49 protein-coding genes and 3 pseudogenes (1 of these 52 only partly in view) are annotated in these 56,361 nt (G+C 73.7%); 27 read left to right on the top strand and 25 right to left on the bottom strand.

The window, feature by feature from the left end:
- Both R4Z62_RS32670 and R4Z62_RS32665 read right to left on the bottom strand, forming a co-directional pair.
- Nucleotides 1–297, bottom strand: partial view of a sensor histidine kinase gene (locus R4Z62_RS32670; RefSeq protein WP_491521694.1) — the start only. 1,080 nt of this gene lie to the left of the window's left edge; 297 of the gene's 1,377 nt are visible here — the first part of the coding sequence; its start codon is at nt 295–297; the stop codon falls past the left edge of the window.
- A gap of 3 nt (nt 298–300) precedes the next feature.
- Nucleotides 301–978: a response regulator transcription factor gene (locus tag R4Z62_RS32665; protein ID WP_064536983.1), complete on the bottom strand. Its 678-nt coding sequence runs from the start codon at nt 976–978 to the stop codon at nt 301–303.
- A 161-nt stretch (nt 979–1,139) separates the two neighbouring features.
- On the opposite strand from R4Z62_RS32665, the gene R4Z62_RS32660 reads away from it, so the two are divergent.
- The gene (locus tag R4Z62_RS32660) at nt 1,140–1,376 is read left to right on the top strand and encodes a hypothetical protein (protein WP_491521693.1); all 237 of its coding nucleotides are present in this window, start codon (nt 1,140–1,142) and stop codon (nt 1,374–1,376) included.
- Between the two features lie 80 nt (nt 1,377–1,456).
- Here R4Z62_RS32660 and R4Z62_RS32655 read toward each other — a convergent pair whose 3' ends face one another.
- Nucleotides 1,457–2,245: a BPL-N domain-containing protein gene (locus R4Z62_RS32655; protein ID WP_491521692.1), complete on the bottom strand. Its 789-nt coding sequence runs from the start codon at nt 2,243–2,245 to the stop codon at nt 1,457–1,459.
- Complete coding sequence (locus R4Z62_RS32650; protein WP_491521691.1) at nt 2,242–6,477, bottom strand: Pls/PosA family non-ribosomal peptide synthetase; 4,236 nt, start codon at nt 6,475–6,477, stop codon at nt 2,242–2,244. The genes R4Z62_RS32655 and R4Z62_RS32650 overlap by 4 nt, the downstream gene beginning before the upstream one ends.
- Before the next feature lie 731 nt (nt 6,478–7,208).
- Here R4Z62_RS32650 and R4Z62_RS32645 point away from each other — a divergent pair.
- The 3 genes and pseudogenes from R4Z62_RS32645 to R4Z62_RS32635 form a co-directional block, all read left to right on the top strand.
- Complete coding sequence (locus R4Z62_RS32645; protein WP_491521690.1) at nt 7,209–8,132, top strand: MFS transporter; 924 nt, start codon at nt 7,209–7,211, stop codon at nt 8,130–8,132.
- Between the two features lie 358 nt (nt 8,133–8,490).
- Nucleotides 8,491–9,444 (top strand): YsnF/AvaK domain-containing protein, encoded by a 954-nt coding sequence (locus R4Z62_RS32640; protein ID WP_355482347.1) that lies wholly within the window; start codon nt 8,491–8,493, stop codon nt 9,442–9,444.
- A 147-nt stretch (nt 9,445–9,591) separates the two neighbouring features.
- A pseudogene (locus R4Z62_RS32635) lies at nt 9,592–9,967 on the top strand (Tn3 family transposase); the annotation flags it as partial.
- Between the two features lie 76 nt (nt 9,968–10,043).
- Here R4Z62_RS32635 and R4Z62_RS32630 read toward each other — a convergent pair.
- Nucleotides 10,044–10,889 carry an SDR family oxidoreductase gene (locus R4Z62_RS32630; protein WP_491521689.1) on the bottom strand — a complete coding sequence of 282 codons (846 nt, stop codon included), beginning with the start codon at nt 10,887–10,889 and terminating at the stop codon, nt 10,044–10,046.
- A 142-nt stretch (nt 10,890–11,031) separates the two neighbouring features.
- A pseudogene (locus tag R4Z62_RS32625) lies at nt 11,032–11,217 on the bottom strand (heme-binding protein); the annotation flags it as partial.
- 443 nt (nt 11,218–11,660) lie between these two features.
- Here R4Z62_RS32625 and R4Z62_RS32620 point away from each other — a divergent pair.
- The 5 genes from R4Z62_RS32620 (at nt 11,661) to R4Z62_RS32600 (ending at nt 16,644) form a co-directional block, all read left to right on the top strand.
- Nucleotides 11,661–12,026: a transposase gene (locus R4Z62_RS32620; protein ID WP_491521688.1), complete on the top strand. Its 366-nt coding sequence runs from the start codon at nt 11,661–11,663 to the stop codon at nt 12,024–12,026.
- Nucleotides 12,027–12,387: 361 nt separating this feature from the next.
- The gene (locus tag R4Z62_RS32615) at nt 12,388–13,110 is read left to right on the top strand and encodes a GntR family transcriptional regulator (protein WP_491521687.1); all 723 of its coding nucleotides are present in this window, start codon (nt 12,388–12,390) and stop codon (nt 13,108–13,110) included.
- Nucleotides 13,107–14,099 carry an ADP-ribosylglycohydrolase family protein gene (locus R4Z62_RS32610; protein WP_355482356.1) on the top strand — a complete coding sequence of 331 codons (993 nt, stop codon included), beginning with the start codon at nt 13,107–13,109 and terminating at the stop codon, nt 14,097–14,099. Before R4Z62_RS32615 ends, R4Z62_RS32610 begins: the two co-directional genes overlap by 4 nt.
- Nucleotides 14,100–14,215: 116 nt before the next feature.
- Entirely contained in the window at nt 14,216–15,691 is a 1,476-nt protein-coding gene (locus tag R4Z62_RS32605; RefSeq protein WP_491521686.1) for a purine-cytosine permease family protein, read from the top strand.
- A complete protein-coding gene (locus R4Z62_RS32600; RefSeq protein ID WP_355482358.1) occupies nt 15,688–16,644 on the top strand; it encodes a PfkB family carbohydrate kinase in 957 nt (318 codons plus the stop codon). Before R4Z62_RS32605 ends, R4Z62_RS32600 begins: the two co-directional genes overlap by 4 nt.
- Nucleotides 16,645–16,860: 216 nt before the next feature.
- Here the strand turns inward: R4Z62_RS32600 and R4Z62_RS32595 are convergent, their stop codons facing one another.
- Nucleotides 16,861–17,127: a hypothetical protein gene (locus R4Z62_RS32595; protein WP_491521685.1), complete on the bottom strand. Its 267-nt coding sequence runs from the start codon at nt 17,125–17,127 to the stop codon at nt 16,861–16,863.
- A gap of 248 nt (nt 17,128–17,375) precedes the next feature.
- Entirely contained in the window at nt 17,376–18,407 is a 1,032-nt protein-coding gene (locus R4Z62_RS32590) for an alpha/beta fold hydrolase (protein WP_491521684.1), read from the bottom strand.
- A gap of 233 nt (nt 18,408–18,640) precedes the next feature.
- Between R4Z62_RS32590 and R4Z62_RS32585 the strand changes: the two genes are divergently transcribed.
- A complete protein-coding gene (locus R4Z62_RS32585; protein WP_064536973.1) occupies nt 18,641–19,249 on the top strand; it encodes a helix-turn-helix domain-containing protein in 609 nt (202 codons plus the stop codon).
- Nucleotides 19,250–19,787: 538 nt separating this feature from the next.
- Here the strand turns inward: R4Z62_RS32585 and R4Z62_RS32580 are convergent.
- Nucleotides 19,788–20,306, bottom strand: a complete 519-nt coding sequence (locus tag R4Z62_RS32580) for a hypothetical protein (protein WP_491521683.1) — start codon at nt 20,304–20,306, stop codon at nt 19,788–19,790.
- 220 nt (nt 20,307–20,526) lie between these two features.
- Between R4Z62_RS32580 and R4Z62_RS32575 the strand changes: the two genes are divergently transcribed.
- Nucleotides 20,527–21,099 carry a DUF3558 family protein gene (locus tag R4Z62_RS32575; protein ID WP_064536971.1) on the top strand — a complete coding sequence of 191 codons (573 nt, stop codon included), beginning with the start codon at nt 20,527–20,529 and terminating at the stop codon, nt 21,097–21,099.
- A 427-nt stretch (nt 21,100–21,526) separates the two neighbouring features.
- Here the strand turns inward: R4Z62_RS32575 and R4Z62_RS32570 are convergent, their stop codons facing one another.
- Entirely contained in the window at nt 21,527–21,964 is a 438-nt protein-coding gene (locus tag R4Z62_RS32570; protein ID WP_064536970.1) for a universal stress protein, read from the bottom strand.
- A gap of 196 nt (nt 21,965–22,160) precedes the next feature.
- On the opposite strand from R4Z62_RS32570, the gene R4Z62_RS32565 reads away from it, so the two are divergent.
- Nucleotides 22,161–23,210: an aldo/keto reductase gene (locus R4Z62_RS32565; protein WP_491521682.1), complete on the top strand. Its 1,050-nt coding sequence runs from the start codon at nt 22,161–22,163 to the stop codon at nt 23,208–23,210.
- A 63-nt stretch (nt 23,211–23,273) separates the two neighbouring features.
- On the opposite strand, the gene R4Z62_RS32560 is transcribed toward R4Z62_RS32565, so the two are convergent.
- From R4Z62_RS32560 to R4Z62_RS32550, 3 genes are all read right to left on the bottom strand, one after another.
- Entirely contained in the window at nt 23,274–23,990 is a 717-nt protein-coding gene (locus tag R4Z62_RS32560) for an SDR family oxidoreductase (protein WP_064536968.1), read from the bottom strand.
- A 183-nt stretch (nt 23,991–24,173) separates the two neighbouring features.
- Nucleotides 24,174–25,130, bottom strand: a complete 957-nt coding sequence (locus R4Z62_RS32555; RefSeq protein WP_491521681.1) for an IS481 family transposase — start codon at nt 25,128–25,130, stop codon at nt 24,174–24,176.
- 102 nt (nt 25,131–25,232) lie between these two features.
- Nucleotides 25,233–26,768: a ricin-type beta-trefoil lectin domain protein gene (locus R4Z62_RS32550; protein WP_491521680.1), complete on the bottom strand. Its 1,536-nt coding sequence runs from the start codon at nt 26,766–26,768 to the stop codon at nt 25,233–25,235.
- Nucleotides 26,769–26,931: 163 nt separating this feature from the next.
- On the opposite strand from R4Z62_RS32550, the gene R4Z62_RS32545 reads away from it, so the two are divergent.
- A complete protein-coding gene (locus tag R4Z62_RS32545) occupies nt 26,932–27,336 on the top strand; it encodes a thioesterase family protein (protein ID WP_491521679.1) in 405 nt (134 codons plus the stop codon).
- 75 nt (nt 27,337–27,411) lie between these two features.
- On the opposite strand, the gene R4Z62_RS32540 is transcribed toward R4Z62_RS32545, so the two are convergent.
- Nucleotides 27,412–27,795 (bottom strand): NUDIX domain-containing protein, encoded by a 384-nt coding sequence (locus tag R4Z62_RS32540; RefSeq protein ID WP_382851389.1) that lies wholly within the window; start codon nt 27,793–27,795, stop codon nt 27,412–27,414.
- A 115-nt stretch (nt 27,796–27,910) separates the two neighbouring features.
- A complete protein-coding gene (locus tag R4Z62_RS32535) occupies nt 27,911–28,669 on the bottom strand; it encodes a DeoR/GlpR family DNA-binding transcription regulator (protein ID WP_491521678.1) in 759 nt (252 codons plus the stop codon).
- A gap of 238 nt (nt 28,670–28,907) precedes the next feature.
- Between R4Z62_RS32535 and R4Z62_RS32530 the strand changes: the two genes are divergently transcribed.
- From R4Z62_RS32530 to R4Z62_RS32500, 7 genes are all read left to right on the top strand, one after another.
- Entirely contained in the window at nt 28,908–29,726 is an 819-nt protein-coding gene (locus tag R4Z62_RS32530; protein ID WP_064536964.1) for an endo alpha-1,4 polygalactosaminidase, read from the top strand.
- A 258-nt stretch (nt 29,727–29,984) separates the two neighbouring features.
- Nucleotides 29,985–31,319 carry an ABC transporter substrate-binding protein gene (locus R4Z62_RS32525; protein WP_491521677.1) on the top strand — a complete coding sequence of 445 codons (1,335 nt, stop codon included), beginning with the start codon at nt 29,985–29,987 and terminating at the stop codon, nt 31,317–31,319.
- A gap of 10 nt (nt 31,320–31,329) precedes the next feature.
- Nucleotides 31,330–32,409: a carbohydrate ABC transporter permease gene (locus tag R4Z62_RS32520; RefSeq protein ID WP_491521676.1), complete on the top strand. Its 1,080-nt coding sequence runs from the start codon at nt 31,330–31,332 to the stop codon at nt 32,407–32,409.
- Nucleotides 32,406–33,308: a carbohydrate ABC transporter permease gene (locus R4Z62_RS32515; protein ID WP_491521675.1), complete on the top strand. Its 903-nt coding sequence runs from the start codon at nt 32,406–32,408 to the stop codon at nt 33,306–33,308. The genes R4Z62_RS32520 and R4Z62_RS32515 overlap by 4 nt, the downstream gene beginning before the upstream one ends.
- Before the next feature lie 64 nt (nt 33,309–33,372).
- A complete protein-coding gene (locus R4Z62_RS32510; protein WP_491521674.1) occupies nt 33,373–34,341 on the top strand; it encodes a carbohydrate kinase family protein in 969 nt (322 codons plus the stop codon).
- On the top strand, nt 34,341–35,690 hold the full coding sequence (locus R4Z62_RS32505) for an alpha-glucosidase/alpha-galactosidase (protein WP_064536959.1): 1,350 nt from the start codon (nt 34,341–34,343) through the stop codon (nt 35,688–35,690). The genes R4Z62_RS32510 and R4Z62_RS32505 overlap by 1 nt, the downstream gene beginning before the upstream one ends.
- Before the next feature lie 56 nt (nt 35,691–35,746).
- Nucleotides 35,747–37,036 (top strand): Gfo/Idh/MocA family protein, encoded by a 1,290-nt coding sequence (locus R4Z62_RS32500; RefSeq protein ID WP_491521673.1) that lies wholly within the window; start codon nt 35,747–35,749, stop codon nt 37,034–37,036.
- 25 nt (nt 37,037–37,061) lie between these two features.
- Here the strand turns inward: R4Z62_RS32500 and R4Z62_RS32495 are convergent, their stop codons facing one another.
- Entirely contained in the window at nt 37,062–37,982 is a 921-nt protein-coding gene (locus tag R4Z62_RS32495) for an LLM class F420-dependent oxidoreductase (RefSeq protein ID WP_491521672.1), read from the bottom strand.
- Nucleotides 37,983–38,202: 220 nt separating this feature from the next.
- Between R4Z62_RS32495 and R4Z62_RS32490 the strand changes: the two genes are divergently transcribed.
- Together R4Z62_RS32490 and R4Z62_RS32485 are read left to right on the top strand one after the other, a co-directional pair.
- The gene (locus R4Z62_RS32490; protein WP_491521957.1) at nt 38,203–41,133 is read left to right on the top strand and encodes a GH92 family glycosyl hydrolase; all 2,931 of its coding nucleotides are present in this window, start codon (nt 38,203–38,205) and stop codon (nt 41,131–41,133) included.
- A 167-nt stretch (nt 41,134–41,300) separates the two neighbouring features.
- The gene (locus R4Z62_RS32485; RefSeq protein WP_491521671.1) at nt 41,301–42,047 is read left to right on the top strand and encodes an SDR family oxidoreductase; all 747 of its coding nucleotides are present in this window, start codon (nt 41,301–41,303) and stop codon (nt 42,045–42,047) included.
- A gap of 49 nt (nt 42,048–42,096) precedes the next feature.
- On the opposite strand, the gene R4Z62_RS32480 is transcribed toward R4Z62_RS32485, so the two are convergent.
- Nucleotides 42,097–42,450: a DoxX family protein gene (locus tag R4Z62_RS32480; RefSeq protein ID WP_491521670.1), complete on the bottom strand. Its 354-nt coding sequence runs from the start codon at nt 42,448–42,450 to the stop codon at nt 42,097–42,099.
- Nucleotides 42,451–42,591: 141 nt separating this feature from the next.
- Between R4Z62_RS32480 and R4Z62_RS32475 the strand changes: the two genes are divergently transcribed.
- A complete protein-coding gene (locus R4Z62_RS32475; protein ID WP_491521669.1) occupies nt 42,592–43,494 on the top strand; it encodes a LysR family transcriptional regulator in 903 nt (300 codons plus the stop codon).
- Between the two features lie 13 nt (nt 43,495–43,507).
- On the opposite strand, the gene R4Z62_RS32470 is transcribed toward R4Z62_RS32475, so the two are convergent.
- Nucleotides 43,508–44,335: a sulfite exporter TauE/SafE family protein gene (locus tag R4Z62_RS32470; RefSeq protein WP_491521668.1), complete on the bottom strand. Its 828-nt coding sequence runs from the start codon at nt 44,333–44,335 to the stop codon at nt 43,508–43,510.
- A 92-nt stretch (nt 44,336–44,427) separates the two neighbouring features.
- Here R4Z62_RS32470 and R4Z62_RS32465 point away from each other — a divergent pair, with 92 nt between their 5' ends.
- Nucleotides 44,428–45,234 carry an AraC family transcriptional regulator gene (locus tag R4Z62_RS32465; RefSeq protein ID WP_064536952.1) on the top strand — a complete coding sequence of 269 codons (807 nt, stop codon included), beginning with the start codon at nt 44,428–44,430 and terminating at the stop codon, nt 45,232–45,234.
- Between the two features lie 10 nt (nt 45,235–45,244).
- Here the strand turns inward: R4Z62_RS32465 and R4Z62_RS32460 are convergent, their stop codons facing one another.
- The 4 genes from R4Z62_RS32460 to R4Z62_RS32445 form a co-directional block, all read right to left on the bottom strand.
- Nucleotides 45,245–46,432 (bottom strand): lanthionine synthetase LanC family protein, encoded by a 1,188-nt coding sequence (locus R4Z62_RS32460; protein ID WP_385502284.1) that lies wholly within the window; start codon nt 46,430–46,432, stop codon nt 45,245–45,247.
- 62 nt (nt 46,433–46,494) lie between these two features.
- The gene (locus R4Z62_RS32455) at nt 46,495–46,650 is read right to left on the bottom strand and encodes a hypothetical protein (protein WP_018569785.1); all 156 of its coding nucleotides are present in this window, start codon (nt 46,648–46,650) and stop codon (nt 46,495–46,497) included.
- 16 nt (nt 46,651–46,666) lie between these two features.
- Complete coding sequence (locus tag R4Z62_RS32450) at nt 46,667–49,330, bottom strand: lantibiotic dehydratase (RefSeq protein ID WP_491521667.1); 2,664 nt, start codon at nt 49,328–49,330, stop codon at nt 46,667–46,669.
- A gap of 2 nt (nt 49,331–49,332) precedes the next feature.
- Nucleotides 49,333–50,307, bottom strand: coding sequence for a thiopeptide-type bacteriocin biosynthesis protein (locus tag R4Z62_RS32445; protein ID WP_355481904.1), 975 nt, complete (start codon nt 50,305–50,307; stop codon nt 49,333–49,335).
- A gap of 287 nt (nt 50,308–50,594) precedes the next feature.
- Between R4Z62_RS32445 and R4Z62_RS32440 the strand changes: the two are divergent.
- Nucleotides 50,595–51,179, top strand: a pseudogene (locus R4Z62_RS32440) (endonuclease/exonuclease/phosphatase family protein); the annotation flags it as partial.
- Between the two features lie 63 nt (nt 51,180–51,242).
- Here R4Z62_RS32440 and R4Z62_RS32435 read toward each other — a convergent pair.
- From R4Z62_RS32435 to R4Z62_RS32425, 3 genes are all read right to left on the bottom strand, one after another.
- A complete protein-coding gene (locus tag R4Z62_RS32435; protein ID WP_064536948.1) occupies nt 51,243–51,950 on the bottom strand; it encodes a class F sortase in 708 nt (235 codons plus the stop codon).
- Nucleotides 51,951–52,081: 131 nt separating this feature from the next.
- On the bottom strand, nt 52,082–52,891 hold the full coding sequence (locus tag R4Z62_RS32430) for a hypothetical protein (protein ID WP_491521666.1): 810 nt from the start codon (nt 52,889–52,891) through the stop codon (nt 52,082–52,084).
- 225 nt (nt 52,892–53,116) lie between these two features.
- Complete coding sequence (locus R4Z62_RS32425; RefSeq protein WP_064536946.1) at nt 53,117–53,932, bottom strand: SAM-dependent methyltransferase; 816 nt, start codon at nt 53,930–53,932, stop codon at nt 53,117–53,119.
- Between the two features lie 220 nt (nt 53,933–54,152).
- Between R4Z62_RS32425 and R4Z62_RS32420 the strand changes: the two genes are divergently transcribed.
- The gene (locus R4Z62_RS32420) at nt 54,153–55,109 is read left to right on the top strand and encodes a GlxA family transcriptional regulator (protein WP_026252847.1); all 957 of its coding nucleotides are present in this window, start codon (nt 54,153–54,155) and stop codon (nt 55,107–55,109) included.
- 206 nt (nt 55,110–55,315) lie between these two features.
- Nucleotides 55,316–56,314 (top strand): type I glyceraldehyde-3-phosphate dehydrogenase, encoded by a 999-nt coding sequence (gene gap, locus R4Z62_RS32415; RefSeq protein ID WP_491521665.1) that lies wholly within the window; start codon nt 55,316–55,318, stop codon nt 56,312–56,314.
- The last annotated feature ends 47 nt before the right edge of the window (nt 56,315–56,361 follow it).

The raw sequence follows: 56,361 nt of genomic DNA, 5'->3' as shown, positions 1-56,361 counted from the left end.
CAGGTTGGGCGAGCTGGAGCGTACGGCCCCGTTGCCGTCGACGACCTGGACGGCGACCTCCCCGTGGTCGGTCACCGGCAACTCTGCGGTGATGCGGTCGCCGGCCTGGTCGGAGGCCACCAATTGCGCGCGTTCGAGGGCGGTCTGGTCGAGACCGCCGATCAGGCTGGCGTGGAGCCAGGCGACGAGCAGCACGGCGGCCGAGGCCAGTCCGGCGGCGATGCCCACGGCCGCGGCGGCGGTCAGGCGCAGCCGCAGCGAACGGCGGGCCCACCAGGACCGGACGCCGGGGGCCACCTCTCACCTCGCGCCGCCGCGCAGCCGGTAGCCGGCGCCGCGGACGGTCTCGATGGTCCGGCGGTCGAACGGAACGTCGATCTTGCGCCGGAGGTAGCCGACATACACCTCCACGATGTTGGTGTCGCCGTCGAAGTGCTCCTCCCACACGTGGGAGAGGATGTCCGTCTTGCTGATGACCTCGTCCTTGTGTCTGACGAGATATTCCAGGAGCGTGAACTCCCGTGCCGTCAGGTCGATGTCCCGGTGACCGCGACGGCAGCGGCGGCGGGCGGGATCGAGGGCGAGGTCGTCGACGGTGAGCACGGCGGGCCGGGCCGGCGCTCCTCGGCGCAGCAGGGCTCTGAGGTGGGCGACGAGCACCACGTAGGAGAACGGCTTGCTGAGGTAGTCGTCGGCGCCGAGGTCGAGGGCGTCCGCCTCATCGTATTCCCCGTCCTTCGCGGTGAGCACCAGCACCGGAGTCCATATCCTGGCCGACCGCAGGCGCTTCAGCACGTCGTATCCCGACAGCGAGGGCAGCATGATGTCCAGGACGATGACGTCGTACCGTTCGTACTGTGCCCGCCACAGACCGTTGATCCCGTCGTACGCGACGTCCGCTACGAAGCCCTCCGCGGCGAGCCCTTCGGCGATGGCCCCGGCGAGCGCGCGCTCGTCCTCGATGATCAGCATCCGCATGGCGGCCTCTCCGCTCCACGATAACGCCGGACCGCGGCGGTTGTTTCCTGAGAGGACACTGAGGAACGGGTGCGCTCTCAGCCTCTTCTCAGCGCCCCGGCCGGAGGATGGGAATGTCAGGAAGGACCGGGCCGTGAGAACGGAAAGGCGAGGTCGAGATCATGACGGAGACGACACGGGACCTGGCGGACCGCGAGGGCCCCGACCGAAGCCCCGGCACAAGCGGGCCGCCACGGGAGCGCGTGCGGCGCGCGGCGGCGGCGGCGGCGGCGGGTGAGCGTGGCGCGCCCGGCCGTGCGGCGGGCATTCGGCGCACCGTGGAACGCCGGGAGCCGGACCCCGACGAGCGGGAGTGCCGGGTACGCGCCGCCCGCGTCGCCGAGCGGCCGTTCGGCTGACGGGGGCGGCTGACGGGAGCCGCTGGACATGTGCGCCGGTCCGCGCCCTCGTGGCGCGGGCCGGTCCTTGTGTGTGCGGGTCACTCGCGCAGCGCCGAGTCCACCAGGTCGACGGCCAGGTCCCGGGTGTGCTGGACCGGCAGATCGTGGTCGAGATACCAGTCGTCCGTGGCCTCCGGGTGGGGGCCGGTGACCGCCACGCGGCCCGCTCCGAACCTGGTCACGAGGGCGGCCGGGGCGCCGTTGTCGTAGGCGGCGAGGACGGTGGCGCCGGCGTGCTCGTCGAGGGCGAACAGGGGGCCGTCCTGGAAGTAGAGGGTGCGGGGACGGCCCCGCCAGGTCACCCTGACCAGGGCGTCCCTGTCGTGGCGGACGGTCGCGCCCGGTGAGGAGATGTACCGGTCGGTGTCCCCGGGCAGCAGGCCGAAGCCCGGTGTGGCCCCTGCGAGGTAGCCGCCGAGGCAGAACCCCAGGTAGCGGCCGCCGCCCCGGACGAAGGCGCGCAGGTCGCGGCGGTGCCGGCGCAGTCTCCGGTAGGCGGACGCGAGTTCACCGCCGCCGGGCTGGGCGTACAGCAAGGCCTGCGACAGGGACTCCGCCGAGAGCGGGAGCGTCTCGTCGGGACCGGTGAACCGGACGTCCAGGTCCCACGGTCCGGCGTCGAGCATCTCGGCCACCGTCTCGGAGCATCCGGGCAGCAGCGCGGCCGGGCCGCGGTAGACGAGGGCAAGGCGACGGTCGGGGGAAGCGGTGCGGGAGGCGGTACCGAGGCGGTGTGTCGTGGTGGGATCGGCCTCGTCGGCGCGCATCGGCTCCGGGGCGCGCCTGCCGTTCGGCGGGCGGTGGGCCCGGATTCCACGCGTCGTCATCCGCGTCCTCCGTGACCTCCGCCGCGTGTGTCCGCGGCTTCCTCCGCGCCCGCTTCCGCGGGAAGCCCGCGCCAGGACGTTCCCGGTGCGAGCCGCTCGCCCTTCATCACCAGCGAGAGTGCGCCGAGCCGGGCGTCGGCGCCCACGACCGTGTCGTAGAGCACGATCGTGCGGGTGCCGACACTCGCGCCGGGGCCGACGCACACCGTGGACATCTTCATCACCCGGTCTTCGAACAGATGTGTCTGGAGGGAGACGTTCATGCCGACGGCGGCGTCGTCCCCCACCTCGACCAGGTCGAACTCGGTCAGGAAGGTGGTGCCGATCCAGGTGCGCCGGCCGATGCGGGCGCCGAGTGCGCGCAGCACCGGCGGCAGGAACGGCGTCCCCACCAGGGTTCCGACGCCCGCCGGGACCGCCGCCGCTTCGAACAGGCCGGTGACGAACTCCGTACGCCGCACGAACAGGCTCCACAGGGGCTCCACTCGCGGCCGGTACCGGCCGGCGACGACCCACTTGGCCAGGACGCAGAACCCCAGGACGGCCAGCGCCGAGCCCGCGGCGAGCAGCGGGGAGACGAGCAGCGGCACCGCGAGCCCGGTGCCGCGGGCCGTCCAGGTCAGGCCGAGCAGGTACAGGAAGGCACTGGTGGCGAGTACCGAGGCGGGCACGGTGGCCCGGAAGAACTCGATCACCAGACGGACGAGCGCGGCCTTGCGGGTGGGCCGGAACGTCAGCTTCTCGGGATACGTCCCGCTGTCCTGGCGTACCGGCAGCCGCAGCGCGGGCGAGCCGAGCCAGGTGCTGTCCGCCGGGACCCGCTCGTCGGCCGGCACCGTGCCGACGCCGACGAGGCTGCCCGGACCGAGCCGGGTTCCGGCGGGCACGAGGGCCGCGTTGCCCACGAACGCGCGCCCGCCGACCTCGGTGGGGGCGAACGGCACACGGTCGGCGGCGAAGGTGGCGACGCCGATGCCGGCCATGTCGGCGACGAAGGCGCCGTCGCCGAGGGTGAGCAGGTCCGGATCGATGTGTGACGCCGTGGAGACCTCGGCGCCACGGCCGGCCCGGGCACCGAGCAGCCGCAGCCACGGCACCGTGTAGAGCGTGGCGTACAGCGAGTTGGTGAGGAGCAGGCTGTGTTCGAGCAATTTGTCCGCGATCCACTTGCGCACGCCGAGCGCCGACCGCACCGGGTGGATGCCCGGCGGTGTCCTCGGCAGGATCAGCCGCTTGCCGAGGGCGACGACCAGGCAGGTCGTGATGACGAAGAGCGGACCGGACACCGCGGTGGCCACCAGTGCCCCGGCGGTGCCCGCGCGCAGCCAGGCCCACCAGAACAGCGTGACGCCCGGCAGAGCGGCGGCGACCACGACGGCCTCCAGCAGGGCCAGTCCGAGCAGGGCGGCGGCCACGTGCCCGAGCCGCCAGCGGTCCGGTTCACGGGTGTCAGCACCAGGCGCGGTGTGCGTGCCGTCCGTGCCGAAGCGGGTGCGCAGCATCGTCTCGACGGGCGGCGAGAGCGCCGTGACGGGGCGGGCGGGTGATCCGGCGCGGCGCGCGCCGGCGGGGAGCGGGTCGTGCGGGCCCGTCACGGACTGCTCGCCGAGCGCGGCCCCGGGACCGAGGCGGGCTCCGGGTTCGAGGACGGCGTTGGCACCGACGTACGCGCCCGCGCCGACGGTGATCGGGGCCACGGTGACGCGGCCGTCGGCGACCTGCCACGGCCGCAGCGTCGCGCCGTAGCCGATCGCGGCGTCGTGCTCGACGCGCAGCAGTGCGGGCAGGCCGACGAGGCTGGTGGCGATGGTGGTGCGGGGACCGATACGTGCGCCGAGGAGCCTCAGGTAGGGGCCCATCAACGCGGATCCGCTGAGCACCCGCAGCGGGCTGATCCCGAGGACCAGCACGTCCAGCGCCCACAGCCGCAGGCAGGTGGCCCCCCACAGCGGGTAGCGGCCTGGACGGATGCCCGCCGCCAGCGGCCGGGCGAGGACGACCGGGAGGAGCCAGCGTACGGCCAGGTAGCCGGCCAGTACGGCGATCGTCGGCGCGACGGCTCCCGCGGCCGAGGTCTGCCCGTGACGCAGGGCGTAGGAGAGCGCCACCGGCCCGGTGAGCAGGAGCAGCAGCCCGTAGAAGGCCACGGCCTGGACCAGTCCGGCGCGCGCGATCCTGGCACCGCTGTGCCGCAGGGGTGCGGAACGCGGCGCCGCGGGCCGACGGCCGCCGTCCGTGGCGGCGCGGGTGCGCAGACGTGCGGCGAGGGCGCGCACGGTGGGGTTCTCGTAGAGGTCGCGGAGGGTGGGACCGGCTGTGCCGTCGCGGCCGCCGCCGGCGTCGGGGTGGTCGCGCAGGAGCGAGACGGCGCGCGCCGCGAGCAGGGAATGACCGCCGAGTCCGGTGAAGAAGTCCGCGTCGGCGGAGAGTTGGTCAGCAGCGATGCCGAGCACCCGCGCCCAGGCGTCGCGCACCCGCCGTTCCGTCTCGTCCCTGGCCGGTACCACACGGCCCGTGCGGGCGGCGAACCGGCGGCCGGTCGGCGCGGGCAGCCGCGCGCGGTCGGTCTTGCCGCTCGGCATGACCGGCAGGCGGTCGAGGAAGTCCAGTGTCACGGGCACCATGTAGGCGGGTAGCGAGCGACGCAGTCGCTCGTGCAGCCGGGCGGTGAGGGTGTCGTCGTCCTCGGAGTGGTTCGCGGCTGTGCCGTCGGCACCCGGTGCGGGCGGGGTGCCCGAGGTCGGCCGCGATGCGCCGGGACCGTCATCGGCACGCACCACGTACGCGGCGAGGAAGCGGTCGCGGTCATCGCCCCCGTCCTCGTCATCGCCCGCTTGCCGATCGTCGGGCGGGGTGGTGAGGGCGGTGGCGGCCTGGGCCACGGCGGGGTCCTCCAGCAGTAGGTTGTCGATCTCGTCCAGGGACACCCGGTAACCTCGTATCTTCACTTCCGCGTCCGCCCGGCCGAGGTATTCGATCTCGCCCTCGCCGGTGGCCCTGCCGAGGTCTCCGGTCCGGTAGAGCCGGCCGCCGTGAGCCGCGGGGGAATGCTCGATGAAGCGGTCTGCGGTGAGATCGGGGCGGCCCACGTAGCCGCGGGCCAGACCGGGACCGCCGAGGCAGATCTCGCCGACCGCGCCATGCGGCACTCGGCGCCCCCGCTCGTCGAGGAGGACGGCGCGGTACGTCGGCAGGGGCCGGCCGATGGTCACCGGCCGGCCCGGGAGCAGTTCCTGCCAGGTCGCCGTGACGGTGGCCTCGGTCGGCCCGTAGGTGTTGAGGACACGCCGACCGGGGCGGCTCCAGCGCCGGACGAGTGAGGCGGGGCAGGCTTCGCCGCCCACGACGAGGGTACGAACCCGCGGCAGGTCACGCGGGATGGTCTCCAGCAGCGTCGGCACGCAGTACAGGACGGTCACCTCGCGCTCCTCCAGGAAGTCGGCGAGTTCGGCGCCGAGGTGGCCCGCTCCCGTCGGCCCGGCGACGAGCGCGGCGCCTGCCGTCCAGGTGGGCCAGATCTCCTCCAGGCAGAAGTCGAAGGAAAGGGTCATGCCCTGGTACACACGGTCCTGGGGCCGGACGCCGTAGACGGGTGCGACGACGCGCAGGAAGTTGCAGATGCTCGACCGGGCGATCTCCACGCCCTTGGGCCTCCCGCTCGATCCCGAGGTGTACATGATGTAGGCGAGGGGGTCGCCCGTACCGCTCGGGTCCTCGTCCGCCGTCCGGCGGACGGCCGGCAGCGTGGCGAGTTCCGCGGCGCAGGTGTCGGTGCGGACGACCCGGCACGCCCCACCTTCCGCTCCGCGGGCTGTGCGGGCCGCGAGGGCGGACGTGGTCAGCAGTACGGCGGCGTCCACGTCGTTCAGGATGAAGGAGACCCGGTCGGGCGGCGCCGCCGGGTCGATCGGCACGAACGCCGCGCCCGTCTTGCACACACCCAGCAGCCACACGTACAGGTCCACGGAGCGGGGCAGCAGGATGGCGGCGCGGCTTCCCGGACCGATCCCGGCGGTGCGCAGGTAGTGAGCCGCCCGGTCGGCTCGGGCGTCGAGGTCGGCATAGGACAGCCGCCGCGTCCCGCATACGAGGGCGAGGGCCGCCGGGGTGCGGTCGCGTGCGGCCTCGAAGAAGCGGTTCAGTCCGCCGGTGATGCCTCCGGGGCTCGCGATGTCCGGGACGCCGGGGCCGGGGGCCGGAACGACGGGCGTGGTGGTGGTACGGGGAGCCATGGGCTTCCTTTCCCTCTGTTCGGGACGTACTGCTCGGCCGCCCCTGGGCGGGCTTCCTGCGACTCCTCCAGCGTGGGCGGAGCTTGCTGAGAAGACGCTGAGAAGCGGGTGCGCCTGTGCGGAAGCGGGGCAGGGCGCGGGCGAGTGCGGGTGGCCGGCCGTCCGCGCCGGACCCTCCATAGCCGGCACCGGCGCACCCGGGTGCGCACCACGACCGGTCCGGCGACGGGCCGTCCCCGCAGCGCCCCTGATGATCTTCAGGCCGATACCGGCGGTGGAATCCGGCCACACAGGTGTGACGAGGCCTTGCGGAGGCGGGCAGCGAACAAAGCGGTCGGAGGTGGTGGTGGACGATCACCGTGTCATCGGTCGCGGTGTCCCGGGAAGACGCCTTCGTACCCGTTGACTGAGGGGGCGGCTGGTCAACGTACTGGCGACCGGCGGCCCCTTGTGCGCCGCACGCCGCCGCCCTTGCAGGCTCTGCGGCCGGATGCCGTGGCGGGCGGGTCTCGTAGCGCTGGGGGTGCTCGGGGCCTGACGGTGGAGGGTCCCTGATGCCTCGAACGATGCGGTACGGAGCGATCAGCCGCTCAACCCTGCTGACGGATAGGTTCGGGACGTCAGCTTCTTGCTGGGTGGCCAATGAACCGGGGTGTGCCAGCAGTAAGGCTTCCCCCTGATCGTGGACACCTGGAGACTGGGACCTGAGGTTCCAGAGGAAGTAGCACCAGGTGGGAAGCAAGTACACGAAGCGCTCCATTGGCCTCGGCACTATCGTCGCCGTCACCCTGCTGGGCGCCACACTCGGCTCCTTCACCGTCCCCGAATCGCCGCGGTTCCTCGTCGCGCGCGGGCGAGCCGCCGAAGCGCGCGACGTGCTGCAGAGGCTCCAGGGCATCACGGCCGAAGAAGCCGCCACGCTGACCGACCGCATGACCGCGACGCTGCGGGCCGACCGCTCCGCCCGCTTCCAGGACCTCCTCGACCGGCGGCGCGTCCTCCTCCCTGTCGTCTGGGCGGGGATCGGGCTCGCGGCCCTTCAGGCCCTGGTCGGCGTCGACGTCATCTTCTACTACTCCACGTCGCTGTGGCAGTCGGTCGGCTTCGGCGAGTCGGCGGCGTTCACGCTGTCGGTGCTGAGTTCCTTCGTGAACGTGGCCGCGACGGTGGTCGCGATTCTGCTCATCGACAGGGTGGGCCGCCGCCCGCTGCTGCTCGCCGGATCGACGGGCATGTTCCTGAGTCTCGTCACGGTGGCGGTGGGCTTTTCCACCGCCACCACCGCCGCGGACGGTGAGCCCGCGCTGTCCGGGATCTGGGGGCCGGTCACTCTTGTCGGCGCGAACCTGTTCGTCGTGGCCTTCGCCGTCTCCTGGGGCCCGGCCGTCTGGGTCCTTCTCGGCGAGATGTTCCCCAACCGCATACGCGGCCTTGCGCTGTCGGCGTGCGCCGCCGCCAACTGGCTCGCCGGCGTCCTGCTCAACTTCACGTTCCCGAGCCTGCGCGACCTCTCCCTGGCGGGTAGCTACGGGGTCTACGCGTTCATGGCTCTCCTCTCGTGGCTGCTCGTGTTCTTCTTCGTCGATGAGACGAAGGGGCGCTCACTGGAGGACGTGCGGGAAGACACCACACCCGTGACCAGCCCGCTGAAGTGAAACGCGCCGTAGTAGGGGAGCCGCTGTCGCAGCCGGTGGCCAGGGAGCTGGATGCGGCCGTCGGCCGATGCCGGGGGCGCCGGAACCGGCCTGTCGGATTGATGCGGTCGGTCGGCCGGCGCCTGCTGGATGGGACAGCAGATCGACAGGCGCAGGGTGTCTTGGTCAAGGGTGCAGTCGTAGGTGCCGTCGGGGCACCAGGGCGGCTGCGAGCGCGAACTCGGCCGCCTCGCACGAGGGGCCGAGAGCAGGAGCTGACGTTTACAGCATCAACAGACAGATTCATCCCCTAAAGGACCGTTTCGCCCCTTTCGGGCCGGTGCACTCGTGCAAGGACTCAGGAAGAAAGGCGACGGACGTGATCACCAAACAGCAGATCCCGAGTGTCCTGGACCACGCAGTTCATGATGGCGAGGGTCACAAGATCGGCGATGCCAAGCACGTCTACCTGGACGATGTGACCGGTCTACCGGAGTGGGTGACGGTGAAGACGGGCCTGTTCGGCACCCATGAGTCGTTCGTGCCGACCCGGGAGGCCGTGGTGGTGGACGATCACCTCAAGGTGCCGTACCGCAAGGACAAGATCAAGGGCGCGCCGCACATCGACATCGACTCCGGTGGCCATCTCTCCGAGCCGGAGGAGCATCAGCTGTACGACTACTACGGCCTGAACTGGGGCGAAGGCCCGCACGACGGCGCTGGCAGCCGTGGCGACAGGGGCCGAACGGCCGGTGCGGCCGGAACAGCGGGACTCGCAGGTGCGGCCGGCCGGGCGGGCCGCGGCGGCCCCGGGCGTAGTCCCGCCGACGCCGATACCGCCGAGCGCGCCGCGGACCGTGGCACGGCGGACACCGCGGCCGGGGCGGGCGCCCGGGCTGGTGCCGGTGAGCGGCCTGCGGCGGCCCGCGATGACGCCATGACGCGCTCGGAGGAGCAGATGCGCGTGGGGGTGGAGCGCCAGGAGGCGGGCCGTGCCCGGCTGCGCAAGTACGTCGTCACCGAGGACGTGGAGCAGATCGTCCCGGTCCGCCGTGAGGAGGTACGGGTCGAACGCGAGCCGATCACGGACGCCAACCGTGAGGCCGCCATGTCCGGGCCGGACATCACCGAGGCCGAGCATGAGGTGGTCCTGCACGAGGAGCGGCCGGTGTCGCAGACCGAGGCCGTGCCGGTGGAACGAGTCAGGCTGACCACCGAGGAGCACACGCACGAGGAGCGGGTCCGAGGCCAGGTCCGCAAGGAGCGCATCGAGGGCGGCGAGGACGCGGACGAACCCCTTGGTCCCGACCGCCGTCAGGAGCGCGAACGGTAGGCGGCGCGGAAGCCGCGGCAAACGGAGCGCGGGCAGCCGGGGCGTCGTCTCGCCCCGGCAGCCCGTTGGGTCGTTGCCCCGCCCCTCGCTCGGTGGTGTCCTGGCCGACCAGGTCCGCGCGTACGACCCGACCGACCGTCCTGCAGCACCTCGGCTGTCTTGAGGCCGTCATCCCAGCCACCGAGAACACGGAAGGAAGGCCGCGCCCTCGTGCTGAAGATCTTCCACGGGCGGCGCGGGCAGCCCCGCCGGCGCTACCAGGACGGCATGGAGGGCCAGATCGGAGCGCTCGGCCTGGGCCCGGAGGCGCTCGTGCTGTTCAACACCCGCTACAGGACGCCGTCCTCGCCCAGCTCGGCGCCGACGGATTCGACGTCCGCGACGAGGGTGTCGCCCGGATCTCCCTGTTCGTGCGGCACCACGTCAACGTGCTCGACCGGTGCTCCTTCCACTTCCACCTTCCCGATCTGCCCCGGCGGGCTGCGGCCTCCCGCGCGACAAGCACGCCGCCACCGCCGACGAGTGGGCGTCAGCCGGGACCGATCCCTGTGGTGGGAGGTGCAGAAAGACAGTTGACGGGCTGCCCGGGCTGTGGGGAGTCAGTCCTGGACCGGTGTGCCTGGAGTGATGTCGTACGCCTTCTGCACGAGGGCGGGACGGCTGCCGTCGTTGAGCTGCCGGTCCCACAGGGCATCAACCTGTTGGCGAGCCTGCGGCTCCATCTCTTCGGGCAACAGGTTGCGGTAGCGCCGGTCCTCACCGAGCAGGACCCGTACCGTGCGCTCATAGACCGGTTCGGGGTCGTACTGCTCGTGCGGGAAGGCCAGTTCGGCGTAGTCGTAGAGGCGGCCGGCGGGATCGTCGCGCCATTCCTTCCACGTCTCGAACATAGTGTCGTTGAAACCGGTCAGGAAGGGCCCGGGATTGATCGTGGCGACCGTGACGCCGAACTCGGCCAGCTCCTGGTCCAGCGCGTCGGCGAACGCCTCCACCGCGTGCTTCGATCCGGCGTAGGCACCGGTGAACGGGTCGACGGTGAGTCCGGCGACCGAGGACATGAAGACGATGCGCCCACTGCGGCGCGCGGCCATCTGACGGGCGATGCCCTGGGTGAGCAGGACGGGTCCGAAAACGTTGACCTCGAACTGGCGGCGCAGCCGTTCCTCGGGGATGTCGGCGGTGGCGCCGCCTTCGGATACGCCTGCGTTGTTGAGGAGAACCTCGACGTCCCAGGTCCAGGCGTTCTCGCGGTCGCCGGGGTCGGTGACGTCGAGCTTTTCGACGCGCAGGTCGACGCCCCGCTCACGCGCTTCGGCACGAACCGCGGCTACCTGCGCGATGATCTCCACGCCCGCAATCACCTGGTACCCGGCTGCCGCGAGCCGCAGCGCGACCTCCTTGCCGAAGCCGCTGCCCGCTCCGGTGATGAGAATCGGTCCCGCCATGGTGGTTGAGCCTTCCTGTGCTGATGTCCGGCCTGTTCCAGTCACCGGTTCCCGGATGCCCCTGTCCCTGCCGCCGTATCCTCGGTCGGCTCTCTACAAGGCTGCGGCCTCTGCCACGGTGATGTTCCAGAACGTTGGTGTGTGCCTTGTCTATGGAGTGCTCGATGCCACCAAGCTGGGCTCCGCCCATCCGCACGTGAGTGACCAGACTGTCGCCCGCGTCCGCGACGGCGATGTTGCCGGGAGAGCCGGTACGGTCCGCCTCGGCGATGCCCGCGTCGATGATCCGGCGGGCATCGCTGAGACCCACAGTGTGTGTGCCGCGCATAAGAGAGACGGTAGATCCTCCGACGTCAGGCCGCCTTTCGGCACAACCACCCTGTGCCCCTCGACATTCGAACAGATTCGTAGGGTCGTCGGCGTGTTCTTGTCGGGCGTTTCCAGTAGTTCTCGCCGAAAAAACAGCGCTGACACTCCAGTCTGACTTCGTGATCCTGCTGTGGACCCGGCCGGGAACGGGCACGGCCACCGCGTCATCATCGGTTGGTGTGTGGACAAACGAAGATCGTGCGGTGGCCGCTGGCCATAGCGCAGACCCTGCCAGCTGGCGGATGGCGTTCGACCCAGCCATGGCACGGATCGCGGGCCGCTTCGGCCGGGTTGAGCCGCGGGCGACCGCCCGCGGCCATCTGCTCGGCCTGCCGTCGGGCGTCGAACGCGAAGAACTGCTGACAGCGGGCCGAACAGGCCGGTCATGTCCGGCCCGGACCGATGCAGCGCCTGTCGCGTTACACCCGCTGGGACGCCGATGCCGTCTGTGACGACCTACGCGCCCATACCGTCGACCACCTCGGCACCGACGGCGAGGGGCTGATCGTGGACGAGACCGGCTTCGTGGAGAGGGGCCACGCCTCGGTGGGCGTGCAACAGCAGTACACCGGCACCGCGGGACGCATCGAGAACTCGCAGGTCGGTGTGTTCCTCGCCTACGGCAGCGAGCGAGGACGGGGCATTGATCGGCCGTCGGCCCTGTCTGCCCGAACGCTCCTGGTCCCACGACCCCGAACGCCGCCGCGAGGCCGGGATACCCCAGGATGTGCAGTTCGCCACCAAGCCCCGCCTGGCCTGGGAAAATGATCCAGGCCGCGCTGGACGCCGGGATCACCGCCTCCTGGGCCGCCGCCATCTGCTGAGTGGAGTTCATCCCGGTCGCCTTCCCGGGGCGGGGGCGGTCAGATCCCCGGCCCCTGACCACCACCTGCCACGGCTGTAGGGCGTGCAGGATCCGCATGCCCCCGGGCCCGCGCCGGTGTGGAGCAGGCCGTGGACGATCACCGTGTCATCGGTCGCGGTGTCCCAGGAAGCAGTGCCCGGTCGGACGTACCCTGGGCGGCCCAGGGGCGCGGGACACCCTCGCCTCGTGTTCGCTTCGTCGCTCCCGCAAAAAAATGGCGGAGGGATATAGACCTCGCCACGCTTGTCCATCTACTGTCTAGACATGCCTGGACAGGTACACAAGCATCATCGCATCGCCCGTGTCCTCGCCGACGAGATCCGCGCCGGAATACATTCAGACGGCAGCAGACTCCCGGGCGAGCACGCCCTCACCCAGCGCTTCGGCGTCAGTCGCACCACCCTGCGGCAGGCGCTCCAGGTGCTCGGCGAGGAGGGACTCATCGCCACGCACGCCGGGATCGGCTCGTTCGTCACCTTCGACGGCGGGGCACCGCTGGACCACCGCCTGGGCTGGACCCGGGCGCTGGCGGAGCAGGGCACCGAGCTGTCGACGGAGACCGTCCGGTTCGAGCGGGTGGCGGACGACGCGCTGGCCGCCGAGCTGGGGCTGGCGTCGAGCGCGTTCGTCGCCCTGGACCGGGTCAGGCGGCTGCCCGACGGGCAGGGCGTCTCCCTGGAGCACAGCAGGGTGCCGGCCACCGGAGAACTGGCCGGACTGCCCGAGCGCGGCCTCGACGGGGGCTCGCTCAGCCGGACCCTGGTCGCCGCGGGCCGCGTCACCGAGTCCGGCGAGGGGCTGGTGACGGTGCGCGGGCTGGGCCCGGCCGAGGCCGCTCTGCTGCACCGCGCGCAGGGTGAGTCCTTTCTGCGCCTGAGCCAGGTGTACCGGGCCGCCGACGGCTCGGTGGTCGAGCACGTCACCAGCCTGCTCGACCCGGCCCGGTTCGAACTGCACATCCGATCAGGCCGAGGAGGCCGACTGTGACCGACCGGCTCGACCGCGCCCTCGGCGCCTACTACGGGCTCGCCCTGGGCGACGCCCTCGGCATGCCCACCCAGTCGATGTCCCGCCAGGACGTCGTGCGGTGCTACGGCACCCTCACCGGTTTCGTCCCCGCCCACCCCGACAACCCGATCAGCGGCGGGATGCCGGCCGGATCCGTGACCGACGACACCGACCAGGCCGTGATCGTGGGCCGGCTCATCGCCGAGGGCCGGGGCAGGATCGACCCGCTGCGGCTCGCCCACGAACTGCTCGCCTGGGAGAAGGAGATGAAGGCCAAGGGCTCCTTCGACCTCCTTGGCCCCTCCACCAAGGCCGCCCTGGACGCGGTGGCCCGCGGCGTCCCGGCGCACGAGGCGGGGCGCACCGGCACGACGAACGGCGCCGCCATGCGCGTCACGCCGGTGGGCATCGCCCGCGCCGCCGGGCCGCTGGACGCCTTCCTCGACCACGTCGTGGAGTCCTGCCAGGTCACGCACGACACGAACATCGGCATCGCGGGCGCCGCCGCGGTCGCCGCCGCCGTCAGCGCGGGCGTCGGCGGTGGCACGCTGGAGCAGGCCGTGGCCGCCGCGGTGAGCGCGGCGCGCGCCGGTGCCCGGCGCGGGCACTGGGTCGCGGGGGCCGACATCGCCACCCGTGTGGCCTGGGCCTGGGACCTGGTCCGGGGTCTGCCGGAGGCCGAGGCCCTCGACCGGATCGTCACCCTGGTCGGCACCAGCGTCGCCAGCCAGGAGTCCGTGCCCGCCGCCTTCGCGGTCCTCTCCGTGGCCGACGGCGACCCTTGGCGGGCCGCCCTGCTCGCCGCCAACCTCGGCGGCGACAGCGACACCATCGGCGCGATCGCCGGTGCCGTCGCCGGGTCGGTCACCGGTCTCGCGGCGCTGCCCGCCGAGGCCGTGCGGACCCTCCGTACGGTCAACTCCCTCGACCTGGAAGCCCTGACGGGCGAGCTGCTCGCCCTGCGCTGACCGGCCCGCGCCCGCCCCGTCCCTCTCTCCCCCGCCTCCGCCCTTCTCTCTCCTCCCACCCGCTCCCCCGCACACGCACACGCACACGCACACGCACACCGCAAGGAGGTACCGTCATGACCGCTTCGAAGACGAACGATCGCGTCGGCGCCGTCGAGACCCGTGGAATCGAGCCGGTTCCCGAAAGCGAACGGCACGGCCGGGCCGGCCAGATGTTCTGGACCTGGTTCGCCGCCAACATCAGCATCCTGGGCCTGCCCCTGGGCGCCACGCTCGTCGCCTTCCGCGGCCTGAACATCTGGCAGTCGGTGCTCGTCGCCGTCGTCGGGGCCTTCGGTTCCTTCGCGCTGGTGGGCGCCCTGAGTCTGGCGGGCAAGAAGGGCGGCGCGCCCGCCCTGACCCTCTCCCGTTCGGTCTTCGGCCAGCGTGGCAACGCGGGGCCGACCCTGATCAGCTGGCTCAGCCGGGTCGGCTGGGAGACGATCTCCACCACCACGGCGGCGTACGCGCTGCTGGCGCTGCTGGACACCGCGTTCGGCGTCGGCCGGAACACCGTGCTCACCGTCGTCTGCCTGCTGGTCTTCATCGGCTGCACGCTGCTGATCAGCGGCCTCGGGCATGCCACCATCATGTGGATCAACAAGTGGGCCACGGTCGTCTTCGGCCTGCTGAACCTGGTCGTGATGGGCTTCCTGGTCGCCACCGTCGACTGGACCAAGGTCCTCGACACCCCTGCGGGCCCGGTCAGCGGAGTGGTCGCGGGCATCGGGTTCATCGCCTCGGGCACCGGCATCGGCTGGGCCAACGCCGGTGCGGACTACGCCCGCTACCTGCCCCGCGCGATCCCGGGCCGCAGGCTGATCACCGCCTCGGCGTTCGGCGCGGGCATCCCGCTGGTCCTGCTGATCTCGCTCGGCTCGCTGCTCTCGGCGGGTGACAAGTCCCTGGCCACCGCCTCCGACCCGGTCGCGGCGATCAACGCGATGCTGCCCTCCTGGATGGCGATCCCCTACCTCGTCGCGGCCTTCGGCGGACTGCTGATGTCGAACCACCTCTCCACCTACTCGGCCGGCCTGACGATGATCACCCTCGGACTGCGGGTGCCGCGGGCCGCCGCCGTCGCCCTCGACGTGGTGCTGATGTTCGCAGGCGGCATCTACTTCATGCTGATCGCCGACGACTTCTACGGGCCGTTCTCCACCTTCCTGACCCTGCTGGCCGTGCCCATCTCGGCCTGGATCGGAGTCATCGCGGTGGACTCGCTGTGGGGCCGCGCCTACGATCCCGAGGCGCTGATGGACACCACCCGCACCAGCCGGTACTGGTACTCGGGCGGCTTCCGGCTCCCCGCCGTCGCGGGCTGGGCCGCCGCCATCGTCGCCGGCCTGCTCTTCACCAAGGCGTCGACCAGCGACACCGACGTGTGGTTCGCCGGCCCGCTCGCGGACACCTGGCTCGGGGTGAACGGGCTCGGCTGGGCCATCTCGATGTCCGTCGGCGCCGCGGTGTACGCCCTGCTCGGCCGCCGTCCCGGCGCCGCGGACCGCGACGGCGTGACCGGCTCCCCGGCCCTTCAGGAGGTCCGGCGATGACCCGCCGACTCGTCCTCGCCGGCAATGTCATCGCCGACCTGGTCATCGAGGTGCCCGCGCTGCCCGAACGCGGTGGCGACGTCATCGGCACCCGCACCGAGACAACCGCGGGCGGCGGCTTCAACACCCTCGTCGCGGCCCGGCGCCTCGGCACGGAGGCCGTCTTCGCCGGGCTGCACGGCACGGGCCCGCACGGAGACCTGGTCCGGGAGGCGCTCACGGCCGAACACATCGTGCCGCTGCTGCCCGCCCGTACGGACGGCGACACCGGCTTCACCGTGGCCCTGATCGACGGCGACGGCGAACGGACCTTCGTCACCAGCTTCGGCGTCGAGGCCACCCTGACGCAGTCGGACGTCGACGCGGTAGCCGCGCGCCTGCGGCCCGGCGACCTGCTCCAGCTCTCCGGCTACGGGCTGGTCCTGCCGGGAAACGGCCCGCTGCTGTCCGCGTTCACGGCCGGGCTGCCGGCGGACGTCACCGTCTGCCTGGACCCGGCGCCGCTGGTGGCCGACATCCCCGAGACCGTGCTGGCTCCCGTCCTGGCCCGCACGGACTGGCTCAGCGCCAACGCCCGCGAGGCCCGGCTGCTGTCCGGGCACGAGGACCCGCGGGCCGCCGCCACCGCGCTGCGGGACCGGCTGGCGCCGGGTGCGGGGGTGCTCGTCCGGGCGGACAAGGACGGCTGCTGGCTGGCGGCGCCCGGCCAGGCACCGACGCACGTGCCGGGTTTCCCCGTCGAGGCGGTGGACAGCAACGGCGCCGGAGACGCGCATGTCGGCTCGTTCCTCGCCCTGCTCGGGCAGGGGCACGACCCGCTGACCGCCGCGCGCGGGGCCAACGCGGCCGCCGCCTACGCGGTGACCCGAAGCGGCCCGGCCACCGCACCGGACCGCAGGGAACTGGCCCGCTTCCTCGGGGACGACCCCCTCGGACGTCAGCTCTTCGACTAGGGTCCTGCGCGCCGCAGACGCACGGGGAGGCGCCGCACAGATGCGCCGGACACCCGCCGGTGGAAGCGCCCGAGGCGCGGGGCCCCGACGGGAACCGACGCGACCAGCGCTCGTTCGGTACGCGGTCACGTCACGTGGGACAGGGCGTCGGGGTGGGAAGGCGGCCTGCGTGGAAGGCGGTGGGCGAGAGTCCCATGAGCGTGCGGAAGTCAGCCGTCAGGTGGGACTGGTCGTAGTAACCCCGGTGTCGACGGCAAGCGCCGCCCACTGTGCGGATCCCGCCCCGGCCGGCGCGGCGCGGATCCGCTGGATGCGGGCGAAGCGCTTGGGGGTCAGGCCGACATGGCCGGCGAACAGGTCGCGCGGATGGCGTTCGCTGACCGACAGCCGCCGGGCCAGTGCGGCGACCCGTTCCCCGGAAGGGGACAGCGACGCGACGGCCTCGCGGAGAAGCAGGTCGCGGGCGTCCGCAACGCGGTGCACGCAGGTGAGCAGGACTCCTCGATTCCCCGAAGAACCGGGTCGAGACCGGTCAGCTCGTTGAGCCGCTGTTCCAGGCGGGCGGCGCGCTCCCCGCGCTGAGCACGGCCGAGGAATCGACCGTCTGCGGGCCCTCCTGGACCGGCACTCCACGCCTGACCTAGGCGTCCGTGGAAGAGACCCGCACCGGCGTGTCGTGAACCACGCGGCGAGGCTGCGGAACCGGATCCCGGACCGCTCGGGCAGCAGGGTCATCCGGCGAGGAAACGCAGCAGCTCGGCGGTGACGAACCGGGGGTTCTCCTCGACGAGCCAGTGCCCGGCCTTCGGCACGTCCACCGCCCGCACGATGTCGGTCATGCGCGGGGCCACCGTGCGCCGGATCGCGTCGAGTTGCCCTTGGGCGGTCATGAGCAGAGCGGGGACACGTGCAGGTGCTGCCGCCTTGGTGTCGAGCACGTCCTTGTCGAGGGCGCGGTAGAGCTCGAAGCCGGCCACCAGAGCCTTGGGCCGGCTGTAGGTCCGTGCGTACTCGTCGATCTCGGTGGTGGTGAACGGGGACCGGTCGGAGGTGCCACCGAACGCCGTGCCCCCGAACGATACCTGGGGATAGAACAGCGCCAGGTACTCGCGGACATGGTCACCCACGACCGCCTCGGGTATCCGTCGCTGGGAGTGGAAGGCGATGTGCCAGCTCAGTGAGCGGTAGGTGCGCGCATCGATCACGGGCCCGGGCAGCGGCAGGTCGAGGTAGCCGAGGCGTGCGGTGTCGTCGGGGAACCGGCTTGCATACTGGAATGCCACCGCGGCGCCGAAATCGTGCCCGACGACACGCGCGTCACGCACCCCGAGCCGGTCGGCGATCAGCGTGTGCACGTACCGCGCCAGCGTGGCTTTGTCGTACCCGGTCGGTGACCCGGTGCTGTCTCCCAGGCCGGGGAGGTCGACGGCGTAGACGGTGTGGTGCTCGGCGAGTTCCGGCATGATCGGCCACCAGCCGTACCAGGTCTGCGGCCAGCCGTGGATCAGTACGACCGGCGTGCCGCTGCCGCCGGTGACGTAGTGCATGCGGACGCCGTCGACATCGGCGAAACCGTGCCGGAAGGTGTGCTCGAACCGGGGATCCCCCTGGGTGGCGGCGGCGTAGGCGGGAACCTCGCCGTCCGCCGCCGGTGCGGAGCAGGCCGCGGTGGCGATCGTGAGGAGGAGGGTGAGCAGGACGATTGTCACCGTGTGCGCGGATCGGAGGAAGGGGCGCGGCGACGGCCATGGTGCGGTGATCATGGGTTCCTGTCCTGGAGGTGGGGGATCGACGGGTCGACGGCCGGTCGTGCCGTCGAGGCGGGTTCGCGGAGGATGTGTGCGCGACCCGCCTGTCGGCCGGTGGAGAACGTCGGGCCGAACAGGTCCGAGGCACAGCGGCTGTTCGCGAGTGGCTCTCGGGCCGGTGTGCGCCCAGTCTCGCCAGGCACCCCGAGACCTGGCACGGGATCTTGCGGTTACGGCAAGATGGCCGGATGGATCGCAAGACGGACGACGACGTCCTCGACGCGGTGGGGCCGCGTCTTCGCACGCTGCGTCGTGACCGCGGCATCACCCTCGCCGACCTCGCGGCGACGACCGGGGTGTCGCAGAGCACTCTGTCCAGACTGGAGAGCGGGCAGCGCCGACCGAGCCTGGAACTGCTGCTGCCTCTGGCGCGTACCTACGGCGTTCCGCTGGACGACCTCGTGGGTGCCCCGCGCACGGGCGACCCCCGGATCCACCTCAAGCCGATCAGGCGATTCGGGATGACGTTCGTGCCCCTGTCCCGGCGACCGGGCGGGGTGCACGCGTTCAAGATGATCATTCCCGGCCCGCCGGAACCACTCGAACCGACCCCGCAGACCCACGAAGGCTTCGAGTGGCTCTACGTGCTCAACGGCCGCCTGCGGCTCGTGATCGGTGAGCGCGACCTGACACTGCCGCCCGGTGAGACAGCCGAGTTCGACACGTCCCTCCCCCACTGGCTGGGCAGCGCCGACGGCGGCGTGGTGGAGCTTCTCATCCTGTTCGGTCTGCAAGGGATGCGTGCACACGTACGCACCGACCCTCATCGATCGCAGCAGGCCGGCAACCAGCGGTGAACTCAGCGGGAGACTCCGTGCGCGCGTCGGTGGCGCAAAGGGCGCGGGAAGGCGGTGCCCTGGATCAGCGTCGAGCAGGCCGGGTGGGCAGCTTTTGACAGAGCGTCAGCATGCTTGTTCCGCCTCGCTGTTGCGTCGGCCCGGGACCGCTCCTCGGGGCCGGGCCGACCGCGCGTGGAGCCCCTGGGGAAGCCGAGGTCAGGCCGATGCCCACGGCACCGCGGCCGGCGGACGCGCACCACAGGAGCGCGCTCCCGGGGCCGGGGGCGTTCGCGAGCCGGCCCAGTATGTTGTTGGCACCACCAACGCCAAGCTCTGCACGAGCGACAGCAGCGACCGGACCCGGGACAAGTGCGTGCCCGGGGCGCTGGCCGGTACCAGTGGGCCCACCCGGGCAGCCGGAGCGCGGCGAAGAGTACTCCGGCGCCCTGCCCTGCGGCGACCAGGCCCGCCGTTCCCGGCCCCCAGCCGTTGGAACGGACCAGCGGCGGGCCGAGCAGCGAGATCGCCGGCAGCAGCGCCGCCGCGGCCGCTGCCGTCAGCAGCAGCGCGTGCGCAGGACGGGATCCGCCGCCGCGAGCTTCGGCCTGTCGGTGATCCCCGCGAGCACGCTCTGCGCACGAGGAGCCCGCTCCGTCTCGGCCGCCGGGCACACCCACACCGTGACGGCCAGGACCACGACGAAACTGCCCGCGTCGACCAGGGCCGTCCCCCAGGCCGCAAGCGGCCACCAGCGCCGCCCCGAGCTGTGCGGCCGCCTGACCGCTGCCTGCCGCACAGCCATCGCACGGGGGAACTGTTCCTTGCTCACCGGGCGGCGCGGCATGGAGCCCGTCGCGGGCAGACAGAACGCGTCGACGGTGCCGACCACAGCGGCGAACCCGAGGAGCACCCCCAGCGACGTCCCCCGCGTCCCGGTCGCCAGAGCCAGGGCGAGGACAGCCGCGAGCATCGCGGCATCGCCCGTGATCAGCACGCGGTGGGCGCCGGAGCGGTCGCCCGCTGCCCCGCCCAGCAGCGGGAGCACGGACCGGGGCAGCGTGATCGCGGTCAGCACCAGTGCGGGCGCCTGACCGCTGTGGGCATCGGCGGCCCGGCTGAGGGGGAAGCAGAGAGCCGCGTCACCGGCCAGAGAGGCGCAGGTCCCCGCGAGCCAGAGAACGCACGACCAGGGAAGAACGGTTCCGGAGGGCGGAGGGACAACGGGTCCCGTGGTGCCGGATGACGCCATGGCCGCTGCCCCTAGGGGCTGTCTGGGGAGGCGCCGAGGAGTGGTGATGAGGGGTCGGAGCCCGCTGCTGGTCTGTGCCGTCGCTCCGGTGATCCTGTGCTTCGGCGCCGTCACCGGATGCTCGTCGGGATCCTCCGGGGGATCCGGCGCGGCGCGGCCCGCGCCACGGCCCGCCGATGCCAGGTCGATCACGCCGTGCGACTTCTTCACCGAGGACGAGGTGACGGAGTACGAACTGCACGACGCCCGGCCCATGAGCGACCCGCCCGGCTGCCTCTGGGAGGGTTCGGCGTTCTTCGAGGGCGCGAGCACCGCGCTGACGCTGACGCTGCTGCCGAGGTCCGCCGACGCGGAGGTGCGCACCCTGCGCGCCTCCTCCGGGGAACGGATCACCGAGCGCTCCGCCGTCGGCGGCCGGCGGATCTGGCGGAACACGACGCCGGGGAACGACGTCCGGTGCGAGCTGCTGTTCTCGATCGACGGCTCCTCGGCCGCCCTCGTCCGGCTCTCCGAGTTCCTCGGCGTCTCCGACGTCAGACCCACCCAGCAGGACCTCTGCGACGGCCTCGACAAGCTCGCGCCCCGCGTGGAGGGGAAACTGCCCGCCGCCCGCTCCTGACCGTCCGGCACGGCCTCGCACACGGCAGTCCATGGCGCCGGGACCGCGACAGCGCGCCGTGGCGGGGCACTCGACGGGCGGGCGGACGGCGGGCCCGCTTCCCGGCGCCCGGCCCACCGACCCGGACGACGAAACCGAGGCGGAGCCGGCGGTCCCGCGTGACGGCGGCCGTCCTCCTCGCCGAGCCGCCGGGCGAGGACCTGCGGCGCGTCCGCGCGGCCCGGCGGCGCACCGGCGCGGACCAGCGGTGCACCCGCGCCCGTCTCCGCAGCGGCGCGGGACCGGGCGGCGCGGGGCCGGTGGCACTGGCCGCGTTCGCCGCCGGAGCACCGCTCGGGCGCTTCGGGGTCCACGACGGCGGCGACGGGGCCGCGCTCCGGGCACCACCGGAGCAGGTACAGGCACGGCCGCCGCCTCGGCGCGGACCTCAGGCTCCGGTGCCGGGGCCCTCCTCCGGGGCCAGCAGGACGGCCGTGCGGCCGGTGTGGGCGACGGCGTCGCTGACCCGGGGGCTGAAGATGCCTTCGAGGAAGCCGCGATGGTGCGGGCTGAGGACCACCAGGTCGGCGCCGAAGTCCTCGGCGGCGGCGGAGATGGCGGTGGCGATCTCGGTGGTGAGGCCGCTCGCGACGGTGCCCTCGGCCTCGACACCCGCCTCGCGCAGCGCGGTGACGGCCTCGTCGACGAGGGCCTTGGCCTCCGCGTCGCCCTCCAGCGGGACGACGACGGCGAGCGTCGCCGCGGTGGGCGCGACGTGCAGCACGCCGACCCTGGCGCCGGTCAGCCGCGCCATGTCACCTGCCAGTCGTACGGCCGAGTGGCGGGCGGGGCTCGAGTCGACGGCGACGAGTACGCGGTGGAACATGTGCTTCCCTCTTCCGTTCGGATCCTGCCCGACCGCACCGGTCGGCGCGGTCGAACACCGGTATGAACACCGGCCGGTGGTGATCTGTTCCGGGCGGCCCCGCGGACCCGGCCGGACGCCGGTGCGCTTGCCCTGGAGCGGGCTCCAACCCGTAGGGTCACGCCGACATCTGAGGACGGCTCGCGAGGAGACACACATGCGCCACCGCATTCTGGGCGGTACCGGCATCGAGGTCAGCCCCTACTGCCTCGGCACCATGATGTTCGGCTCCGTCGGCAACGCCGACCACGACGACTGCGCCCGGATCATCCATGCCGCGCTGGACGAGGGCATCAACTTCGTCGACACCGCCGACATGTACTCGGCCGGGGAGTCCGAGACCGTCGTCGGCAAGGCGCTCAAGGGACGGCGCGACGACGTGGTGCTCGCCACCAAGGTGCACTTCCCGATGGGGGACGGACCCAACAGCGGCGGGAACTCCCGGCGTTGGATCGTCCGCGCGGTCGAGGACAGCCTGCGGCGCCTGGGCACCGACTGGATCGACCTGTACCAGGTGCACCGGCCCGACCACCGCACCGACGTCGAGGAGACCCTCTCCGCCCTCACCGACCTCGTGCGCCAGGGCAAGATACGGGCGTTCGGCTGCTCCACGTTCCCCGCGGAGCAGATCGTCGAGGCGCACCATGTGGCCGAACGGCGCGGTCTGCACCGGTTCCGGACCGAGCAGCCGCCGTACTCGCTGCTGGCCCGGGGCGTCGAACGGCATGTGCTGCCGGTGGCCGAGCGCCTGGGCATGGGCGTGCTGACCTGGAGCCCGCTGGCGTCGGGGTTCCTGACCGGCCGCTACCGCAAGGGCCGGGACACCGATCTGAGCACGGGGCGCCCCGCCCTGCACCCGGGCCGCTTCGACCCGTCGGCGCCGACCACGGTCGCGAAGCTGGAGGCGGTCGAGGAACTGGTGGCCCTGGCCGAGGAGATGGGCCGCACGCTGCCGGAACTGGCCGTGGCCTTCCCGCTGGCTCATCCCGCGGTCACGTCCGTGATCATCGGCCCGCGCACCATGGAGCAGCTGCGCGCCACCCTGAAGGGCCGGTCCGTGGTCCTGGACGACGCCGCGCTCGACCGGATCGACGCGATCGTGCCGCCCGGGACCGACGTCTATCCGCCGGACGGCGTCTGGGCCCCGCCGGCGCTGACCACACCCGCGCTGCGGCGCCGTCCCGCCGGTTCGCGCTCCGCCGACTGAGCGGCGCGGCCGTGCCCCGGCCGCCGGGGCCGCGCCGCGCCCGTCGGCGGTACGGCGCGCGGGTCACCGCCCGGCGATGCTGCCGCCGCCGTCCACGCCCAGCGTCTGGCCGGTGATGTAGCCCGCGTCCTCGCCGAGCAGGAACGCGATGGCCGCGGCGACCTCGCCGGGCCGGCCGAGCCGCCCCGCGGGCACGGAGCGCAGCACCCGTTCCTCCTCCTCGCCTCCGACCGGGTGCGAGGCGCGGAACAGATCCGTCTCCACCGGTCCCGGGGCGACGGAGTTCACCGTGATCCCGTCGGCGGCCAGCTCCAGCGCCCAGGTGCGGGTCAGGCCGTCCAGCGCGCTCTTGGCCGCCGTGTAGCCGCTGCGGTGGCGCGCGCCCAGCACGGAGCGGCTGGTCACGTTGACGATGCGGCCCCAGCCGCGCCGCCGCATGCCCTCGACGCACGCCTGGGTGACCTGCACGGCGGTGCGGACGTTCAGATCGAGGACGGTCCGCAGGGTGTCGAGCCGGACCTCGCCCAGCGGTTCGGGCAGCGCGACGCCGACGTTGTTCACGACGGCGTCCACCGGGTGCTCGGCGGTGACGGTCTCCAGCACCCGCGCGGTCTCCGCCTCGTCGGCGAGGTCGCAGCGGTACAGCTCGCCGGGGAAGCCGCCCTCTCCCGCGGACCGGGCGATCCCGAGCACCCGGTGCCCCTGCCCGGCGAGGCGGCGGCCGGTGGCGAGCCCGATCCCGCGCGACGCTCCGGTGATCAGTACGGTCCTCGCAGGCATGCTGTCGGGCCCCTTCCGCTCGTCGACGGTCCGGAGCCGATCATGCCACCGCGGTGGCGGTCCGGCCGCCGGAGCCGACGCGATCCGGTCAGCGGACGTGCCGTGACCGGACCGCGCCGCGCCCCCCGGCACCGGGCGGGTCCCCGGGGAGGGGTGGGTCCCCGGGGAGGGGTGGGCCGCCGGCTAGGTGTATTGACTCGCAGCGTTGTTCACACGGCTGATTGGGGGCTTGCCTCCGAGTGCGGTGTGGCAGCGGTGGTGATTGTAGGTGTGCAGGAAGTCTGTCAGGGCGTCGGTGCGTTCGGTGTTGCTGGTGTAGGGCCGCTGGTAGGCCCATTCGTCGAGCAGGGTGCGGTTGAAGCGTTCGACCTTGCCGTTGGTCTGCGGCCGGTAGGCGCGGGTGAGCTTGTCGGCCGCGCCGAGATCGTCCAGCGCCTGCCGCCAGGCGAAGCTCTTGCGGTAGGGCCACGCGTTGTCGGTCAGGACGCGTTCGATGCGGGTGATGCCGCAGGTGGCGAAGAAGACTGCGGCCCGCCGCAGGAAGCCGGCGCAGGTGACGGCCTTCTCGTCCGGGTGGACCTCGCTGTAGGCCAGGCGGGAGTGGTCGTCGACGGCGGAGTGGATGTAGTCGAATCCCATGCCGCTGCGGCGGGCGCGGCCGGCCTGGCGGCCCAGTACCCTGTGGCCGCCGCCGTCGGGGATGCGGCCGAGCTTTTTGACATCCACGTGGAGCAGCTCGCCGGGCCGGTCGCGTTCGTAGCGGCGGATGAGCTGTCCGGTGGGCCGGTCCAGGTGGGCCAGCCGGTTCAGGCCGTGGCGGACCAGGATCCGGTGCACGGTCGAGGCGGGCAGGCCCAGGACCGGCCCCAGCCGTGCGGGACCGAGCTTGCGGACCTGCCGCTCGTGACACACCCGGGCCTCGACGGCGGCCGGCGTGCGGTGCGGGGTGGTTCGGGGCCTGCTGGAGCGGTCGGCGAGGCCGGCCTCGCCCTCGGTACGCCAGCGGCGGATCCACTTGTGGGCTGTGGCGCGTGAGACGCCCATCTCGGCGGCGACATGCGCGACGGCACGGCCGCAGCGGACACGCTCGACGAGCAGCCGCCTGCCGTGAACGGTCAGCCGGGCATTACGGTGGGACACGAAGACCTCCGTGTGGTGCGGTCCTAGACAGCTCCACCACACCGGAGGTCTTCGCCATGATCAAGCACCCACGCGCGTCAACAACGCTCGTGATCAATACAGCTAGGCGGTGAAGCGCTGTCCGGCGGAGCCGTCGCAGTTCTGCAGGCGCAGCGGCTCACGGGGCGCGGCGTGGGCCAGGCACAGGCCGGTCGCGGCCGACGGGCGGATCGTGTCGCCGTCGCGCACGAACTTCTGGTTGGCGGAGCCCGAGCAGTTCCAGACGATCAGCGCGGCGCCCGCCTGGTACCGGGCGCCGGGGACGTCCAGGCAGCGGTCCTGGGTGAGCGCGGTGCGGAAGGTCCGGCCCGCGGGGTCGTACCACCAGTCCTGGTTGCGGGTCCCGGCGCAGTCCCAGCCGAGCACCACGGTCCCGTTCGCGCTCCGGGAGGCGGAGACGTCCATGCAGCCGCCGGTCCCCCGGTTCTTCACCGGCGCGTACACGTCGTCCCAGGCGTACGGGTAGAGGGCGGGCGTGCCCGCGGAGTCGACGTCGGCGCAGGACGCCTCACGCAGCCCGGAGTCGTAGAACCGGGTGAGGCAGGAGGCGAAGGCGGCGTGGCCGCGCGCGTTGGGGTGGAAGGACTGCCGCACCGAGTTGGCGTCCGGCGGGCCGGGCTTGGAGAGGTCGATGTAGAGGCCGCGGGCCCAGGTGTTCTCCGTGCACACCTCGTGGCCGTGGAAGAGGCGCGAGGCGTCCAGGTAGGACGCGCCGGTGTCCGTGGCCGCCCGGCGGATGCCGCGTTCGAAGGCGGGCACGGCGACGTTGCGGCCCCAGGCGGTGTCGGAGTCGTAGCCGAGGCCGCCGCAGGCGAGCTTGCCGGGGAAGGCGGGGTTGTCGCGGAAGTCCGGGCCGATGGGGCTCGGGTAGCTCATCACGACCAGCTTGTAGTCGCCGTCGGCGTAACCGGCGTCGCGCATCACCGACTTCAGGTCGCGCACGGTCTGCTCGACCTTGGGGACCAGGGCGTCGACGCGGGACTGCCAGGACGGCGCGTACTTGGGCTCGCAGGGGCCCTGGGAGAGCAGATAGCGCTCGACGCAGTCGGTCATGACGGGGCCGAACTGGAGGTCGTCGTTGGCCCCGGCCACGAGGAGCACCATCTTGACCCGGGTGGTGCGCGCCTTGACGGCCAGGTTGTCGCTCTGCACGAGTTCGTCGGCGTACTGCTTGGTCCCGCCGGCCCTGATGTTGCCCGTGTAGGCGCCGGAACAGGCCACGTTGAAGGTGACGTCGGCGGGGATGCCGGTGCGGTGGACGGCGGCGTCGGGTGAGCGGTGGCACCAGTTGTCGGGGCCGTTGGTGGGCGGTTCGTAGGTGCCGACGCCCTCGCCGGAGATCTCGCTGTCGCCGAGGGAGATCAGTGAGGTCTTGCGGGCGGCGGGCGGGCGCTCGGCGGGGTCGCCGTAGAGCGCGGTGGCCTCCGCCGCCCGGACGGCCTCCAGTTCGGGCGGGAGCGCGGTGACGGCTGCCGCCTGCTGCTGGGTGGTGCCCGTGTCGGCCGCGACGGCGGGGACGGCGTTCGGCGCCGTGCCGAGCAGTGCGGCGGTCGCGACGGCGGCGAGGGTCCACCGGAGTCTGCGCCTGGTGCGTCTCATGAGACCTCCTGGCAGAGTGGGTTACCCACGGTTCTTACTGGCCGGTAAGAGTTTTGGGAATACCCGGGACCCGAACTCGCCCGATCCTGCCGGAGGTTGACGCGCCGCCGCCCGGAATCGTGCCGGGTGGGCGCACGGAGGGGGGAGCGACTAGCGTGAGGGGATGCGACATGAGGTGACCGGCGCCGACACGGCGGTGTCCCTGGGCAGCGGTGATGTGCCGGTGCTCGCCACTCCGCGGCTGATCGCCTGGCTGGAGGCTGCGACGGTGCGGGCCGCCGCGCCGTTCACCGGCCCGGGGCGGACGACCGTGGGCACGGAGATCCGGGTGCGGCATCTGCGGGCCACGCCGGTGGGCGGCCGGGTGGAGGTGACCGCCGAGGCGCCCGCCGCCGAGGGGCGGCGGCTCACCTTCCGCGTCAGCGCCGTGGACGGTGCCGGGGAACTGGTCGCGGACGGTGAGATCCACCGGGTGCTCGTCGACCGGGAGCGTTTCCTCGCCTCGGCGCCCGCGGCGCGCCCGGAGGGGACGGAGGACTCGGGGAACTCGAAGGACTCGGAGGGCTGACCCGCCCGACCGCCGCCCGCTCCCGCGGCCCGGCGTGACGGCCGCCGCACCCGGGCCACGGCCCCGCGCCGCTCGTCATACGGGCGTGTGGCCCGCCAGGTAGTCCCGTACCGCGCCGGGGAGCGCGCCGTGCGCCGCCTCCGCCACCGGCACCCAGCGGATCTGCTCCGGTGCGAGCCGGGCCCCGGACGAGGGGTCCGCGGTCAGCAACTGGCACACCACGGCCTCGAACGCCGCCTCGCCCTCGCCCGCGGCCTGCGGGTCCAGCTCCGAGGAACCGTCGACCAGATAGCCGGTGGTCTCGTGGACGACCCGGGCCGCGGTGGCCCGCGACGTCTCGGCAGGCTCCGGGGTGCCCGAGGGCAGCCGCCACCCGCCCCGCTCGTCCACCAGCAGCAGGCGTCCGTCGTGGACGACCACCGCCTGCACCGCGCCCCGGGGGGTCTGCTCCGACGTCATGGTCCCGCCTTCCCGTAGTCCCTGCGCCCCGTACGGGCAGGAGGATCCGTGGACGGGCCGGCCCGTCCACGGATCCTCCTGCCCGCTGGGCGGCCCTCCCACCCGGCCGGCCGTCTCACACCACGGTGACCGCCACGCCGGTGGCGTCGATCCGGGCGAGCGCGTCGGCGGCCGCCGACCGGTCGGTGACCAGGTGGTCGATGTCCGTCAGGGAGCAGATCCGGGCGAAGGTGGCCCGGCCGATCTTCGTGTGGTCGGCGACCACCACGGTCCGGTCGCCGCTGGCGGCGAAGGCGCGGTCCGTCGCCGCCTCCAGCTGGTCGTGGGTGGTGCAGCCGTGGGTGGCGCTGATCCCGTCCACGCCGAGGAAGGTGATGTCGGTGTGGTGGTCGGCGAGGGTCTTCTCGGCGATGGGTCCGACCAGCTCGTAGCTCTCGGTGCGGGCGTAGCCGCCGACGACGACGAGCGTGACGTCGTGGTGCGGCACCAGCTCGGCGGCGATGTTGACCGCGTTGGTGACGATGGTGACGGCGCCCCGGGCGGCCAGGACCCGGGCGATCTCGGTGACGGTGGTGCCGCCGGTCATGCCGACGACCGCGCCCTCGGGGACCAGCTCGGCGGCGGCCCGCGCGATGGCCTGCTTCTCCGCCCGGCGGTGTTCGGTGCGGTGGCGCACCGGGAGTTCGGGGCCCGTGCCACCCGCCATCGCCCCGCCGTGCGTGCGGCGCAGCAGGTTCAGCCGGCTCAGATGTTGCAGGTCACGCCGGACGGTGGCGCCGGAGACGTCCAGCAATCGGGACAACTCGGTGACGTCGACGGCACCACGCGCGGAGACATGCTCAAGTATGCGCGCATGACGCTCAGTTCTCAGCATGAAGTGAGCATAGACCGCGCACCGTGGGCGGCAAGATGCGCAGCTCCGATCTGTTGACATGGCGAAAATTGCTCGCTTTACTCCTTCCAACGCTGGAGTTGAGCACCCGGCGTCAGAGGTACGCCCAGCCGGTAGCGCGGTGCGCTCACCGCAAGTCCGGACAAAGTCGCCAGGATCCGTCCACCGGGACGCGAGGTCCGAGGCGGGGACGTACCCTCGCATCTTCTGGAGCTCAAGGATGTCCCTCTTCTCTAGGACCGGGTCCCGTCGGCGCGCCGCCGCGGCGGCGGCCGTGGCAGCGGCCGTCGTCTGTCCCCTCACCGCCTGCGCCTCGGCCAGCGCGGCCGTCCAGGATGTGACCCCTCCCCCGGCGCACGCCGGCTTCGACTACCAGATCGGCACGGCCTACACCCCGCCCGCCGGGGTCAAGGTGGTGACCCGCGACCACCAGGCGTCCCCCGCGCCCGGCCTCTACAACATCTGCTACGTCAACGCCTTCCAGGCCCAGCCCGGCGCCGAGGCCGAGTGGGGCGACCTGCTGCTGCGCGACGCCTCCGGCAAGGTCGTGTACGACAAGAACTGGGGGGAGGCCATGCTCGACATCCGCACCGACGCCAAGCGCAAGCAGATCGCGGCCAAGGTCAACTCCTGGGTCGACTCGTGCGCGGCCAAGGGCTTCCAGGCGGTCGAGCCCGACAACCTCGACACCTTCGACCGCACCAAGCTGATCAGCCAGGACAACGCGGAGACGTTCGTCCGGCTGCTCGCCGACCACGCCCACACCAAGGGCCTCGCGATCGCCCAGAAGAACGCCTCCGCGCTCTCCGGCGACCGGGCGCGCACCGGTCTCGACTTCGCCGTCGCCGAGGAGTGCGGCCGGTGGGACGAGTGCGGTGACTACGTCGACGGCTACGGCGACCACGTCATCGTCATCGAGTACGAGGCCAAGGGCCTGAAGAAGGCCTGCGCCGCCTACGGCGACCGGCTCAGCATCGTGCTGCGCGACCTGGACGTCACGGCTCCCGGGAGCAGCGGCTACGTCCGCAAGACCTGCTGAGGCGGCACCGCCCGCCCGCCGCGCGCGCATCCGTTCGTGTGCGAACGCGTCCGGATGCGTCGCGCGGGCCCGTGGACGCCCGCCCGCGCCACCGGATGTCGACGGTTGTCACCGGACGCCCTCCGCCGCACCGGCGCCCTGGCACCAGCGCGTCCGGCGGCACCGTCCCACCCCTCCCCACTCCCGCCTTCTTCCGGCCTGCCGTGCCGGAACGTTCCTCCGCGTGGCGTCCGCGTCGCGCGACCTCTGGGGGCTCACATGGTTGCAGCACATCGTCCGCCGGGCATCGGCCCCGGACGCCGTACGTTCCTGCGGCGGGGCACGGCGCTGGCCCTCGGCGCCGCCGCGACGGCCGCGCTGCCCGGCTGCGCCGCCGGGACCTCCGACGGCGTCGGCGCGGACGGCCGGGTCACCGTCGAACTGTGGCACGGCCAGACCGACACCGGCCGCGCGGCGATCGAGAAGCTGGTCGCGGAGTTCAACCGCACCCATCCCGGCATCCGGGTCGACGCGGGCGGCGGCGTGCTGGCCGACGCCATGCTCCAGAAGATCACCGCCGCCCTCGCGGCCGGCTCGTTCCCGGACGTCGCCTATGTCTTCGGTTCCGACCTGGCCAGTGTCGCCCGCAGCCCGTCCGTGGTCGACCTGACCGAGACGGTCGGCTCCGGACCGACGCCCTGGAACGACTTCTGGGCACCGGCCCGTGCCGCGGTCACCCTCAACGGGCACGTACGGGCCGCACCCGCCCTGCTCGACTCCCTCGCCGTCGTCTGCAACAAGAAGCTCTTCCGCGACGCCGGGCTGCCGCTGCCGCGCCCCGGCTGGACCTGGGAGCAGTTCACGGACACCGCGGCCCGCCTCACCGACCGGCGGCGCGGGGTCTTCGGCACCGGCTGGCCCGGTGTCGGCGACGAGGACACCGTGTGGCGGCTGTGGCCGATGGTGTGGGACCTGGGCGGCGACGTCATCGCCCCGGACGGACGGCACATCGGGTTCGAGGACGTCGGCGAGAAGGCCCTGGGCACCGTGGCCGCCCTCGCCGGGGACCGGAGCGTCTACATCGACCCCAAGCCCGGCAGCGAGCAGATGTACCAGGTCTTCGCCTCGGGCCGGATGGGCATGGTCGTCACCGGGCCGTGGCAGCTGCCGGACATCCGCCAGGCGGGCATCGACCACCATGTGGTGCCGCTGCCCAGCTACAGCGGCCGGCCGGTGACCATCTCGGGCCCCGACACCTGGACCGTGTTCGACAACGGTCCCGCCCGGACCAGCGCCGCCCGCACCTTCGTGAGCTGGCTGACCCAGCCCGCCCAGGACGTCCGCTGGGACGTCAGCGCCGGCAGCCTGCCGCTGAGCCGGAGCACCCAGGCCCTGTCCGCGTGGCGCGAGCAGGAGGCGCGGACCACGGGGCTGCGGGTGTTCACCCAGGCACTGACCTCGGCCCGGGTACGCCCCGTCCACCCGGCCTACCCGCAGGTCTCCCAGGCACTCGGCCAGGCGATCGCCGCGGTGCTCATCGGCCGCAGCACACCCGCCGAGGCGCTGCGCGACTGCGCCCGCGAGGCCAACGCCGCACTGCTCATCCCGCGTTGAGAGGACCACCATGCCCCGCCTGCCCTCCCCCCTCACCCTCGCGGACCGCGCCCCCCGGAAGAGCCGTACGACCGGCCGCGGCGACGGCGGCGATCCGCACGACGCGGCGCCCGGCCCCGCGCCGCACGCCGGTTCCGCACGCCGCCGGGCCGCCCGGGAGACGGCCACCGCCTGGGGCTTCGTCTCCCCCGCGGTGCTGGTGATCCTCGGGCTGAGCGTGGTGCCCGTGGCGTGGTCGCTGCTGCTGTCCTTCCAGGCCGACGACCTGGTCACCCCCAGCCGCTGGGTCGGCCTCGACAACTACCGGGCACTCGCCCAGGACCCGCACTTCAGCCAGGCCGTCCGCAACACGCTGCTGTACACGCTGCTGTACGTCCCGCTGAGCATCGGCCTCGGGCTGTTCCTCGCCCTGGCGCTCAACCAGCGGCTGCGCTTCGTGGCGCTGTACCGCACCCTCTTCTTCGTGCCGTTCGTGGTCTCGGCGACGGCCCAGGGCGTCCTGTTCTCCTTCATCCTGGACCCCGAGTTCGGCGCGGCCAACTCCGTGCTGCACAAGATCGGCGTCTCCCCGCAGGGCTTCCTCACCGATCCCGGGCAGGCGCTGCCCGCGCTCGTCGCGATCTCCCTGTGGAGCGGCACCGGCTTCTGCGTGGTGGTCCTGCTCGCCGCGCTCCAGGACGTACCGCCCTCGCTGGTCGAGGCGGCGCGGCTGGACGGCGCGGGCCGCCGCCACATCCTGCGCCATGTGACGCTGCCCGCGCTCACCCCGGTCCTGGTCTTCCTGCTGCTGTGGCAGACCATCAACGCGCTCCAGGTCTTCGACCTCGTGTACGTGACGACCAAGGGCGGCCCGCTCGGTTCCACCACGGTCATCGTCTACTTCATCTGGGAGCAGGCGTTCAAGAACTTCACCGCCGGGTACGGCGCGGCCGCGGCCTACGCCCTCGCCCTGGTCCTGCTGGTGCTGGCCGCCGTACCGCGGGTGAGCCGCGCCGTGCGCCGCCGGACGCACCGGGGGCCCGCCCGCCTCAAGGACACCGGCCACCGGGCCCGTACCGGCGGCACCGGTCTCGAAGGAGCCGCACGATGACGGTCACCTCCCCCTCCCCCACGGCCCTGTCCTCCGCCGCCGGAGCCGGCGACGGCACGGACGGCGGTCCCGGACGGCCGCGCAGGCGGTGGCCGTTCAGCCCCTGGCACCTGCTCCTGGCCCCGCTCGCCCTGGTGTTCGCCGTACCGCTGATCTGGCTGGTGCTCAGCTCCTTCATGAGCGACGCGCAGATCAACCGGTTCCCGCCCGCGCTGTGGCCCTCGCACATCGACCTCGGCGGCTACCGGTACGTGCTGGGCAACGCCATGTTCCCGCGCTGGTTCCTCAACTCGCTGATCGTGTCGCTGGTCGCGGTGGCGTCCAATCTGGTGCTGGGCGCGCTGGCCGGATACGCGTTCGCCCGGATGCGGTTCGCCGGGTCGCGGCTGCTGCTGGGGCTGATGCTGGCCACCATGGCCATCCCGTTCCAGCTGACGATGATTCCGACCTTCCTGGTCATGAAGCGGCTCGGGCTCATCGACACGCTGGGCGCGCTGATCGTGCCGTCGCTGGTCACGCCGTTCGCGGTGTTCCTGCTGCGCCAGTTCTTCCTGTCCCTGCCCCGGGAACTGGAGGAGGCGGCCTGGCTGGACGGCTGCTCCCGGCTGCGGGTGCTGTGGCGCATCGTGCTGCCGCTGTCCCGGCCGGCGCTGAGCACGGTGGCGGTGCTGACCTTCCTCACCACCTGGAACGACCTGAGCTGGCCGCTGATCGCCATCAACCACGACACGCAGTACACGCTCCAGCTGGGACTGACCACGTTCCAGGGGCAGCACCACACCAAGTGGTCGGCGGTCATGGCCGGCAACGTCATCACCGTGCTCCCCGTGCTGCTCGCCTTCCTGCTCGCGCAGAAGTCCTTCATCCAGTCGATCACGTCGAGCGGCCTCAAGGGATGAACCCCGCGCACCGCCCGTACCGCGCCCACCGGGCGCACCCCGTCCGCACAGCAAGGAACCCCGCATGCCGTACGCCCACGACCTCCTCGTCCTGGGGGACGCCAATCCCGACATCGTCGTCGGCCCGCTCGACGAGCCGCTCGCCTTCGGACAGCGCGAGCGGCTCGTCGACAGCGGGGCGCTGACCCTCGGCGGGTCCGCCTCGATCATGGCGTGCGGGGCCGCGCGGCTCGGTCTGAAGGTGGCCTTCGCCGGGCGGGTCGGCGACGACGACGCCGGCCGCTACGTCCGCGCGGCGCTTCAGGACCGGGGCGTGGGCACCTCCGCGCTGCGCGTCGACCCGGACCTGCCCACCCCGCTCACCGTCGTACTGACCCGGCCCGACGGCGACCGGGCCATCCTCACCGCGCCCGGCACGCTCCCGGCGACCGGGCCCGAGGACGTGCCCGAGGCCCTGCTCACCGGCAGCCGGCACGTGCACGCCGCGTCCTACTTCCTGCTGCCCCGCCTGGCCGCCGCGCTCCCGGAGCTGTTCGCCACCGCCCGCGCGCACGGCGCCACCACCTCCCTGGACACCAACGACGACCCGGCGGGCACCTGGGCGGCCGGCCGCCTCGCCGACGTCCTCGCCGCCACCGACCACCTGCTGCCCAACGCGCAGGAGGCGCGGGCACTGGCCGTCGCCGCCGGCGCTCCCGAGGATGTGCCCCTGGAGGAGGCCGCCGCCGTGCTGGCGGCCCACGGGCCGCGGGTGACCGTCAAGGACGGGGCGCGCGGCGCCCTCACCCACGACGGCCGCACCCCGCTGCGCACCCCCGCCGTCCCCGTGCGACCGCTGGACACCGTCGGCGCCGGGGACAGCTTCGACGCCGGATTCGTCGCCGCGCTGCTGCGCGGCCTGCCCCTCCCGCAGGCCCTCGAGATCGCCGCGGCCTGCGGCGCACTGTCCACCAGGGCCCATGGCGGAACGCCGGCCCAGCCCACCTGGGACGAGGCCGCGGCCGCCGTCACCCGCAACGGAAAGAACCAGTGATGACCACCCAGACCCCCCCTTCCGCTCCCTCCGGCTCCTCCCCCAAGGTCGCCTTCGTCGGCGCGGGCAGCGTCGTCTTCACCCAGGGACTCCTGGCCGACCTGCTGGCCTTCCCCGAGCTGCGCGGCGCGCACATCGCCCTGCACGACATCGACGCCGAACGGCTGGCCACCGCCCACGGGGCGGCCCGCTACATCGCCGACCGGCTCGCCCCCGCCGGGAACGTGCGGATCACCGCGCACGCCGAGCGGCGCGCGGCCCTCGCCGGTGCCGACTTCGTCATCAACATCGTCCAGGTCGGCATGCGCGAGGCCACCCGCACCGACTTCGAGGTCCCGGCCCGCTACGGGCTGCGCCAGACGATCGGCGACACCCTCGGCGTCGGCGGCATCTTCCGGGCGCTGCGCACCTTCCCGCTGCTCAAGTCGCTCGGCGAGGACATCGCCGAGGTCTGCCCGGACGCCTGGCTGCTCAACTACACCAACCCCATGGCGATGAACGTCCAGTACCTGACCCGGGCGACGGGGCTCACCCGTGTGGTGGGCCTGTGCCACTCGGTGTACTGGACCGTCCACGACCTCGCCGAACTGCTCGGCGTCCCGCACGAGGAGGTCACCTACCGGGCCGCCGGCGTCAACCACCAGGCGTGGGTGCTGCGCCTGGAGCACCGGGGCACCGACCTCTACCCCCGGCTGGACGCGCTGATCGAGTCCGACCCCGAACTGCGGCGCCGCGTGCGGGTCGACATGTACCGGCGCCTGGGCTACTACCCGACCGAGACGAGCGAGCACTCCTCCGAGTACGTGCCCTGGTACCTGCACCACACCGACGAGATCGAGCGGCTGCGCCTCCCGGTCGGCGCCTATCTCGACATCGTGGACGAGAACATCGCCGCCTACGAGCACACCCGCGACGCCCTCGCCCAGGGCGAGCCGCTCACCGTCGAGGGCACCATGGAGTACGCCCCGCAGATCATCCACAGCATCACCACGGGCACCCCGCGCACGGTCTACGGCAACGTCCCCAACCACGGGCTGATCGACAACCTGCCCGCGGGCGGCACCGTGGAGGTGCCCTGCCTGGTGGACGCGCTGGGGGTGCAGCCGACCCGGGTCGGCGCGCTGCCCGCCCAGTGCGCCGCGCTCAACCGCTCCTACCTGAGCATGAACGACCTGGTCGTACGGGCAGCGCTGGAGGACGACCCGCGCTCGATCCGCCAGGCGGCCATGGCCGACCCGGCGACGGCCGCCGCCCTGCCCGTGGAGCGCATCTGGGACCTGTGCGACGACATGGTCCGGGCCCACGGCGACCTGCTCCAGCCGTCGCTGCGCGCCACGCTCGGCCACTGACGGATGCCGCACGGGCGCGCCCCGGGCCGCGGGGCGCGCCGGAAGGGAGGACGGCCATGACCGAGGTGACGCTCCTGCTGGTGGGGGCCGGACTGCGGGGGATGACCTACGCGCGTCACGCGCAGGCGGGCGGGGCGGCGCGGGTGGTCGCCGTGGCCGAGCCCGACCCGGAGCGGCGGGCGCGGGCCGCCGCCGAGTTCGGCCTCCCGCCCGAGCGGACCCACCGCGACTGGCGGGAGGCCGCCGCCGCGGGCCGGGTCGCCGACGCGTGCGTCATCGCCACCCAGGACCGGGACCACACCGGGCCCGCGCTGGTGCTGGCCGCCCTCGGCCACCACATCCTCCTGGAGAAGCCCATGGCGACCACCGCGCGGGAGGCTGCCGCGATCGCGGACGCCGCCCGCGAGCACGGTGTCCTGCTGGCGGTGTGCCATGTGCTGCGCCACACCGGCTACACCCGGCGGCTGAAGGCGCTGCTCGCCGAGGGCCGCGTCGGACGGCTCGTCAGCGTGCAGCACCTGGAGCCGGTGGGGTGGTGGCACCAGGCGCACTCGTTCGTCCGGGGCAACTGGCGGCGCGCCGACACCTCGGCGCCGATGCTGCTCACCAAGGCGTGCCACGACATCGACTGGCTGGTGCACCTCGTCGGGGAGACACCCGCGCGGGTCGCGTCCTTCGGTTCGCTGACCCACTTCAGGGCCGAGGACGCGCCGGCCGGGGCCGCCGCCCGCTGCGCGGACTGCCTGCTGGAGCCCGCCTGCCCGTACTCCGCAAAGCGGCTCTACCTGGGCTGCCTGGGCGATCCGGAGCAGGAGTTCTGGCCGCTGTCGGCGGTGACGGCGGACCACACGGAGGCGGGGGTGCTGGAGGCGCTGCGCACCGGGCCGTACGGGCGCTGTGTGTACGCCTGCGACAACGACGTGGTGGACCACCAGGTGGTCACCATGGAGTTCGCCTCCGGTGCCACCTGCTCGTTCACCATGAGCGCCTTCACCCCGATGGAACAGCGCCGCACCCGGCTGATGGGCACGCACGGCTTCGTGGAGGGGGACGGCACCACACTGCGGGTGGTCGACTTCCGCGACGGTGCCGAGGAGTTCGTCGACCTCGCCGCGGAGGCCGGTGCGCAGGCGGGTCCGTCCGCCGAGGACGGCCACGGCGGCGGTGACGAGGCGCTGACCGAGGCGTTCGTCGCCGCCGTCGCGACCGGGGACGCCTCGCTGCTGCTGTCGGACGCCGAGGAGAGCCTGGCCACCCACCAGGTGGTGTGGGCGGCCGAGCACGCCAGGACGACCGGGACGGTGGTGGAGGTCGCCGACTGGGCCGCAGCTGCGGCGGCCGGTTGAGGGTGCGGCCCGCCGGACGGGTGTGTCAGGCCAGTTCGCCCAGCACCTCCCAGGTGCGCAACCGGTCGTCGGGGCCGCCGAGTTCGCTGGCGGAGACGACGACCTCGGTGGCACCGGCGTCGCGGTAGCCGCGGACGGTGTCGGCGAGGGTCTTCTCGTCGCCGATGGCGGCGAGTTCCACCGGGTGGGCGACGCCGGACTGCTCGATGACCCGGGCGTAGGACGGGATCTGCTGGTAGAAGGAGAGCGCCTCGTGGGCGGTGGCGCGCACCCGTTCGGGTTCGGCGGTGACGACGCCGGGCACGAAGGCGACGACGCGGGGCGCGGGGCGGCCGGCCTCCTCGGCGGCCCGGGTGAGGGCCGGGACGATGTGCTGCTCCAGGGCGCGCGGACCGGCGAGATAGGGCAGGATGCCGTCGGCGAGCCGACCGCTGACCCGCAGGGACTGCGGTCCCATCGCGGCGACGAGCAGCGGCACGGCGGGCTCCGCGCCGGGCACCGAGGCGGGCAACGGCGTCCGGGCGGTGAGCAGTTCGCCCTCGAAGTCGGCCTGCCCGGTCTCGGTGAGCGAGCGCAGCGCGGTCAGGAACTCGCGCAGCCGGGCGACGGGCCGCTCGAAGGGCAGTCCGAAGGCGCCCTCGGTGAACAGCTTGGTGCCCAGGGCGAGTCCGAGGTGGTAGCGGCCCCCGGTGGCGGCCTGGACGGTCTGCGCCTGGCTGGAGACGAGCAGCGGATGCCGGCCGAAGACCGGCAGCGCGGAGGTGCCGAGGTGGATGCCGGGCACCTCGCGCCCGACGATCGCGGCGATCGTCGGCGAGTCGTAGCCGAAGGTCTGGCCGAACCAGAGGGATCCGAGCCCGGACGCGCGCGCCTGCCGTGCCTGGCGCACCACATCCTCGACGGGCAGCGCGGATCCGGTCGTGTCGATGGTCGCTCCCACAGTCATGTGGGGGTCAACGGCGGTGCGGCGCCCGGGGATTCCGTTTTCCGTGTGAACAGTTCGTTGCGGCGGACGGGAGCCAGGACGCCGGAGCTGGTTCCGGCGGCGTTCCCACCGCGGCCCCTCCCGTTCACGCGTGTGTCGCGCTTCCTCGCCAAGGTAGCCTCCTGGCCCGCGCGTTGTCGGCGCGGATCCCTGTCAGCGGCAGTGAAGGGACATGACCACCATGTGGAGATCAGTGACGCGGCTGAGGCCGCGCCGCCCCGGACCCCGGCCACGACGGCTGCTGGCCGGCGCCCTCGCCCTGGGCACCGTCCTGGCGGGCCTCGCGCCCGCCACGGCCTCGGCGTCGGGCCGCGGCGTCGACCCGTACGACGCCGTGGACCAGTTCATCGGCACCCGGCTGGACACCGGTCAGAACAAGGGCAACAGCGCGTACGGCGACACCTATCCCGGGGCCACCGTCCCGTTCGGCATGGTGCAGTCCAGCCCGACGACGTACCGCAGCGGCGACGGCGACCAGAAGGGCGGGTACGAGTACACCGCGGACCGGCTGCGCGGCTTCGGGATGACCCGGCTGTCCGGCACCGGCTGCGAGGGCCGGTTCAGCGCCTTCGACTTCCCGGTACTGCCCTACACCGGTGAGCTGCCCGACGGCGCGCTGCCCGTCAGCCCGGCCACCCGTGTCACCGACTACTACCTGCCGTTCCGCCACGACCGGGAGCAGGCCCGGCCGGGGTACTACAAGGTGCGCACCGACAACGATGTCAGCACCGAGCTGACCGCCACCACCCGCACGGCGGTCAGCCGGTACGACTTCTCCGGGGCGGCCCGCTCCGCGCTGCTCATCGACGTGGCGGGCTCCAACAACCGCGTCTTCGGCAGCCAGGTCACCGTCTTTGGCAACACGGTCAGCGGCTGGGTGGAGTCCGCCGCGGTCTGCGACGTCGGGGGCCGCTACCGCGCCTACTTCTCGACCACCTTCGACCGGCCGGTGCGCGCCTTCGGCACCTGGCAGGGCACCACCGTCACCCCGGGCTCGGCCAGCGCGCGGAGCACCGGCACCCCGCACGGGGCGGGCGCCTACCTGGTCTTCGACAAGGGCGCCAGGGTCACGGCGAAGAGCGGGCTGAGCTATGTGAGCGTCGCGGGCGCCGCGCACAACCGCGACACCGAGACCCGTTCGCTCGGCTTCGGCCAGGTCCGCGACCGGGCCGCGCGGACCTGGCGCGAGGCGCTGGGCACGCTCGCGGCGGACGGCGGCGGCCGGGACCGGCGCGTCACGTTCTACACCGCGCTCTACCACGCGCTGCTGCACCCCAATGTGTTCGACGACGCCGACGGCCGCTGGACCGGCTACGACGGCCAGGTCCACCAGGTGGCCAGGGGCCGTCACGAGTACGTCACCTACTCGGGCTGGGACGCCTACCGCGGCCAGGCGCAGCTGGTCGCGCTGCTCTTCCCGAAGGTCGGCGACGACATCAACCAGTCGATCGTGGACATGGTGCGGCAGACCGGCACCTGGCCCAACTGGCCGCATCTGAACCAGTCGCAGCAGAAGATGAGCGGCGACTCCCTCCAGTCGCTGCTGGCCTCCGTGGACGCCTTCGGCAGCACCCACTACGACCGGTCCGGCGCCCTGGCCTCCATGAAGGCCACCCAGTCGCTGCCGGCCACGGCCACCCGGCGCGCGGGCGCCCAGCAGTACTTCAGCACCGGCTTCCTGGAGAGCCGCCGGGGCGGCGCGGCCACCTCCACCACGCTGGAGTACGCCGTCGACGACTTCGGCATCGCCCAGCTCGCCCGGCGGCTCGGCGACCGGGACGCGTACCGGACCTTCATGGCGCGCGCGCAGAACTGGCAGAACGTCTTCGACGACACGACCCGGCAGATACGCCCCCGGGACCGCACGGGCTTCGACCGCGGCTTCGACCTGGGCCTGCGCGGCGACCAGTTCGACCAGGCCACCGGCTACCAGTACGGCTGGCTGGTGCCGCACAACGTGGGCACGCTGATCGAGAAGCGCGGCGGCATCGCGCGGGCCACCGCCGAACTGGACGAGCACACCAAGGACCTGGACGCGGGCGTGTACGGCGTCACCGGCGCCTACCTCAGCAACCAGCCCAGCTTCTCCATGCCCTATGTCTACAACTGGCTGCGGCGCCCGGACCGCACGGCCGACGTGCTGCGCCGGGCGGTCACCGAGCTGTACGGCACCTCGCCCTCGGGGCTGCCGGGCAACGACGACCTCGGCTCGCTCAGCGCCTGGTACGTCTGGGCGAACCTGGGCGTCTACCCCTCGGTCTACGGCACCGCCGACCTGGTGGTCTCCGCGCCCATGTTCGACCATGTGCGGATCAGGAGCGCGGGCACGGGCCGCACCCTGACCCTCAGGGCGGACGGGGTCTCGCGGGGCCGGGTGTACGTCGCCGGGCTGCGGGTGGACGGGCGGCGCACCACACGCTCCTGGGTGGACGAGGGCTTCACCCGCCGGGGCGGCACGCTGACGTTCACCATGGCGCGGACCCCGGGCACCTGGGGCACCGGCGCGGGGGACGTGCCGCCGTCGTACACGGACGGCGCCGACGCCCGCAACGACATCGGCACCACCCCGGCGGGCCGGGGCGACCTCGGTTCCCTGGACCTGAGCGGCAACTCGCTCTCCCGCGACCGGCTGGCCGCGGCCGGTGCCGCGCCGGGCGCGCGGCTGCCGCTCGGCGCCACCGGTGCCGTGTTCACCTGGCCGGACACCGCGCCGGGCGAGCCGGACAGCTGGATCCCGCACGGCCAGCGCATCGCGCTCGGCGGCGCCCGCGGCACCGGGATCACCTTCCTCGGGCTGGCCACCAACGGGCCCGCGCAGGGCGAGGCGGTGGTGGAGTACACCGACGGCTCCACCCAGCGGGTGCCGGTCGGGCTCACCGACTGGACGCCGGGCACGGACTACCGGTTCGGCAATGTCCCGCTGGTCACCACCGAGGGGCGCAACACCGCGGGCGGCGGCAGCGACAGCGCGCAGGCCAAGGTGTTCGCCACCGCGCCGGTGGCGCTCGACCCGGACCGGCGCGTCGCCTCGGTCGTGCTGCCGCAGGGCAGTGACCGGGGTGTGCTGCACATCTTCGACGTCGCCCTGACCGGGGGTCCGCGGACGGGCTGACCGTCGCCCCCCTCCCCCGTCCCGGGCGGCCGTCCGCTCCACGCTCTCGCGAGCCGGTGGAGCGGGCGGCCGTTCCGCGTGTCCGCCACCCTCCCGTTCCCATGTGGACAGCTAGTCCACATGAGAGTTAATGTACAACTAGTCCATATATTCGGAGGGAGCCCGAGATGAGCACCGACACCCGGACACCGGACCGCGTCGCCGTGGTGACCGGAGGATCAGGCGGTATCGGCCGAGCGGTGGCGCGCCGGCTCGCCGCCGAGGGCATGGCCGTCGCCGTCCACCACGCGGGAGGCGCCGCGCGGGCGCGAGAGGTGGTGGACGCGATCACCGCCGACGGTGGAACGGCCGTGGCCCTGCCGGGCGACGTCGCCGACGAAGGGGAGATGACCGCGCTCTTCGACGCCGCCGAGGAGCGGTTCGGCGGCGTGGACGTCGTGGTCAACACGGCCGGGATCATGCTGCTGGGCCCGGTGGCGGACATGGACCTCGACGCCTTCGACCGGATGCACCGGGTCAACGTCCGGGGCACCTTCGTCGTCTCCCGGCTCGCCGCGCACAGGCTGCGGCGCGGCGGCGCCCTCGTCAACTTCTCCAGCTCCGTGACCCGTCTGGGCCGGCCCGGCTACGCCGCCTACGCCGCGTCCAAGGGCGCGGTGGAGGCGATGACGGCGGTTCTCGCCCGCGAGCTGCGCGGCCGGGACGTCACCGTCAACGCGGTCGCGCCCGGCCCCACGGCCACCCCGCTCTTCCTGGACGGCAAGAGCGAGGAGCAGATCCAGCGGCTGGCCACCGCCGCCCCGATGGAGCGCCTGGGCACCCCGGAGGACATCGCGGCGGCGGTGGCCTTCCTCGCCGGCGCGGGCCGCTGGGTCAACGGCCAGGTCCTCTTCGCCAACGGCGGCATCGCCTGACCGCCCCGCGAGGACGGCGGTGCGGTCCCGCCACTGCGCGACCAGGGTGTCAGACGGTGGCCGCCGCGAGCGCGCAGCACGCCGCCGCGAGCGCCAGGAAGGCACCGGGGAAAACGATGTTGTGCAGGACCCGGGTGCGGATGTGCACCGCGACGGCCCCGGCGTAGAAGAGCACCAGACCGGCCGCCGCCGCGACGTCCAGGTGCCACAGGCCCAGGAGTCCGGCGAGCAGCCCGAGGGCTCCGGCGGCCTTGAGCGCGGCGAGCACCGGGACCCAGGGCGGCCGCACACCGACCTCGGCCGCGTTGGCGCGGACGAACCGCGCCCCCGCGAGGTCGGCGGCGGCGACACCGGCGTTGGCGGCGATGGTCAGGGCGGCGATGACGGCATACGTGAGGGACATGGCTCGGGCAACCGTTCGGGCTCGGTGGACGGATCGGCGCGACGGGCGGACCGGAGGGGCGCGGGCCCTGTCCCGTCGGCGTGTCCAGCGTCGTGCGCGGTCCCCGGTTGCGTCCAATACCTGCGTCTATAACGTATGGGCATGGACATCGACACCCGGCTGCTGCGGACGTTCGTGACGGTGGCCGAGGAAGGGACGCTCACCCGGGCCGCCCAGCGGCTGTTCGTGTCGCAGCCCGCCCTCACCAAGCAGATCAAGCAGTTGGAGACCGTCCTGCGCACCACGCTCTTCGAGCGCTCCCGGGAGGGGATGACCCTGACCGCGCCGGGGCGGGAGCTGGCCCGGGAGGCACCGGCCGTGCTGGCGGCCTGGGACCGGGCGCTGCGGCAGACGAAGAGCACCGCGGACCGGGCGCGGCGGGTGCTGCGCGTCGGATTCCTGGCCAGCGCCGCCAACGAGGCCACGCCCGCCATCATCGCCGACCTCGGCCGCCGCAGGCCGGGCTGGCGGGTCGAGATGCGCCAGGCGTCCTGGTCCGACCCGACCGCGGGTCTCGCCCAGGCCGAGGTGGACGCCGCGCTGCTGCGGCTGCCGTTCCCCGGCCAGGACGCCTTCCGCACACGGGAGTTGCTGACCGAGCCCCGCTGGGTGGCGCTGCCCGCCGCGCATCCGCTGGCCGGGCGCGAGCGGATCGCCTTCGCGGAGCTGTGGGACGAGCCGTTCGTCGCCGCGCCCGCCTCCACCGGCGCGTGGCGGGAGCTGTGGCTGGCGTCGGACGAGCGCGCGGGCCGTCCGGTGCGCATCGGCGCGGTCACCGACCAGCCCGACGACTGGCTGAGCGCCATCGCCAACGGGTACGGCGTCGCCCTCGCCCCGGCGTCGGCGGCGCGCTTCTACGCCCGGCCCGGCGTGGTCTACCGGCCGGTCGACGGGGTGAGTCCGACCCGGGTCGGGGTCGCCTGGTCCCCGGCGGCCGACGCGGACCCGGCGGTGCGGGACTTCGTACGCTGCTGTCTCGCGCACCGCGAACCCTCCGGCGCGTGAGGCTCCGGCACCGTCACAGCCCGCCCGCCACCGTCACGGCCAGCACGAGGACGAGCAGCGCGACATAGGCGACGGAGTGGATCCGGTCGGGGACGCGGGCGCCGAGCCGCCTGGCCACCGCGATGGTGGGCAGCGAACCGCACAGCAGCGCGACGCACGCGACGAGGTCGACGTAGCCCACGCGGCCGGTGTGCGCGGGGGCCGCGGGTGCCAGCGCGTAGACGAGGGTGCCCGCGAGGGCGACCGGGACGCTGAGCGGGTTGGCGAGCGCGGTGGCGGTGGCCATGGGCAGTCCGCGGCGGCGCAGCAGCGGGACCGTCATGACGCTGCCGCCGACGCCGAGGCTCGCGGCGACCGTGCCGATGCCGACCCCGCCGAGCGTCGTCGTGAACCGCCCCAGGGGGCGCGGCCCGCCGTCGCCGCTGGCCGCGAGGAATCCCTTGCGCAGCACGCTGTCCGCGATGGTGACCAGCAGGTACACGGCGAACAGCACATGCAGGAGGGTGTCGCCGAGCCGGGTCGCCACCAGGGAGCCGAGCACGGCGCCGAGCAGGACGTAGGCGGCCAGCGGCCACACGTACTCCCGGCGGATCCGCCCGGCCCGGTGCTGGGCCGCGGTCGCGGAGACGGCGTTGACGACCATGACGGCCGTCGAGGTGGCGATCGCCACGTGCATGGCGTCGGCGGAGCCGCCCCGCGCGGTCGCGCTCAGGACCCCTTGGACGACGGGGACCGTGACGAAGCCGCCGCCGAACCCGAAGAGCACCGTGGTGACACCGGTCAGACAGCCGAACAGGAGAAGGACGAGGAACGAGGGAGCCGAGAGAGACAGGGTGAACACCGTGCCGACGCTACGGAGCGGCGGGCATGGCGGGCAATCGACTGTTCGCCACATCCTTACGCGCAGCCGACAGCCCGGCGTAGGGTGGCCGGGTGCGCAACGTACCCGTCGACGAGGTGGACGCCCTGGACCGCGCGGTGCTCGCCATCGGCACCGACTACCCCTACGGGCATCTGCTGCCCCGGCACGAGCACCGGCGTGCCCAGGTGCTGTACGCGGCCACCGGGGTGATGGACGTCGAGACGGACGACGGCGCCTGGACGGTGCCCACGGCCCGCGCGGTCCTCGTCCCGCCGCGGGTGCGCCACCAGGTCACGATGACGGGGGTCAGCACCCGCAGTCTGTACATCGAGCCCGCGGCCGCGCCGTGGTTCCCGGACCGCTGCCGGGTGGTGGAGGTGTCCGCGCTGCTGCGGGCGCTGCTCCTCGCGGCCGTCGACATGGAGCCGCGCTATCCGGCGCACGGCCGGGACGCGGCCGTCGTCGAACTGATCCTGCACGAGCTGCGGACGGTGACCCCGCTCCCCCTCGATGTGCCGCTGCCCACCGATCCCGGGTTGCGGCGGCTGTGCGAGGCGTTCCTGCGGGCCCCGGACATCCATGATCCGCCCGCCCGCTGGGCGGCGGCCCTGAACATCAGCGAACGCACCCTGGGCCGGCTCTTCCGGCGCGGCACCGGGCTGAGCTTCGCGCAGTGGCGGCAGCGGGCGTGCGTCCTGCGCTCGGTGCACGCGCTGGCCGCGGGCACCCCGGTGACGCGGGTCGCGGTCTCGCTCGGGTACGAGAACCCCGCGGCGTTCACGGCGGCCTTCCGGGGGCTGCTGGGCCGCGCCCCCTCCGCCTACCTGGCCCGGCCGCCCCGCGGCACGCTGCCCCGGCCGGACGGACCGCACGCCTGACGCGGGGCGGTCAGCGCAGGCCCAGGCAGGGCAGCCAGGCGCGGGAGGAGGCCGGGCCGGTGGCGGTGAGCAGGGCGCTCAGCACGCCGGGCAGGCCGCCCAGCAGGTCGGCCGGCCACGCGTCGTACGGGCCGCCGGGCAGCCGGGCGGCCAGATGGTGGACGAGGCGTTCCGCGAGCGCCCCGGCGGCGGGCAGCCCGGCGTGCCGGTACAGGGCGTCGGCGACGCACAGCACGCCCGCGGCGCCGTGGCACAGGCCGAGGCGGTCGGCGGGCGTGCCGCCGAAGAGGTGGAAGTCCTCGTCGTAGTGGTCGGCGAGTGTGCGGAAGGCGGCCAGGGCCCAGTCGGCGGTCACCGGGTCGTCCAGGGCGTCGCCCGCGTCCCACAGGGCCCAGGCCGCGCCCGGTGTGCCGTAGCACCACGCCTGCCGGGGCCGGGCGGCGGGCGTGGGCGACGGGTCGGGCCCGGCCTCCGGCCAGGTGCGGATGCCGCGTTCGTCGTCGTGGGCCTGGCGGACGAGCCAGGCGGCGGCCCGGGTGAGCGCGGCGGTGAGCGCCGGGTCCGGGGCGAGACGGCGCACGGCGGCGGTGAGCGCCGTGACCACACCGGCGACGCCGTGCCCCATGCCGGTGTTGATCCGGCCCTGCGTCCAGGCGAGATGGGGATGCCCCTCGTACTGTCCGGCGCGCAGCCGGGGCAGTTCGTTCTCGTCGCACAGGAGCGCGAGGTGGGCGGCGAGCGGGCGCAGGGCGTCGGGCCGCGGCCGGCCCGCGCACAGCGCGAGGAGTGTTCCGGCGGGGCCGGAGATCAGGTCGTAGTCGGGGAAGGCGACGTCGTGGGTACGGTACTCGGGCGGCCGGGTGCCCAGATGCGCGGCGAGCCGGTCGGCGACCTGGTCGAGGGCCGGGTGGAGGCGGGCGCCCAGACGCAGTCCGACGAGGGTCCCGGCGAGGCCGCCGTCGTGCAGGGCGGGGTGGGCCGGGCCCCGTCCGGCGGTGCGTGCCCAGACGGCCACCGCGGCACGGGCGGTGTCGCCGTCGCGGGGGTCCTCCGCGACGAGCCCCGCCAGTACGGGGATCCCGGGGTCGCAGGGGTGCCCGGTGCCGCCGGGCGCCGCGGTCCACTCCTCGAGACAGCGGACGGCGTGGGCCCGCACCTGCTCGCGGACGGTGACCGGCGGGAGGGTCTCGGACGCCATCGGGCTCCTTCCGGGTGTGCTGGGCGGAGCCGCCCGCCTCGGCGGGCGGCTCCTGGGTGCGGTCAGGCACAGATGACGACCGTGGCACAGACGATGATCGTGCACAGGCCGCTGCAACCTGAGGTCGAGGCGGCGGCCGACGGCAGGTCGCTGTCGCTGATCCGCTCGTCGAGGTCGCTGATGAGGGCGTCGAGTTCGGTGAGTTCGGTGTGGGGCATGGGACTTTCCCTTCTCTCATCGGGTGATGGCCGCCCCGGCGGACCGCCTGGCGGGCGGGCCGGGGACGTCGTGCCGGTCGTGGCCGGCGAGTGTGCGGGCGGCGGACTCGGCGAGCCGGCCGGCGCTCAGGTCGTGCGGCAGCCGCAGCAGCACCTGGGCGGCGACGGCCGCGCCGCCGTGCACCGGATCGCGCAGCAGCAGGCCGTCGGGGGCCGGGAGCATCTCCTCCACCAGCAGGAAGGCGCCCGCCTGTTGGGCGCACAGCCGCTCCAGGAGATGCAGCGCGGTCAGCGAGGCGAGGTCCACGGGCACGGGCTTCGCGCCGGGCGCGGTGCGGACGAACGCGTGCCGGGGCAGGCCGGCGGTGCGCCGCAGCAGCGCGAGGGTGCGGACCTTGGTGAGCGGGTCGTCGCCCGGCTGCCACAGGCGCGCGCGGTCGACGCGCCAGGTGGCCGGGGCGAGCACGAGGTCGTCCCCGGCGGTCAGCCGCGGCAGTACGGGCCGGTCGGGCAGCGCCGCGTCCAGGGTGTCCAGGCGCAGCAGATAGGAGGCGGCGGGATGGCTCGCGGCGAGCAGCAGCCGCACGAGGGTGTCGTAGGGCGGGGCGGGCGAGCGGGTGGCGTGGTAGACGGGGACGATGCGCCGGCCGTCCGCCTCGGCGACGATCCGCCGGCCGTCGCGGCGCAGGCTGATGCGGTCCAGCGGGAGGTACCGGGCGTGCCGGGTGAGCGGCCCGTAGTAGGGGGTGGGGTCCGGGTCGCCGGTCCACCAGCGGGTGGTGACGGGGCGGCGTACGGCGTTGGCGGAGCGCTCGTTGAGCGGGGGCACGAGCAGGTCGACGAAGCGGACGCCGGTGCGGCGCTCCACGGCGGCCAGGAAGTCGCGGTAGGCGTCGCTGTTGCCGTAGCCGCCGTGGAGGGCGCGCAGACCGTCGGCGAACCGGGCGTCGAGCACTCCGGCGGCCGAGGCGGTCTCCAGCACGGCGACCGGTCCGCGTCCCTCGTGGGGGGCGAGGGGGCGCAGCAGGCAGTCGACCGGCCAGCGGGGCAGTGCGGACTCGGCCGCGGGGGCGCCCAGTTCGTCGAGGAGGGCGTCGTCCACCGAGACGCGGTCGGCGCCGGAGCGGGCGGCGGCGTCCAGGCGGCCGAGGAGGCGGGCGTAGGGGCCGGCGGGGTCGTGGGCGGGGGCCCAGCCGGTGGGGTGGCGCGGCGCGGGCCGCGGGTGTTCGGCGGGCAGCCGTTCGGCGAGGAACTCGCCGACCGGGCGGGGCTGTTCGGTGAGTCCGGCGAACTCGGGGCGCTGGGCGGGCGGGTCCGGGGGGCTGTCGGCGGCGCGCAGGGCGGCGATGCGGGCCGCGATCCGCAGGCCGTCGCGCACGCGCGCGGCCGCGGCTCCGGGGACGCGGGTGCGCGGGTGCGGTCTGCGGTAGGAGTCGAGGAACCAGTGGCCGGTGTCCGGGGCGCCCGGGGTGTCCGCGGGGGTACGGGGCAGGGGTGCTCCGGTGGTGACGGCGGCGGCCGGGATCCAGTCGGCGCAGTGGCGGCGGGGTGCCCGGCAGATCTGGAGGACGCCGAGGGCGAGCAGGTGCTGGAGGAAGCCGCGCAGCACCTCGGTGGAGGCCATCGGCGGTCCGCCGGGCGGAGCGGCGGCGGTCGCCAGGGCGGCTTCGAGGTCGCCGAGGGGGCGGGGTCCGTCGGCGAGGACGGCGAGGACGCCTTCCAGGGCACGGGTGCGGCGCAGCACGATCTGCCGCAGCCGTCCCGGTTCGCGGGGGTCGACGACGTAGCAGCGGACCTGGCCGGGGGCGCCGCCGGGAGCGGCGGCGGGCGGTTCGGTGAAGTGCAGGGGGGCGGGGGTCAGCAGCAGCGTGGCGGGCGCGGTGCGCAGTTCGGTGGGCGCGGGGCGGGTGCGGACCAGGTGGACGTTCTCCACGGCCACGGCGGCCAGGGCGCCGAGCGCGGCCCCGGCGGGCAGCAGCAGCGGGCCGCCGCCGTCGCCCGCGGTGACCGGGAGCGCGGCGATCTGGCCGGCCCAGCCGCGCGGTGTGGTCTTCGCCGCGGCCCGGCCCATGGCCCGCCACAGGTAGGCCGCGCGTTTGCGCAGCCGCCTGCTCGACCAGGCCTCGCCCGCGGCGAGCCGGCGCCGTACGTCGTCGGCGAGTCCCGGCGCGGCGCTGTCGAGGAAGGCCCGCAGGAACGGGCTGTCGCTCGCGGTCCGCCAGGCCCGGACGGCGAGGCGCTCCTGTTCGTCCGCGATCGCCTGCCGCAGTCCGGCCAGGGTCTCCTCGGCCGCCTCGGTGCGGCGCAGCAGGTCGTGGACCGCTTCGGTGAGCGGGGCGGGGACGGCGGCCGAGTCGCGCAGCAGCAGGTGGTCCGCGGGGCGCGGCGGGAGGCCGGAGTGCAGCCGCCGCCGCAGGGCGAGGACGGCGCCGCGTTCGGCGGCCCGCAGCGCGGGGTGGGGCACGGCCTCCTCGCCCAGCCGGTCGGCCAGCACGCGGCCCCGCTCGGCGAGCCGTTCGGCGGTGTCGGTGTGCCGCAGCACGGCGTCGAACAGGTGGGGGGCGGCGCCCGCGGTCCAGGCGTCGCAGGGCATTCCGGCGACGCGCAGCAGCGCGGTGTTCCCGAGCGCCTGCCCGGAGGTGTCGGTCGGCGCGGGGATCCGCGCCGTCGGCCTGCCCATGGTCAGTCCGTCCCGTCGTGGCCGTCGGTGGCGAGCGCCTCCGTGAGCAGGCACTGCCGCGCGGTGGAGAGCCGGCCGCGGTTCCAGTGGAAGATGACGTGGTGGGCGGCGGCGCGGCGGGGGCCGACGGTGGCCGCGCCGGAGGCGAAGTAGTGGGTGCGCCAGCGCTCGGCGGCCCGGCGCACCTCCTCGGTGTGCGGGCCGAGCAGGTCCCGCCAGTCCTCCGGCAGGGCGGCGAGGCGGGATCCGGGGTCCTGCTCCCAGTACGCGCGGATGCCCTCGGCGGCGCGGCGGCGGTCCGGCTCGTCGAGCCCGCCGGGCAGGCGGCGCCCGGTCTCCTCCCTGACCACCTGCCAGATGCCGCGGTGCTCCCAGCCGACGATGCCGAGGCCCTCGAAGACGGCGCCCAGCAGCGTCAGGGAGATCCGCCAGTCCGCGGGCGCGGGACCGCCGGCGGCGGCGGTGTGGGCGTCCAGCCAGGCCAGCGAGTCGGCGGTGAACAGGGCGTGCACATGGGGCATGGAGCGGGGGCCGCCGAAGAGGTACGTCTCCGGTTCGTACACCTCGGCGACCGGCCGGGTCCAGGGCGCGTCCGCGGTCGCCGGGTCCAGGCGGCGGGTGAGGGCGGTGCGCAGTTCCCCGGCCCGGGAGGGGTGCGAGGCGTGGAACCTGACGCGCAGTCCGGGCGGCTTGTGCATGAAGAAGAAGTCGCGGGCGGGTCCGGTGCCGAGCAGGTCGCCGGCGGTCCGGGAGAGGCGCCGGTACAGGCGGGGCCAGCCGGCCGGCTCGGCCCGGACGTTGAGCTGGACCCAGCCCGCCTCGGGCGCGTGGGCGCGCAGGGCGTGCAGTCCCGCGGTGAGGAAGGTCCGGCGGGCCGCGGTGTAGCCGGCGTCCTCGGGGTCCAGCGGGACGGTGCCCATCGGAGCGGTGCGCGCGTCGTCCAGGCAGTCGGCCAGCAGTCGTTCGACCTGCACCATGCGGTCTCACCTCGCAAGGGACGGAAATCCACCCTTGTGATGTCCGGACCGCGCGGACGACAAAGCCTGATCAGGCTTCTTCATATCATCAACAGAAGTGCGCGAGCGTACGTTCAGCCCCACGCATTACAGTCGGGTGCGCCGGGGGCCCACCGGCGCCGCCCGCCCAGGCGCACCGGCCGGATCCCGGGGCTCGTCCGTAGCACCGCCCTCTGACCCGGAGGACCGTGCGACTCGTGTGACAGGCACCGCCCGACCGACCGTCCGCGACGTCCTGGCCGCCCTGGCGCTCACCGCTGCGGGTGGCCACCTATACCATCCACGCCGGTGCGGGCGAGGACGGCGTCCTCGACCTCGACCGCACCGCGCGGGCGATCGGCGCGCTGCACGCCGATGTGATCGGCCTTCAGGAGGTCGACGTGCGCTGGGGCGAGCGCAGCGCGTACACCGACGAGGCGCGCGAACTGGCCCGGCGGCTGCGCATGCGGGTGTTCTTCGCGCCCGTCTACGCCCTGCCCGCCGGCCCGGGGCACACGGCGCGGCGGCGGTTCGGTGTCGCGGTGCTCAGCCGCCTGCCGCTGGTGAGCGCTGAGAACCACACCGTGCCGGCCGCGGACGTGGGCCCGAAGGTGCTGGTCGGGGACTTCAACGCGGAGCCCGGCGCGCCCGAACTGGCCCGGCTGTGGGGGCCGCTGGCCGACGCCGCCCCGCAGGGCGGCAAGACCTGTCCGGCGGGCGCTCCCGACCGGCGGATCGATGTCGTGGCCGTCTCCCCCGAGGTCGCGGTGGCCGGGGTCCGCGAGGCGGTCACCACGGCCTCGGACCACCGGCCGGTCGTCGCCGGTCTGCTCGTACGGCGCCCGCGCCCCTGAGCGGCACGGGCCGGACGCCGCTCAGGGGCCGCCTCGCGGGAACGGCCGCCCGCGAGCCGCCGCTCAGGACTGCGAGCTGGATTCGAGGTGGGCGAAGACGACCACGTTGGACTCGTAGTCCTTGCTGGTGCGGTTGAAGGTGCCGCCGCAGGTGATCAGCCGCAGTTCGGGCGTCGGGGTGTCGGCGTACACCTCGTCGTCGGGGAAGTTCGCCTTGCTGAAGGTGTCCACCGCGTCGACGGCGAACCGGGCGACGATGCCGTCCTCGCGGGTGATGTCGACATGGTCGCCGGCCTTGAGGGCGTCGAGGCCGACGAAGACCGCGGGGCCGGTGGTGGTGTCGACGTGGCCGACCACGATCGACGCGCCGCGCTCACCGGGCGCGGCCCCGCCCTGGTACCAGCCGACGAGGTTGGTGTCATCGGCGGGGGGCGGCGCCAGTTGGCCGCTCGCGTCGAGGGACAGCTTGGTGAACGGCGCGTCCACGGAGATCTCCGGGATGGAGATCCGGGTCGGGGCCGAGCGGGGCAGTGCTCCGTCGTCGGTCCCGGTGGACGGTTCCGGCTGTGCGGCCGAGGGCGCCCGGGAGGCGATCGCCGCGGGCCTGTCCGGCTGCCGCAGGCTGGTCACCGGGGCGGCACCCAGGGACTGGTGGATGAGCACCAGTCCGAACCCGACCGCTGCCACGGGCCACAGCAGGCGCAGCCGGGCACGGCGTGGTGCGGTCCCTGTCCCGGACCGGTCCGGCTGGGGCGGACGCTGGATAGCCATGGACGGTGCCTTTCGTCAAGAGGTGGTGCGGGTCCCGCGTGGCGCGGGTGGCGCCGCCGCCGCGGCCCGCGCGTTCCTCACGGGGAGGGACACGGGCCGCGGCGGCGCACCGACGGAGAACAGGGATCTGTTCAGGCCACGGTCGTGCCCGACGCCTTGCGGCGCCGCAGCATGTAGGCACCCGCGCCGACACCGCCGAGCACGAGCGCGGCTCCCAGCCCCATGGTGTTGGTGTCCTGGGCCAGGCCGCCGCCACCGGCGTGCACACCGCCGTGCGGCTTGTCACCACGGTCGCCGCCGCGGTCACCGCCACGGTCGCCGCCGCGGTCGCCGCCCCGGTCACCGCCGCGGTCGCTGCCGTGGTCGTCGTCGCCCTTGGAACCGCGGTCGCTGCCGTGGTCGTCCGAGTCGTCACCGGTGGTGGCCATCGCCAGCGCACCGCCGCCGGCGTGCACACCACCGTGCGGCTTGCCACCACGGTCACCGCCGCGGTCGCCACCGCGGTCACCGCCGCGGTCGCCGCCCCGGTCACCGCCGCGGTCGCTGCCGTGGTCGTCGTCGCCCTTGGAACCGCGGTCGCTGCCGTGGTCGTCCGAGTCGTCACCGGTGGTGGCCATCGCCAGCGCACCGCCACCGGCGTGCACACCACCGTGCGGCTTGCCACCACGGTCACCGCCGCGGTCGCCACCGCGGTCACCGCCGCGGTCGCCACCGCGGTCACCGCCGCGGTCGCTGCCGTGGTCACCGCCGCGGTCGCTGCCGTGGTCGTCGTCGCCCTTGGAACCGCGGTCGCTGCCGTGGTCGTCCGAGTCGTCGCCGTGGACGACGGTGGCCTGCGCGGGCGCGAGGGCGGTGATGCCCAGGGCGCCGGCGGCGGGGGCCGAGAACGCGACGGCGGACGCGATCGCCGCCGAGACGAACAGAGTACGGGAGATACGCATGGTGATCCTTCCGTCGCGACTGCGAGAACAGGCACCACGCCCGCTCTTCGGGATCGCAGGTGCGACGTGATCACTGTCAGCGGGATGCGCGGTCCGCACCATCGGAGCGCCGCATTCGGACTACCTGACGGACCTTCGGCGCGTCCACGCGGGGGAATCCCGCACTCCGTGCGCGCAGGTGAGCCCCGGTCATCCGCCGGGGCTCCGCCGTGTCCCCCGGGCGGGTCACGGCTTGCGCGCGAGACCGCCGTGCTCGGCGATGGGCTCCGGGGCCGCGTCCGCGGGCTCCGGCCGCCACAGCGGGACGGGGACCACCCCGGGCTCCAGCAGGTCCAGCCCGTCGAAGTAGGCCGTGATCGCCTCGACGGTGCGCAGCACGTACGGGGCGGCGCCGCTGTCGTTGTAAGCCTGCTGCGCCCGCTCGAAGACCGGATCGACGCCCAGCGAACCGTCGTTGACGGACAGGTAGCTGCCGGAGGGCAGCGCGTCCGTCAGACGAGTGACGATCCCGCGCGCCTGCCCGTGGTCGGGGACGTGTCCCAGGATGTTGCTCAGGATCAGGGCCGTGGGCCGGGTGAGGTCCAGCGTCCGGGCCGCCTGGGCGAGGATCCGGTCCGTGTCCAGCACATCGGCGTCGACGTAGGCGGTCGCGCCCTCGGGCGTGGAGTACAGCAGGGCGCGGGCGTGCGCCAGGATCATCGGGTCGTTGTCGACGTAGACGATCCGTGTCTCGGGGGCGATGCGCTGGGCGACCTCGTGGGTGTTGTCGGCCGTCGGCAGGCCGGTCCCGACGTCGAGGAACTGCCGGATGCCCGCCTCGGCGACCAGATGGGTGATGGTGCGCCGCAGGAAGGCGCGGCTGCTGCGGGCGATGGTGACGATGCCGGGGAAAACGGCCGTGTAGGCGTCGCCGGCCTCCTCGTCGACGGGGTAGTTGTCCTTGCCGCCCAGCCAGTAGTTCCAGATCCGCGCCGAGTGCGGCACGGAGGTGTCGATCCTGGGGTGTGCCGCGGATCCGGAAGTGTTCGCGGGGTGGGTCATGGATACCGTCCGTCCGTGTGCGGTCTCGCGTGTGGCGCGTGCGCTGCCCAAGGTACGCGTCAACCGCCCCGGCGGGCACACCAGTTCACCGGCGACACGTGTCCGCCCCGCGCCCGGCCGGGCCGTACCGGAGCGCGCTCGCGGCCCCCGGCGGGGTGTGCACACCCGCCCGACGGCGCCCGGGGCGGCACGCGCCGCGGTGCCCCGTACGCTGTGGCCTGTGTCCGCCTCCCGCCTGCGCCGTGTCGCCGTCCTCGTGCTCGACGGTGCCAAGCCGCTCGACGTCGGCATCCCCGCGCAGGTGTTCACCACCCGCGCCAGCATGCCGTACGAGGTACGTGTGTGCGGCGCGGCTCCCGGGCTCGTGACCGGAGGCGACGGCCTGTCGTACCACGTCGCCCACGGTCTGGACGCGCTCGCGTGGGCCGACGTCGTGTTCGTCCCCGGCTACCGGTTCCCGGACCGCGACGACCCGCCCGGACCGGTGGTGGACGCCCTGGTCGCCGCCCACCGGCGGGGCGCGCGGCTCGCGGCCATCTCCACGGGCGCCTTCGCGCTGGCCGCCACGGGACTGCTCGACGGCAGACGGGCCACGACGCACTGGCACTACACGCGGGCGCTCGCCGCCCGGCATCCGCTGGTGCGGGTCGACGAGAACGTGCTGTTCGTCGACGAGGGCAGCGTCCTGACCTCGGCGGGCGCCGCCTCCGGCATCGACCTGTGCCTGCACATGCTGCGCGGCGACCTCGGGGTGGCCGCGTCCAACCACGCGGCGCGGCGGCTGGTGGCGGCTCCCTACCGCAGCGGCGGCCAGGCGCAGTACGTGCCGCGCAGCGTGCCCGAGCCGCTGGGCGAGCGGTTCGCCGCCACCCGCGAGTGGGCGCTGCACCGGCTGGGCGAGCCGCTGACGCTGGAGGCGCTGGCCCGGCACGCGGCGGTCTCGCCGCGCACGTTCTCGCGGCGGTTCGCCGAGGACACCGGGTACACCCCGATGCAGTGGATCGTGCGGGCCCGCGTCGACATGGCACGGGAGCTGCTGGAGCGTTCGGAGCTGGGCGTCGAGCAGATCGCCGCCGCCGTCGGCCTGGGCACCGGCGCGAATCTGCGCCTGCACTTCCAGCGGGTCCTGGGCACCACACCCAGCGAGTACCGGCGCACCTTCACCCGGGGCGAGTGAGCCCGCGCCCCTCCCGCTCCCCCGCGCCCGCCGCACGGCGCGGCCCCTGCGGCGCGGCCCGGCCCGTGCGGTCCCCGCCGGTGCCGCCGCCACCGGCCGCTGGCACGATCCTTGCGGACCATGGCGCTCGCGCCGCTGTCCCGGCGGGGCGCCGCCGACGAACCTGGTGGCGGACGGGGAACGGGAAGGACGAAAGGGCGCCACTCATGACTCGCATCGCCATCAACGGATTCGGCCGCATCGGACGCAATGTGCTGCGCGCGCTGCTCGAACGCGACAGCCCCCTGGAGGTCGTCGCCGTCAACGACCTCACGGAGCCCGCCACGCTCGCGCGGCTGCTCGCCTTCGACACGACGGCCGGGCGGCTGGGCCGCCCGGTGACCGTGGACGGGGACGCCCTGGTCGTCGACGGCCGCCGCACCACGGTGACCGCCGAGCGTGAACCGGCGCGGCTGCCGTGGGCCGCGCTGGGCGTCGATCTGGTGCTGGAGGCGACCGGCCGGTTCACCTCGGCCGCGGCCGCCCGCGCCCATCTGGACGCCGGTGCCCGCAAGGTGCTCGTCGGCGCGCCCTCGGACGGCGCCGACGTCACCCTCGCCTACGGGGTCAACACCGACGCGTACGACCCCGAGCGGCACACCATCGTCTCGAACGCGTCCTGCACGACCAACGCGCTCGCGCCGCTCGCCGCGGTGCTGGACGAACTCGCCGGTGTCGAGCACGGATTCATGACGACGGTGCACGCCTACACGCAGGAGCAGAACCTCCAGGACGGCCCGCACCGCGACGCCCGCCGCGCCCGTGCCGCGGGCGTCAACATCGTGCCGACCACGACGGGCGCCGCGAAGGCGATCGGGCTGGTGCTGCCGAACCTCGACGGCAAGCTGTCGGGCGACTCGATCCGCGTGCCGGTCCCGGTGGGCTCGATCGTCGAGCTGAACACGACCGTCGCCCGCGAGGTGACCCGCGACGACGTGCTGGCCGCCTACCGCGCCGCCGCCGAGGGGCCGCTCGCCGGTGTCCTGGAGTACTCGCAGGACCCGCTCGTCTCCTCGGACATCACCGGCAACCCCGCCTCCTCGATCTTCGACTCGGCCCTCACCCGGGTCGACGGCCGCCATGTCAAGGTGGTCGCTTGGTACGACAACGAGTGGGGCTTCTCCAACCGGGTGATCGACACGCTCGAACTGCTCGCCGGCCGCTGACCGCGTCCGCCCCCGGCGCCGTGTGCCCGGTGCCGGGGGCGGGGTGT

The organism is Streptomyces sp. PL-25 (assembly GCF_058344915.1).
Note: the sequence above shows the minus strand (reverse complement) of the source record. Positions and strands in the feature narration are given on the sequence as shown.

Bases quoted from the DNA above. Each gene is read 5' to 3' on its own strand.
- R4Z62_RS32605 (WP_491521686.1), top strand. From the start codon at position 14,216: ATGACCGCTTCGAAGACGAACGATCGCGTCGGCGCCGTCGAGACCCGT.
- R4Z62_RS32505 (WP_064536959.1), top strand. From the start codon at position 34,341: ATGACCACCCAGACCCCCCCTTCCGCTCCCTCCGGCTCCTCCCCCAAG.
- R4Z62_RS32520 (WP_491521676.1), top strand. From the start codon at position 31,330: ATGCCCCGCCTGCCCTCCCCCCTCACCCTCGCGGACCGCGCCCCCCGG.
- R4Z62_RS32650 (WP_491521691.1), bottom strand. From the start codon at position 6,477: ATGGCTCCCCGTACCACCACCACGCCCGTCGTTCCGGCCCCCGGCCCC.
- gap (WP_491521665.1), top strand. From the start codon at position 55,316: ATGACTCGCATCGCCATCAACGGATTCGGCCGCATCGGACGCAATGTG.
- R4Z62_RS32570 (WP_064536970.1), bottom strand. From the start codon at position 21,964: ATGTTCCACCGCGTACTCGTCGCCGTCGACTCGAGCCCCGCCCGCCAC.
- R4Z62_RS32480 (WP_491521670.1), bottom strand. From the start codon at position 42,450: ATGTCCCTCACGTATGCCGTCATCGCCGCCCTGACCATCGCCGCCAAC.
- R4Z62_RS32665 (WP_064536983.1), bottom strand. From the start codon at position 978: ATGCGGATGCTGATCATCGAGGACGAGCGCGCGCTCGCCGGGGCCATC.
- R4Z62_RS32460 (WP_385502284.1), bottom strand. From the start codon at position 46,432: ATGGCGTCCGAGACCCTCCCGCCGGTCACCGTCCGCGAGCAGGTGCGG.
- R4Z62_RS32630 (WP_491521689.1), bottom strand. From the start codon at position 10,889: ATGGCGGGACCGATTCTCATCACCGGAGCGGGCAGCGGCTTCGGCAAG.
- R4Z62_RS32540 (WP_382851389.1), bottom strand. From the start codon at position 27,795: ATGACGTCGGAGCAGACCCCCCGGGGCGCGGTGCAGGCGGTGGTCGTC.
- R4Z62_RS32435 (WP_064536948.1), bottom strand. From the start codon at position 51,950: ATGGCTATCCAGCGTCCGCCCCAGCCGGACCGGTCCGGGACAGGGACC.
- R4Z62_RS32515 (WP_491521675.1), top strand. From the start codon at position 32,406: ATGACGGTCACCTCCCCCTCCCCCACGGCCCTGTCCTCCGCCGCCGGA.
- R4Z62_RS32525 (WP_491521677.1), top strand. From the start codon at position 29,985: ATGGTTGCAGCACATCGTCCGCCGGGCATCGGCCCCGGACGCCGTACG.
- R4Z62_RS32500 (WP_491521673.1), top strand. From the start codon at position 35,747: ATGACCGAGGTGACGCTCCTGCTGGTGGGGGCCGGACTGCGGGGGATG.
- R4Z62_RS32585 (WP_064536973.1), top strand. From the start codon at position 18,641: ATGGATCGCAAGACGGACGACGACGTCCTCGACGCGGTGGGGCCGCGT.
- R4Z62_RS32475 (WP_491521669.1), top strand. From the start codon at position 42,592: ATGGACATCGACACCCGGCTGCTGCGGACGTTCGTGACGGTGGCCGAG.
- R4Z62_RS32490 (WP_491521957.1), top strand. From the start codon at position 38,203: ATGTGGAGATCAGTGACGCGGCTGAGGCCGCGCCGCCCCGGACCCCGG.
- R4Z62_RS32655 (WP_491521692.1), bottom strand. From the start codon at position 2,245: ATGACGACGCGTGGAATCCGGGCCCACCGCCCGCCGAACGGCAGGCGC.
- R4Z62_RS32565 (WP_491521682.1), top strand. From the start codon at position 22,161: ATGCGCCACCGCATTCTGGGCGGTACCGGCATCGAGGTCAGCCCCTAC.
- R4Z62_RS32615 (WP_491521687.1), top strand. From the start codon at position 12,388: ATGCCTGGACAGGTACACAAGCATCATCGCATCGCCCGTGTCCTCGCC.
- R4Z62_RS32530 (WP_064536964.1), top strand. From the start codon at position 28,908: ATGTCCCTCTTCTCTAGGACCGGGTCCCGTCGGCGCGCCGCCGCGGCG.
- R4Z62_RS32430 (WP_491521666.1), bottom strand. From the start codon at position 52,891: ATGCGTATCTCCCGTACTCTGTTCGTCTCGGCGGCGATCGCGTCCGCC.
- R4Z62_RS32455 (WP_018569785.1), bottom strand. From the start codon at position 46,650: ATGCCCCACACCGAACTCACCGAACTCGACGCCCTCATCAGCGACCTC.
- R4Z62_RS32600 (WP_355482358.1), top strand. From the start codon at position 15,688: ATGACCCGCCGACTCGTCCTCGCCGGCAATGTCATCGCCGACCTGGTC.
- R4Z62_RS32425 (WP_064536946.1), bottom strand. From the start codon at position 53,932: ATGACCCACCCCGCGAACACTTCCGGATCCGCGGCACACCCCAGGATC.
- R4Z62_RS32495 (WP_491521672.1), bottom strand. From the start codon at position 37,982: ATGACTGTGGGAGCGACCATCGACACGACCGGATCCGCGCTGCCCGTC.
- R4Z62_RS32575 (WP_064536971.1), top strand. From the start codon at position 20,527: ATGAGGGGTCGGAGCCCGCTGCTGGTCTGTGCCGTCGCTCCGGTGATC.
- R4Z62_RS32545 (WP_491521679.1), top strand. From the start codon at position 26,932: ATGCGACATGAGGTGACCGGCGCCGACACGGCGGTGTCCCTGGGCAGC.
- R4Z62_RS32620 (WP_491521688.1), top strand. From the start codon at position 11,661: ATGCAGCGCCTGTCGCGTTACACCCGCTGGGACGCCGATGCCGTCTGT.
- R4Z62_RS32535 (WP_491521678.1), bottom strand. From the start codon at position 28,669: ATGCTGAGAACTGAGCGTCATGCGCGCATACTTGAGCATGTCTCCGCG.
- R4Z62_RS32590 (WP_491521684.1), bottom strand. From the start codon at position 18,407: ATGATCACCGCACCATGGCCGTCGCCGCGCCCCTTCCTCCGATCCGCG.
- R4Z62_RS32660 (WP_491521693.1), top strand. From the start codon at position 1,140: ATGACGGAGACGACACGGGACCTGGCGGACCGCGAGGGCCCCGACCGA.
- R4Z62_RS32485 (WP_491521671.1), top strand. From the start codon at position 41,301: ATGAGCACCGACACCCGGACACCGGACCGCGTCGCCGTGGTGACCGGA.
- R4Z62_RS32450 (WP_491521667.1), bottom strand. From the start codon at position 49,330: ATGGGCAGGCCGACGGCGCGGATCCCCGCGCCGACCGACACCTCCGGG.
- R4Z62_RS32550 (WP_491521680.1), bottom strand. From the start codon at position 26,768: ATGAGACGCACCAGGCGCAGACTCCGGTGGACCCTCGCCGCCGTCGCG.
- R4Z62_RS32510 (WP_491521674.1), top strand. From the start codon at position 33,373: ATGCCGTACGCCCACGACCTCCTCGTCCTGGGGGACGCCAATCCCGAC.
- R4Z62_RS32445 (WP_355481904.1), bottom strand. From the start codon at position 50,307: ATGGTGCAGGTCGAACGACTGCTGGCCGACTGCCTGGACGACGCGCGC.
- R4Z62_RS32560 (WP_064536968.1), bottom strand. From the start codon at position 23,990: ATGCCTGCGAGGACCGTACTGATCACCGGAGCGTCGCGCGGGATCGGG.